Below are 57671 nucleotides of genomic sequence, written 5' to 3' on the forward strand. Positions count from 1 at the left end.
ATGCATTTCAAGGTGGGAGCGGGCTTGCTCGCGAAGACGTCAGCCCGCACGACACAGAGATCGAATCAGCCCCTGGGAATCAGCAGCTCCCGCAACCCACCAGCATGCTCGACCACTTCCCCCGGCAACTTCAGCCGCTGATCATCCAGATACCGATAATCCTGGCGCGCCGCCGTCAGCCGGTTCAGGTCCAGCTCCACAGCGAACTGCCCCTCCTCGCGGCCCGCCTCGAACAACAGCGTACCCAGCGGATCGACCAGCGCGCTGCCGCCGGCGAACAGCAAGCCGCCGTCGCCCGCTTCCACCCGGTTGACCATCAGCGCAAACGCCTGGTTTTCCTGGGCGCGCGCCATGATCGCGGTGCGGTGGGTCGGGCCGTAGGGGTCCATGTTGCCGTTGGTCACCAGCAGCAGTTCGGCACCCAGTTGCGCCAAGGCGCGGGCGCTTTCGGGGAATTCGATGTCGTAGCAGATCAACAGACCCACGCGCACACCGTTCCACAGGCAGGTGGCATAACGATCGCCCGCTTCATACACGCCGCGATCCGAGGCCCACAGGTGGGTCTTGCGGTATTTCAGGGCGATACCTTCAGGGGTGATCAGCAGCGTGGTGTTGAAGAAACGCCCGTTGTCGTTCTCGGCGGTGCCGATGACCACGGCGATGTTGCGCTCGCGGGCGGCGGCAACGATGGCGCTGACGGTCGGGCCGTCCAGCGGTTCGGCGACGTCGGCTACGGACTCGGCGCTTGGGAAACCCATCAGGTGGCTTTCCGGGAACATGATCAGCTGCGTGTCGGCCGCACAGGCGTTGATCGCCGCCAGAGCGCGTTCGAGGTTGTAGGCCGTGTCGTTGTCACGGCCCGCCAGTTGGGCGAGTTCGACTTTCATGGGTGGTCCTTGTTCTGAACGCCGGAAAGATTGCCCGGTCGCTGTCTGTGCGCCAGTATGCGCAGCAAGCGCACGGTGGGGGAATTACGCCGCCGGGGTAACACGATAGGGGTAGATGCATGACACTCTCGTTGGACGACATCGCCTGGCACCGTTCGGTGGGGCAACTGATCGACGCCCTGGACAAGCCCAACTTCTGGACGCAGCTGGTGCGTCTGCTGGACCAGTACGTCCCCTGCGACAGCTGGGTGGTGCTGATGTTCAGCGCCGATCAGCACCCGCAGGTATTCGCCGAAAGCCCGGGCGTCGACGGCAGTCCCGACCAGCTGTTTCAGGATTACCTGCGCGGGCTGTACCTGCTCGACCCCTTCTACATCGCCTGCCGCGAACAGTCGCGCACCGGTCTTTACCGCCTGTCCGAGGTGGCGCCGGAGCATTTCGAACTCACCGAGTACTATCAACGATACTTTCGTGTGAATGTCGTGGCCGACGAAATCCAGTTTAATTGTCAGCTCGAAGGCGACCGCACGCTGTGCCTGTCACTGGGCAGCAAGCAGCGTTTCACCGCCGGACAGATAGCCTTGCTGTCGCTGATTCAGCCGTGGGTGTTGGGCCTGTTGCGCCAGCGTCTGCCCTACGAGATCAACGAAGTGGTGGCCCTGGCGCCCGCGCCGGTGGCTGCCGATTGGCGGGTGCAGCTGGAAGCCTCGGTGCAGCAACTCAAGGGCGCGCAATTGACCGCCAGGGAGCTGGATGTCGGGCGCCTGATGCTCAGCGGCTGCTCCAGCAAGGAAATCGCCCGCAAACTGGAAATTTCCATCGAAACCGTGAAAGTCCATAAGAAACACATGTACAGCAAGCTGGGGATCAAGTCCCAGTCGGAGCTGTTTTCGATATTTCTGCAGGCGCAGAATGCCTGATGACTATTTTCCTGTAGGAGCGAGGCTTGCCCGCGAATGCGCCAGGTCAGCCAACATCGATGTTGGAGGTGCTGGCGCATTCGCGGGCAAGCCTCGCTCCTACAGGGAAAATGAATGTATGCACAACAAGTCCGAACCCAAGGAAACCGTATGAGCCTGTCACTCCTGAGCCGCTACGCCTTCTTTGCCGTCTGCGTGATGTTCACCCTCGCCAGCCTGCCCTTCCTCGAACATGACTGGCTCTGGCCGATTACCGCCGTCACCGGCGTGCTGAGCCTGATCGGCATCTTCGACCTGCTGCAAAGCCCACACGCGGTGCGGCGCAACTACCCGATCCTGGGCAACATCCGTTATCTGGTGGAAGGCATTCGCCCGGAAATCCGCCAGTACCTGCTCGAATCCGACAGCGATGCCCTGCCCTTCTCCCGGGCCCAGCGCTCGTTGGTCTATTCGCGTGCGAAGAATGAAAGCGCCGACAAACCCTTCGGCACCCTGATCGATGTGTATCAGTCCGGCTTCGAATTCATCGGCCACTCGATGCGTCCGGCGCCGTTGAGTGACCCCAGCAGTTTCCGCGTCACCGTCGGCGGCCCACAGTGCACCCAGCCGTATTCGGCGTCGGTGTTCAACATCTCGGCCATGAGCTTCGGCTCGCTCAGCGCCAACGCCATCCGCGCGCTGAACCAGGGCGCCAAGCTCGGCAACTTCGCCCACGACACCGGCGAAGGCAGCATCAGCCCTTATCACCGCGAACACGGTGGTGATTTGACCTGGGAGCTGGGCAGCGGCTATTTCGGTTGCCGTACCAGCGATGGCCGCTTCGATCCCGAACGCTTTGCTGCACAGGCGCAAACGCCACAAGTGCGGATGATCGAGATCAAGATGAGCCAGGGTGCAAAACCCGGTCACGGCGGGATTCTGCCCAAGCACAAAGTCACGAAGGAAATCGCTGAAACCCGCGGCATCATGATGGGCGAAGACTGCGTGTCACCCTCGCGGCACAGCGCGTTTTCAACGCCAATCGAGATGATGCATTTCGTCCAGCAATTGCGTGAGCTGTCCGGCGGCAAACCGGTGGGCTTCAAGTTCTGCCTGGGGCATCCGTGGGAATTCATGGGCATCGCCAAGGCCATGCTGGAAACCGGCATTCTCCCCGACTTCATCGTGATCGACGGCAAGGAAGGCGGCACTGGCGCCGCGCCTGTGGAGTTCACCGACCATATCGGCGTACCGATGCGCGAGGGCCTGCTGTTCGTTCACAACACCCTCGTGGGGTTGAATCTGCGGGACAAAATCAAGCTCGGCGCCAGCGGCAAGATCGTCAGTGCCTTCGACATCGCCAGCGTCCTGGCCATCGGCGCCGACTGGGCCAACGCGGCGCGCGGCTTCATGTTCGCCATCGGCTGCATCCAGTCCCAAAGTTGCCACACCAACAAATGCCCGACCGGCGTTGCCACCCAGGACACCCTGCGCCAGCGCGCGCTGGTGGTGCCGGACAAGGCCCAACGCGTCTACAACTTCCACCGCAACACCCTCAAGGGCCTGGCGGAAATGCTCGCTGCGGCGGGTCTTGAGCATCCGTCACAACTGTCTGCCAAGCACCTTGTACGACGCATGTCGGCGACCGAGATCAAGATGTTCTCGCAGTTGCATGTGTTCTTGAAACCCGGTGAGTTGCTGACCGGGGAAGTGAATGGCGAGTTCTATTCGCGGATGTGGCAGATGGCACGGGCCGACAGTTTCGAGCCGAACGAAATCGTTGCTGCCTGATACGGACGGCTCCGACAACACGCTTCACCAACGAAGTGTCTTGATCGGGGCCGGCTCTTTCATGACGATGAAACCGTAATCGCCCAAGAGAAAAATCCGGTAGTACGGACTCTCCACCAGCGGCGCGAAATGTTGATAACCCACCCTCGTAGCATTGCGCCGTTCCCTCTCTGCGACCACGTTGGTAATGCCCACCTTGGGCAGGTTTTCCGCCAGCATGTAGAAGTCGATGTTCAGCAGGTAATGCAGCACCGGCATCTGCTTGAACGACCCCGCCGCCCCCAGCAGCCAGTGATCGGAATAGGTCACCGACATGTAGATGCGCTTTGCTTCACGTAGAGCCTGATGACTGCTGATGTCCCGCTCAAGGCTGAACAGCGCACTGGTAGCGAAGGTCTTCTGCACGCTCAGCACCCGACCATAGGCGAACGACAGTGACAGCATCGCCAGCAGCGGCACCAGCAACAGCAACGGCAATCGCTGGTGCACAATCGCCAGCGACAGGTGGCTTAGATAGAACAGCAACACCAGCAACACGGCAAAGCCCATCAAGGTCCGGGCACCTTCATTGAAGTCGCGGAAAAACAGCGCCACACCCGAGACCAACAGCAACACCAACGGCACGGTCGCCATGCACAGCAAGCCCATCAGAATTCTTTCCGGCCAGCTTTCCCTGCGATGAAAAATGGTCTCTCCCAGGCGAACGGCGCCGGCCATGGCGCACAGCACCAGTCCGGCGAACACCCAGACAAATCCGCCATGAAACAGCAACATGACTTTTTCCAGCACCCGACCGATGTTCACGTCGATCTGCAGCAAGGGATGCGCCGACCAGTTCAGCAACAATGCGCGCCCCTGGTCCATGTACGGATAGGCCGTGACCCAGTAGATCAACCAGCCCAGCACGACCTGCGCGAGTTTCCAGCCGATCATCGCGCCCCATTGCGGCCAGGGCTTTCTGCTGTTGGCAGCCCGCAGCAACTCCAGGCAACACAGCCCCACAAACACGTTCACGCTGATCTGGTACAGCCCCAGCGCCAGCGCGATCAGGAACGACGGCACCAGCCATTGCACGTTGCGTGAAGGGTGGCGGAACGTGATCGCGTAGATCACCGCGACCAGGCTCAGGGCCATGGGCGCGCCGTCGTATTGATAGGACAGGTTCTGCAGAAAAAACGGGTTGTACCAGAGCGGCAGAACCACCAGGCAGCAGCTGATGCTCGGCTGGCGGAAGTAATGGAAAGCCAGGCTGGTCAGCGCGCAGGACATGGCCAACGTGGCGATCAGCAAAGGCAGGGGGAAGATATTCGGTGCAGCGCCGGTGAAGGTCAGCGCGTTGAAGAACAGCTGGCTGAACAGGCGCCCCTGCTCTGCCCAGGCCATGCCGGCTGAGAGCGAACGCCAGTTGTCATCGATGTAGGGAAAATCCGCGAGAATCAGCGGCAGGACGTACACAAAAGTCGCGAGCAGGAAAAACAGCCAGACCTGCCTTCGGCCCAACTCCTTCACGAAAAAATCGCTGAACCGGCCCATGTCAGGCCTCACGCTGTGGCTTGCCGCCGACGATATCCTTGACCACGTAACGGGGCCGGTGCTTGGCCTCGATGTAAATCCGACCGATGTATTCCCCCAGGATGCCGATGCCGATCAGCTGTACGCCGCCGAGAAACAGAATGGCAGTCATCAGCGACGGATAACCGGGCACGCTGTTACCGAAGAAAATCTTGTCCAGCACCATGTACACCGCATAGATCACGGCGAAGATCGACACGAAGCCACCGACGTAAGTCCAAAGCCGCAAGGGCACGGTGCTGAAGGACGTCACCCCTTCCAGCGCCAGGTTCCAGAGTTTCCAGCCATTGAACTTGCTGCTGCCCGCCACGCGCCGGGCGCGCTCGTACTCCACCACCACCGTGTTGAACCCGGCCCAGGACAACACGCCTTTCATGAACAGTTGATGCTCGGGCAAGGTGCGGATGACGTTGACCACCTTGCGGTCCATGAGGCGAAAGTCGCCGACATTTTCCTCGATGCGGGTGTAGGAAATGCGATTGAGCAGGTGATAGAAAAGTGACGCGCTGTGGCGTTTCAGATAGCTGTCGCTGTTGCGATCCTTGCGCTTGGCCAGCACCACATCCGCGCCTTTCTGCCATTGCTCGACCAGTTTCGGGATGACGCAGATGGGGTCTTGCAGGTCGACGTCCATCGGGATCACGGCATCGCCGGTGGCATATTCCAGGCCGGCAAACAGCGCCGGTTCCTTGCCGAAGTTGCGTGAGAAATTGATCAGCATCACCAGATCGTCCATCTCTGCCAACGCGGCAGCGCGGTCGGCGGTGCCGTCGGTACTGCCATCGTTGATGAAGACGATTTCCACCTCGGCCTCGCCCAGCTTCAACTCCTGGCGTACCGCGCGGTAAAACAGATCGATCGCCTGCTCTTCGTTGAACACCGGGACGATCAGCGAGAGCTTCATGCCTCACGCTCGCGAAACACCACGTATTTGGAAAACAGGAAGCCCAGGATCAGGCTTAACGCCGAGAACAGCGCCACGGTCAGCAAGCCGTGCAGGCGCAACTGGTCACCGATATGGCCGACACCAAAACTCAGGGCTCCCATCGCGGCCATGAACAACAGATAGCCGCCCACCGAGAGTTTGCCGTCGAAGGTGTAGAGCCCGTTCATGTAGAACGAGAAGGAAGCGGCCACGCAGAAGGCCACCAGATTACTGGCCGCCTGGCGCCACCCCAGCGCCACACTCAGCAGAAAAAAGATCTGCCAGTGGATCAGGGTGTTGGCGATGCCGATCACCGTGTAACTGGAAAAGCCTTTCCACAACCGTCTCATATTCAAGTCCTTGACTGAGCGCGTTCGCTTCACTCATTGGAGCTTGTCTACTGTCAGAAATCACAGGTGAAACGACCTTTCAGACCAGCGGTTAAACGCCTTATCAACATCCCGTAATACCCCGACTTTGCAATTACCGGCGAATCGGGCCACCCTGCGCGCCGCCGATGTGCGGCGCGCAACCTTTCGCGCCTTGCGCTACTCCTTTGTTCAACACCCGTTTACGAGTTTGCCGTCATGACCACAGCGCGCGATCACCGGATCGACTTTTTTCGCGGCCTGGCACTGATCTTCATCTTCTGGGATCACGTGCCTCACAACCCATTGGGGCAAATCACCCTGCGCAATTTCGGCTTCAGCGACGCCGCTGAAGTCTTCGTGTTTCTGGCCGGTTTCGCCGCGGTACTGGCCTACGGCAAAGTGCTGGCGCGCGAAGGTTTCCTGATCGCCTGCCTGAAAATCCTGCGTCGCGCCTGGGTGCTGTACGTGGTGCACATCTTTTTGCTGGCGATGCTGATGGGCATCGTGTTCTTCGCCAACAGCCACGTGGAAACCCGGGACCTGGTGGAAGAAATGGGCATGCACCACTTCATCAGCGACCCGCAACAGGCGTTGATCGACGAGCTGCTGCTGCGCTTCAAGCCCAACCTGATGGACCCGCTGCCGCTGTACATCGTGCTGCTGGCAGGCCTGCCGCTGGCGCTGCCGTTGCTGGTGCGCAAGACCTGGGTGGTGGTCGGCCTGTCGCTGGCCCTGTACCTGATGGTGCCGCTGGCCGGCTGGAACCTGGCCGCGATCAAGGACGGCGTGTGGTACTTCAACCCTGTGGCCTGGCAGCTGCTGTTCGTCCTCGGCGGCGCCGCCGCGATCCACTCGCAACGCCCACGTCCCGCGCAAACCCGCCCCCTGCTGCGCCAGCCCCTGTTCATGGCCGCCGCTGCCTACGTCATCGCCGCCGGGGTGCTGACGATTGCCTGGCGCTGGCCACACATCCACGACGCCCTGATGCCGGCCAGTCTGAGCGAGCTGCTGTACCCGATCAGCAAGACCAACCTCTCGCCTGTGCGCCTGCTGCACTTCCTCGCCCTGGCCTACGTCACCGCCAAACTCTTGCCCGACACCGGCTGGACGCAAAACTGGCTGGCCCGACAAAGCTGCCGCATGGGCCGCTTCTCCCTGGAAATCTTCTGCCTGGGCGTACTGCTGGCGCCCCTGGCGGACATGATCAACGCCATGGCCAATGACGCCTTCGCCATGCAGATCTTTACTGCGCTGGTGGGGGCTGGGTTGATGGCATTGATGGGGGCGTGGCTTGAGTTCAACAAGCGGTTGAATCAGGCGGTCAATCGAACGCAGGTTGGGGTTGGTCCCGCTGCGGGAGATCGAATGCCCCTGTAAGGCTCATGAGGAAAATCTGTGGCGAGGGGGCTTGCCCCCGTTGGGCGGCGAAGCCGCCCCAAAACCATTCAATCGAGTTCCTTCAGGCAAACCGAGTCAACAGGGTTTACGACTGCTTCGCAGCCGAACGGGGGCAAGCCCCCTCGCCACAGACAAGCCCGATCACAGACAAGCGCCCACCACAGGCAGGCCCACTAGACACAAGCAATCCTATTCGCCATAAAATCCGACTTTTCCCACAATCATTGCCGATCCGAGCTTTGCCACACAGCTCTAGCCTGAATGGACCCCCACCATTGAGGAGGCAACGGATTGCCTATTCGACCCAACTCCCACCTTTTACGCCACGGCCGACATTCAGAAAACGGTCGCGCCTACCTCATAACCGCCGTCATTCATGATCGACAGCCCGTATTTTCAGACTGGCAAACAGGTCGATTGCTGGTTGCAGAACTTCGTCACGCCCACGACTCAGGCCTTGCCGATTCTCTGGCCTGGGTCGTCATGCCCGACCACTTTCATTGGCTCATGCAATTACAAGGCGACAATCTGGGATACGTCATCGGCTCGATCAAATCGCGATGCACGCTTGCTGTGAACAAGAAGACGGGGCGCCAGGGGCCTTTATGGCAGACCGGTTATCACGACCGTGCAATCCGCGACGGTGAAGATCTCCAGCCATTTGCTCGCTACATCGTTGCCAATCCTTTGCGTGCGGGGCTTGTGGAGAAAATTGGCGACTATCCGCTCTGGGATGCGTGTTGGCTGTAATAACTCATGACAAAAGGTGGTTACCTGTGGCGAGGGGGCTTGCCCCCGTTGGGTGGCGAAGCCGCCCCAAAACCATTCAACCGGGTTCTTTCAGGCACACCGAGTTCGCAGGATTTACGACTGCTTCGCAGCCGAACGGGGGCAAGCCCCCTCGCCACAGGTACAACTCCGTCCGCTAAATCTCTACTCCATTCACTCCAGCCCAAACTGGATCCACACCACTTCCAGCTTCACAATTTTTTCACCATCGCCATCCACCGTCTAAGCTTCAGTCAAGTCCGATCAATCTGCGTGAATGGATCAGTCGACTATGGGCGCTTTATGGCAAACCGATTCGAGTAAAACCGTGGTCCCGACTGAAGAAGTGGATGAGCAAGCGCCTACCCCTGAAAAACCCCGTCGTTCCAAACACGGCTGGAAGGCTTTCTGGTTGCTGTTGCTGATTATTGCGATTGTCGTGGGGTTGGCGGCGCAAAAGGAGATGCGTACTTCCAGGTTTCAGGCCCGGGAGTTGAGCAAGTTCGCCAAGACCTTGAATTATGAGCTCGAACCCGGTCCCAGTGATGCGGTTCGTTATCCGGGTGCCGGGCCGTTCGATCTGCGTCTGGGCTATAGCTCGATGGATGAATTCCTGCCGCGCCTGCTCAAGCGCGATTATGTGATTTCCGCCCAGACCCGCTTCTCCCCGGCGTTGATGAAGTACATCGACAAGGGGCTTTTCGTGCCCTATTCGGAAAAGATCCAGGCCGGTTTGTCGATCACCGATTGCCGGGCGGCGCCGCTGTACCAGTTCAATTACCCGCAACAGCTGTATCCCAGCTTCGATTCGATCCCGCCGGTGGTGGTCAACAGCCTGCTGTTCATCGAAAACCGCTTCCTGCTCGACCCGCGTCAGCCCCTGGCCAACCCGGCGGTGGATTGGCCACGTTTCGGCATGGCGGCCTATACCCAGATAGCGAAGATGCTGCACCTGCCTGGCCAGTCGGCGGGCGGCAGTACCCTGGCGACGCAGCTGGAGAAATATCGGCACTCCCCTGACGGCTTGACCGTGTCGGGCGGTGAGAAAATTCGTCAGATGATCTCCGCCAGCGTGCGCGCCTACCAGGACGGTCCCGACACCCTCAAGGCCCGGCAGAACGTGGTGCGCGACTACCTCAACAGCGTGCCGCTGTCGGCCGTGCCCGGACACGGCGAAGTGCATGGCATGGCCGAAGGTCTGCGGGTCTGGTACGGCGCCGATTTCAACGAGGCCAACAAGCGCCTGGCCAGTGATGCGACCGATCCCCAGAGCCTGGCGGAAAAAGGCCTGGCCCTGCGTGAAATGCTGTCGTTGATGATCGCCCAGCGCCGCCCTTCCCACTACCTGACCAAGGGCCACGACGAGCTGGCTGACCTCACCGACAGCCATATTCGCCTGCTGGCGCAGAACGGGGTGATCGACAAACCTTTCGCCGATGCCGCCCTGGCCAGCAAGGTCACCTATCGTGACTGGGCGACCCAGCCGACCATTCAGCCGATTGAAACCAACAAAGGCATCAGCGTGGCCCGCAGCCGCCTGGCCGGCTTGCTCAATCGTCCGCTGTACGACCTCGACCGCCTCGACCTCTCCGCCACCAGCACCCTGCAGGGCGAGCTGCAAGCCCAGGCGACGGCGTACCTGAAAAAACTCGCCGACCCTGCCTTCGCCACGCAAATCGGCCTGATGGGCGAACGCCTGCTGACGCCCACCAGCACCACCCAGGTGCGCTACAGCTTTACCCTGTTCGAGCTGACCCCGGACGGCTCGCGGGTACGGGTACAGACCGACAGCACCGACCAGCCGTTCGACATCAACGAAGGCAGCAAGCTGGAACTGGGCTCCACGGCGAAAATGCGCGTGCTGACCACTTACCTGCAAATCATCGCCGAACTGCACGACAAATATGCCGGCATGAGTGTGCCGGACCTGAAGAAAGTCGAAGTGCCGGATCAGGACCGCCTGAGTCGCTGGGTGGTCGATTACATGATCGAAAACAAGGACCGCAATCTGCCGGCCCTGCTCAGCGCCGCGCTGGACCGAAAATACTCGGCAAGCCCGGGCGAAGCGTTTTTCACCGGTGGCGGGCTGCACACGTTCCATAACTTCCGCAAGGAAGACAACGGCCGCCTGCCGACCCTTCGCGATTCGATTCGCGAGTCGATCAACCTGCCGTTCATTCGCCTGATGCGCGACATCGTGCGCTACACCACCTATTCCGGTCCCAATAGCAGCGCAGAACTGCTCAAGGACGACCGCGACCCGCGGCGTCAGGAGTACCTGGCCTCGTTCGCCGATCGCGAGGGGACCTCGTTCCTCCTCAAGTTCTGGAAGAAGTACCGCAACAAAGACACCCAGGAACGCCTGGAAACCTTCCTCGACGGCATGCGCCCGACCCCGATCCGCATGGCGGCCGTGCACCGTTATTTGCTGCCCCGCGCCAGTCAGGAGAGTTTCAACGCGTTCGTGCGCTCGCACCTCGCGGAGGCCAAGCTCACCGAAAAACTCACCGACGATCGCCTGCTGCGGCTCTACGAGTCCTACGGTCCCGGGAAGTACGACCTGCCGGACCAGGGCTTCATCGCCAAGGTGCACCCGCTGGACCTGTGGATGATGGGCTACCTGCTCAACCACCCGGACGCCACCTTCAAGGACGTCGTCAAAGCCAGCCAGTTCGAGCGCCAGGAAGTCTACAGCTGGCTGTTCAAGAGCCGGCACAAGGGCGCGCGAGACAACCGGATCCGCACCATGCTGGAGATCGAGGCGTTCCTGGACATTCACCAGCGCTGGCAGAAAGTCGGCTATCCGTTCGACCATCTGGTGCCGTCGCTGGCCACCGCCATCGGCAGCTCGGGCGACCGCCCCGCCGCACTGGCCGAGCTGATCGGCACGATTCTCAACGACGGCGTGCGGATGCCGACGCTGCGCATCGACAGCCTGCACTTCGCCGCCAACACGCCTTACGAGACCAAGCTGATCAACGATCCCGACGTCGGCAAACGGGTAATGCCGTCCGAAGTCGCCACGGCCATGCGCGAAGCCTTGTCGCAGGTGGTGGATGCCGGTACGGCCAAGCGTGTTTCGGGCAGTTTCGTCACCCCTGATGGCAAGCCGCTGGGCATGGGTGGCAAGACCGGTACGGGGGATAACCGCATCGAGGCGTTCGGCTCCGGCGGACGGATCCTCAGTTCCAAATCGGTCAACCGGACGGCGACCTTCGTGTTCTACATCGGCGATCACCATTTCGGCACCCTGACCGCCTACGTACCAGGCCGCTCGGCCGAAAACTTCAAGTTCACCTCGGCCCTGCCCGTGCAGGTGCTCAAGGGCATGGCGCCGATCCTCACGCCTTACCTGCAACCGGGCAGCAACACCGAATGCCTGCCGATTGAAGTGGCTCGCCGCTGAAACCCGAGGACCGGCTGCCTGGCGGCCGGTTCATCTGCCTCTCATTCCATCCTCTGCCTCTCGTTTGATCGACGCGAACTTGCCCCGCTCGTCGGCCAATGCAAGTCATTCTCAACAAAAGCCTTGCTCATGCCAAAAGATATATCTTAAGTTGTATCTAAACATGAAGAGAGCAAGTACCAATGAGAGACCATCATTCCCCCCACCGCGAGCATGGCGGCGGCTTCGACAAACGCCCGGGCCGTGAACGCGGCGGCCGCGGCCCCCGGGTGTTCGCCCCCGGTGACCTGAAATTGCTGCTGCTGGCGCTGATAGCCGAGCAGCCCTGCCACGGCTATGACCTGATCCGCCAGATCGAAGACATGTTCGATGGCGCCTACAGCCCCAGTCCCGGCGTGATCTATCCCACCCTGACGTTCCTGGAGGAAAGCGACCTGATCCAGGGCGACGCCGATGGCGGAAAAAAACGCTACAGCGTGACCGAAGTCGGTCGTCTGTCTTTAAGCGAGCAGGCGATTGCGCTGGACGGCGTGCGTATGCGCATCGAAGTCAGCAAGCGTTCGCTGCGCGGCCATGACCGGCCGCCGGAAATCCACGAGGCGGTGCACAACCTGCGCCATGCCCTGCAAATGCACCACGGTCGCTGGAGCCCGGAAGAAATCCTGAGGGTGCGCGACCTGCTCAACAACACGGCCAAAGCCATTGTCGACGGCCCTGCCGTTTCGGAGAAAACCGAATGACTGAAGTGATCGAACAATCCATCCACCGTGTCATGCACGAGATCAAACGCCGTCGCCTGGAAGTCCTGCGGGTGGTCGACCTGACGCCACGCATGCGCCGCATCACCTTGGGCGGGCCAGAGCTGGCCGGCTTCGTCAGTCTGGGTACGGACGACCACGTCAAGCTGCTGTTCCCGCAGAACGCGGCCGAGCAGGCGGCGCTGGAGACCATGGTGCTGGGCGGCAAGAACGAAGGACCGCTGCCGGCGATGCGCGACTACACGCCCCGTCGTTATGACCTGAACACGATGGAACTGGACATCGATTTCGTCCTGCACGGCGACGGCCCTGCCTCGACCTGGGCCGAACAGGCCAAACCGGGCCAGTTCCTGCACATCGGCGGGCCACGGGGCTCGATGATCGTGCCGGACATGTTCGACAGCTATTTGCTGATCGGCGACGAAACCGCCTTGCCCGCCATCGCCCGACGCCTTGAAGGCCTGGCGGCCAATCGCCGGGCGCTGGTGATCGTCGAGGTGGAGAACGGCAAGGAGCAGCAAGAGCTGCAAAGCGCGGCGCAGGTCAATGTGATCTGGGTGCTGCGCGAGGGTGGCAAGGATCACCTGCTGACCACGGTGAGACAGATCCAGGTGCCGGGCGGCAGCCTGTATGCCTGGGTCGCGACCGAGACCAGGACCTCACGGCAAATCCGCCGGGTGCTGCTCGATGAGCATGGGCTGGATGAGCAGTTTGTGAAGGCGGTGGGGTATTGGCGGCTGGATGACAGCGACGAAGATTGATTCGTCTGCGCGGGCCTCTTCGCGAGCAAGTCGAATCGTCGCACCGCCTCTCCCACAGGGGAATGCATTCCAAATGTGGGAGCGGGCTTGCTCGCGAAAGCGGCAGCACAATCACCGCAAATCGATATCCTTGCGCCCAAACCACCGATCCAACCCGATCATCACCAGCGAAATCCCCACAAACCCCGCCAGCAATCCCCCGGCATTGATAAACACCTGTGGATAACCCAGCTTCTCCACATCAATGAACGGATACGGATACGTCGCCAGCAGATGCCCGCGCAGCAAGGCATAGGCGAAATACGCCAACGGGTAGATCACCCACAGCGCGATATGCCCCAGCCGCAAGGTGCCCTTGGGCACGCAGCACCACCAATAGATCAGAAACAGCAGCGGCATCACGTCATGCAGCAACTCGTCCGCCAGCCATTGCCAGCCTTCGGGATGCCACAGATGGCGCAGCAACAGGCTGTAGGCGATGCCAACCACGACGATGCTCACCGCAATCCCGCTGCTCACCCACGGCTGCAGAAACCAGCGGCGCGCGGCGGATTCACGGGACGTCAGCTCACAGGTCAGCACGGTTGCCACCAGGGTATTGCTGAGCACGGTGAAATAGCTGAAGAAACTCACCAGCCCCGCCAGCAGGCTGGCTGCCATGGTCCAGCGTGAATAGAAGATCAGGTACAGCTGGATACTCAAACCGAGCCAGCCAAGGACAGCCGCAACGGCCACAAAACGCCGCCGCATGACTGAGGGTATCGCCATGTTCAGAGCGGGCGCTTGGTGCGCATCAACTTGACGTACAAGCGTTCGACCTTCTCCCGCGCCCAGGGGGTTTTGCGCAGGAAGGTCAGGCTCGACTTGATGCTCGGATCGCTCTTGAAGCAACGGATATCGATGCGCTCGGCCAGCCCCGACCATTCGTAATGTTCAACCAGCGCGTTGAGGATTTGCTCCAGCGTCACGCCGTGCAGCGGGTTGTTGTTGTGTTCGGTCATGCCGGGCCTTCAAGCAGGGAAAGAATGGGAAGCCGCGCACCTTAGCCGAGGGTTTCGATTGGGGGAAGCGCTCTGAGTAAATGTAGCTGCAACCGCAACTCACTGTTGGAACACAGACCTGTGAAAACACAGACCTGTAGGAGCGAGGCTTGCCCGCGAAGGCGTCCGGCCAGCCAGCATCGATGTTGAAGGTGCCGGCCTCTTCGCGGGCAAGCCTCGCTCCTACGGGTTTGGTGGTTGTTCGCAGGATTGGTGAGACGACGAGGGGAACCATGCCCGCGCAGGACCGTCATCTACTGTGAACCGTTCAGGACAACGCGCAACATCAAGGAGAACTTCACCATGAACGCTGAAGGTGCTTTGGGTCGAAACCGCCTGCTGCCGAGCCTGTTGGGTATTGTGCTGGTGCTGATGGGCCTGGTCATGCTGGTCCTGGGAATCCGCCTGAGCCTGCTCGGCGGCTCGTGGTATTACCTGCTGGCCGGGATCGGTCTGGCGCTCAGCGGCGTGCTGTTGATAACCGCCCGCCGCACCGCCCTGGGCCTCTACGCGCTGGTGCTGTTCGCCAGCACGGTCTGGGCGCTGTGGGAGGTGGGCCTGGACTGGTGGCAACTGGTTCCGCGCCTGGCAATGCTGTTCGCCTTGGGCATCGTGATGTTGCTGCCGTGGTTCCGCCGCCCGCTTCTTGAGAGTCCGGCATCCATGGGAACCGGAGCCTTGAGCGTGGCGGTGGTACTCGCAGGCGTTACGGCACTGGCCAGCCAGTTCACCAACCCCGGCGAAATCAAGGGTCAGCTGGACCGCGACAGCGTACCGGGCATGACCAACACCGCGCCGGCCATGGCCGATGGTGACTGGAATTCCTACGGCCGCAGCGCCCACGGCGACCGCTACTCGCCACTGGCGCAGATCACTCCGCAGAACGCGCACAAACTGGTGCCGGCCTGGACCTATCGCACCGGCGACATTCCGGGTCCCAATGATCCCGGGGAAACCACCGCCGAAAACACCCCGCTGAAGGTCAACGGCATGCTTTACGTCTGCACGCCCCACAGCCAGGTGATCGCGCTGGATCCGGACACCGGCAAGGAAATCTGGCGTTTCGATCCCAAGCTCTCCACGCAGAAAGCCGCGAACTTCAAGGGCTGGGCACACATGACCTGCCGTGGCGTGAGCTATCACGATGACGCGGTGTATGCCTCCCAACAAAGCCCCACCGGCAGCGCCAACCCGCCGGTGGAAAACAACTGCCCGCGGCGGATCTTCCTGCCGACCGCCGATACCCGCCTGATCGCCCTCAACGCCGACACCGGCAAGATGTGCGAAGACTTCGGTGACCAGGGGCAGGTCGACCTGAGCGCCAACATCGGCGGCTTCACTGCCGGTGGTTACTACTCCACCTCGCCGCCCGCCGTCACCAGAGACCTGGTGGTCATCGGCGGCCATGTCACCGACAACGTCTCCACCGACGAACCCAGCGGCGTGATCCGCGACTACGACGTGCACAGCGGCAAACTGGTGTGGAACTGGGACAGCGGCAAACCTGACGACACGACGCCGATCACTGCGGGCGAGACCTACACCCGCAATTCGCCGAACATGTGGTCGATGTTCGCCGTCGATGAAAAGCTCGGCATGCTCTACCTGCCGATGGGCAACCAGACGCCGGACCAGTTCGGTGGCGCCCGTACCCCTGAATCGGAACTGCACGCCGCCGGCCTGACCGCTCTGGACATCGCCACCGGCCAGGTGCGCTGGCACTTCCAGTTCACCCACCATGACCTGTGGGACATGGACGTCGGCGGCCAACCCACCCTGATGGACCTGAAAACCGCCGACGGCGTGAAGCCGGCGGTACTGGCCTCGACCAAGCAGGGCAGCATCTACGTGCTGGACCGCAGCACCGGCCAGGCCATCGTGCCGATCAATGAAATTCCGGTGCCGCAAGGCGCGGTGGAAGGCGACCGCACCTCGCCGACCCAACCGAAATCCGACCTCAACCTGATGCCGCCACCGCTGCGCGAGCGCGACATGTGGGGCGTGACGCCGTTCGACCAGTTGCTGTGCAGGATCGACTTCAAATCCATGCGCTACGATGGCCCGTTCACCCCGCCTTCGCTGCAGGGTTCGATCGTCTACCCGGGCAACTTCGGGGTGTTCGACTGGGGCGGGATTGCGGTCGACCCGGTGCGCCAGATCGCCTTCGTCAACCCGAGCTACATGGCGTTCAAATCGAAGATGATTCCGGCTGCCGACATCGCCGCCCAGGGTCCGCGCAAAAGCGAAACCGAAGGCGTGCAAGCAAACAAGGGCGCGCCGTACGGCGTTGTCCTCGAAGCGCTGCTGTCGCCGATGGGCCTGCCGTGCCAGGCACCCGCCTGGGGCTACGTGGCCGCGATCGACCTGACCACGCAAAAAACCCTCTGGATGCACAAGAACGGCACCGTACGGGACAGCTCGCCGGTACCGATCCCCTTGAGCATGGGCGTGCCCAGCCTGGGCGGCACCTTCACCACGGCCGGCGGCGTGGGTTTCCTCAGCGGCACGCTGGACCAGTACCTGCGCGCCTATGACGTGAAAAACGGTAAACAGCTCTGGGAAGGCCGCCTGCCGGCCGGCGCGCAGACCACCCCGATGACCTACACCGGCAAGGACGGCAAGCAATACGTGCTGGTGGTTGCCGGTGGTCATGGCTCGCTGGGCACCAAACAGGGCGACTACGTGATGGCCTACAAATTGTCCGAATAGTATTTCAGCGCCACCCCTCTCCTGTAGGAGCGAGCATGCTCGCGATGGTCGTCAACGATAACGCGGGGCACCTGATGCCCCGCGGTGTTGCGTCTACCATCGCGAGCATGCTCGCTCCTACAGGGGGTGTGCGCCGAAAATCCAGCTAACCTGAATTGCTGCTGAACACACCTTCGAATGATCCATTAACCCTCAGGCATCATTGAAACCACCGCCAACCTGCCCCATCTAAGACCCATCCCCATTGCGCAGGTGCCCACATGAGCGACCAGCAGGAATTCCCCGAAGACTTGAGCGACTACGCCGATCCGGAAAACGCCCCCCAACATTCAGCCGGCAAAGGCCTGGCCCTGCCCGGCCAGAATCTGCCGGACAAGGTCTACATCATCCCGATCCACAACCGACCGTTCTTCCCCGCCCAGGTGCTGCCAGTCATCGTCAACGAAGAGCCGTGGGCCGAAACCCTGGACCTGGTGGCCAAGTCCGAGCACCACTCTCTGGCCCTGTTCTACATGGACACGCCCCAGGAAGACCCGCGCCACTTCGACACCTCGGCCCTGCCGCTGTACGGCACGCTGGTCAAGGTGCACCACGCCAGCCGCGAAAACGGCAAGCTGCAATTCGTCGCCCAGGGCCTGACCCGCGTACGCCTCAAGACCTGGCTCAAGCACCATCGCCCGCCGTATCTGGTGGAAGTCGAATACCCGCACCAGCCCACCGAGCCGACCGACGAGGTCAAGGCCTACGGCATGGCGCTGATCAACGCGATCAAGGAATTGCTGCCACTCAACCCGCTGTATAGCGAAGAGTTGAAGAACTACCTCAACCGGTTCAGCCCCAACGATCCCTCGCCGCTAACCGACTTCGCCGCCGCGCTGACCTCTGCAACCGGCAACGAATTGCAGGAAGTGCTCGACTGCGTGCCGATGCTCAAGCGCATGGAAAAAGTCCTGCCGATGCTGCGCAAGGAAGTCGAAGTCGCGCGCCTGCAAAAGGAAATTTCCGCCGAAGTGAACCGCAAGATCGGTGAACATCAGCGCGAGTTCTTCCTCAAGGAACAGCTCAAGGTCATCCAGCAGGAGCTGGGCCTGACCAAGGACGACCGCAGTGCCGACCTCGAACAGTTCGAGCAACGGCTGACTGGCAAGGTACTGCCTGCACAGGTGCAGAAGCGCATCGAAGAAGAGATGAACAAGCTGTCGATCCTCGAGACCGGATCGCCGGAATACGCGGTCACCCGCAACTATCTCGACTGGGCGACCTCGGTGCCGTGGGGCGTGTACGGCGAGGACAAGCTCGACCTCAAGCACGCGCGCAAGGTGCTGGACAAACATCACGCCGGCCTTGATGACATCAAGGACCGCATCCTCGAATTCCTCGCCGTTGGCGCCTACAAGGGCGAGATCAGCGGCTCCATCGTGCTGCTGGTGGGCCCGCCGGGTGTGGGCAAGACCAGCGTAGGCAAATCCATCGCCGAATCCCTGGGCCGGCCGTTCTACCGCTTCAGCCTCGGCGGCATGCGCGACGAGGCCGAGATCAAGGGCCACCGCCGCACCTACATCGGCGCGCAGCCGGGCAAACTGGTGCAGGCGTTGAAAGACGTCGAGGTCATGAATCCGGTGATCATGCTCGACGAGATCGACAAGATGGGCCAGAGCTACCAGGGCGACCCGGCCTCGGCGCTGCTGGAAACCCTGGATCCGGAGCAGAACGTGGAGTTTCTCGACCACTATCTGGACCTGCGGATGGACCTGTCGAAAGTGCTGTTCGTCTGCACCGCCAACACCCTGGATTCGATCCCCGGCCCACTGCTCGACCGAATGGAAGTGATCCGCCTGTCGGGCTACATCACCGAGGAAAAAGTCGCCATCGCCAAGCGCCACCTGTGGCCCAAGCTGCTGGAAAAGGCCGGGGTGTCCAAGGGCAGCCTGAGCATCAGCGACAACGCCTTGAAGTCTTTGATCGACGGTTATGCTCGTGAAGCCGGGGTGCGCCAGTTGGAGAAACAACTGGGCAAACTGGTGCGCAAGGCGGTGATGAAGCTGATCGACGATCCCAAGGCTGTCATCAAGCTCGGCCCCAAAGACCTCGAAGCCTCCCTTGGTCATCCGGTGTTCCGCAACGAGCAGGTGCTGGCCGGTATCGGCGTCATTACGGGCCTGGCCTGGACCAGCATGGGTGGCGCCACCCTGCCGATCGAAGCGACGCGGATTCACACGCTGAACCGTGGTTTCAAGCTCACCGGGCAGTTGGGTGACGTGATGAAGGAATCCGCGGAGATTGCCTACAGCTACGTCAGCTCCAATCTGAAATCCTTTGGCGGCGATCCCAAGTTCTTTGACGAGGCTTTCGTGCACTTGCACGTACCGGAAGGCGCGACCCCGAAAGACGGTCCGAGCGCAGGCGTAACCATGGCCAGCGCCTTGCTCTCGCTGGCGCGCAACCAGCCCCCGAAAAAAGGCGTGGCCATGACCGGCGAACTGACCCTGACCGGGCATGTGCTGCCGATTGGCGGCGTGCGGGAAAAAGTCATCGCGGCAAGACGTCAGAAGATTTTCGAACTGATCCTGCCAGAGGCGAACCGGGGTAATTTCGAGGAACTGCCGGAGTATCTGAAAGAAGGCATCACCGTGCACTTCGCCAAGCGGTTTGCGGATGTGGTGAAGGTGTTGTTCAAATAGCCGTGTAGTGCCTGTAACACCGCCATCGCGGGCAAGCCCGCTCCCACAAGGATGGGTGTCGTACACAAATGCTGTGCACACCGCGAAACCTGTGGGAGCGGGCTTGCCCGCGATGCGGTAGTGCCTGATCAATTGCCTTCGCGGGCAAGCCTCGCTCCTACAGGGATCTATGTCGTACACAACTACTGTGCGCACCACGAAACCTGTAGGAGCGAGGCTTGCCCGCGAAGGCGTCCGCCCTGCCCACCCAATTCTTCCTGCCTGTCACATTTTGTCTTATCTCGGTTATGCTCGCCGTTCGTCGTGAACGCCGGAGCCCCTATGTCCCCCACTCGCCTGTTCGTCCCCCTCGCCCTCGCGCTGCTGGCCGGTTGTGCCACGCCGCCGAAACATAACGTGACCGTGGAAAAACAAAGCGAATGCCCGGTGAAGCTCATCAGCGGGCAGAACCTGATCCTGACCCTGCCCAGCAACCCGACCACGGGTTATCGCTGGTCGATCCAGGATTCGGCCGGTGGCGTGCTGCGCTCGTTGGGACCTGAGGTTTATCGCAATCCGGAAGACGCCGGCGTGGTCGGTGCGGCCGGGGTGTCGACCTGGCGCTTCCAGGCATTCGCTCCCGGCAGCGGACGTTTGCGCCTGACGTCGCAACAACCCTGGGCGCCGGAAGTGCTGCCGGTGGACGCCTTCGACTGCGCCATCTCGGTCAACTGACCATGGGCTGGCTGATCCTGGCGCTGATGGGCGCAGCGACCTTCCTCTACGGCCTGAGCGTGCACGCGTCGCTGCTGTGCCTGCTCGTCAAGCCGCTGCCCGTCCTCGCCCTGCTGGGCTGGCTGCACGACGCACCGCCCGGCGACTACCGCCGCTGGATCAGCCTGGGACTGATTTTTTCCCTGATCGGCGATGTGCTGCTGGCGCTGCCGGGGGATCTGTTCGTGTTTGGGCTGGGCGCGTTTCTGGTGGCGCACCTGGCCTATCTGAAAGCCTATCTGAGCGATTGCCGGCGGTTGGCGTTGTTGCCGCTGATCATCGCCCTGGCTGTGGGCGTAGTGTTGCTGGGGATTCTGATCTCCCACGGGCTGGGGCCATTGCTGATTCCGGTGATTGTCTACGGATTGGCCATCAGCGCCATGCTCTGGCGCGCACTGGCGCGGCTCGGCACCGACGTGCCCAAGCGCTCGGCGCTGCTGGCGGCGGCAGGTGCGGTGGCGTTCGTGTTCTCGGACAGCGTGATCGGGATCAGCCGGTTTGTGGCGCCGTTCGATGCGGCGCCGTATGTGATCATACTCAGTTATTGGTTGGGGCAGTGGGGGATTACGGCTTCGGCGTTTTCCCAGAACCAACGCTGAACCTTCATCCTGACCCTGATCCTGTGGTGAGGGGATTTAGCGAAACGTCGCACCGCCCCGTTGGGCTGCGAAGCGGCCCCAGAACCTGCCATCGCGACTCCACAGACACACCGCATGGCCAGATTTTACGACTGCTGCGCAGCCGAACGGGGATAAATCCCCTCACCACAGATAAGCCCCCTCCCTACACTTGAATGCACTCTCACCGTGCGCGGTTTATCAGACAATCCGCGCATCCCCTCGCCAACTTGGCTAAAATGCCGGCCTTTTCCCCGACACCGCCGGAACCGCCGTGAGCAAAGAACCCGATCGCCTTTTCGCCCAGCCTTTGGCCCAGGTGCCTGACTTCGCCTTTAACGAGGACGTGGTGCGGGTGTTCCCGGACATGATCAAGCGCTCGGTGCCCGGCTATCCGACCATCGTGGAAAACCTCGGCGTGCTCGCCGCGCAGTTCGCCCAGCCCAATAGCGTGCTCTACGACCTCGGTTCATCCCTGGGCGCGGTGACTCAGGCGCTGCGCCGTCACGTTCGCACCGACGGCTGCCGGGTGATCGCTGTGGATAACTCCGCGGCCATGGTCGAGCGTTGCCGCGAATACCTCAACGCTCAGGACTCGATGTTCCAGGAGTTGCTGCCGGTGGACGTGATCGAAGGCGATATCCTCGCCCTCGATTTCCAGCCCGCCTCGGTGGTGGCGATGAACTTCACCCTGCAATTCATCGCCCCGCAACAGCGCACCGAATTGCTCTCGCGCATTCGTCAGTCGTTGCTGCCCGGCGGCGCCTTGATCCTCTCGGAAAAACTGCGCTTCGAAGACGAGCAGGAGCACGCGCTGCTCACCGACCTGCACATCGCCTTCAAGCGCGCCAACGGCTACAGCGAACTGGAAATCGCCCAGAAGCGCAGCGCCATCGAAAACGTCATGAAGCCCGACAGCCTCGAAGAACACCGCGAACGCCTGCTGGCGGCCGGTTTCTCGAAAGTCGTGCCGTGGTTCCAGTGTCTTAACTTTGCCTCGTTGATTGCCTTGCCATGATTGATCTCTCTCCCCTCGCCCGCCGTCTGGCCGGCACGCCGCTGGCCGAATGGGCCAACACCCTGCAAGAGCAACTCGACAAGAAGATGGAGAAGGGCCACGGCGACCTCGAACGCTGGCAAAGCGCGCTTGACGCCCTGCCCGCTGTCCAGCCGACCGAAGTCGATCTGCTCGACGGCCTGAAGCTGGACACCGATTGCGACGACGCCACCCGCGCACAGATGCGCAGCGCGCTGATGGGCCTGTCGCCGTGGCGCAAGGGCCCGTTCGACCTGTTCGGGGTCCACGTCGACACCGAATGGCGCTCGGACTGGAAATGGTCGCGGGTCGCCCCGCACCTGGATCTGAAGGGCAAGCGCATTCTCGATGTCGGTTGCGGCAACGGCTATTACATGTGGCGCATGCTTGGCGCCGGGGCCGACAGCGTGATCGGCGTCGATCCGAACTGGCTGTTCTTCTGCCAGTTCCAGGCCGTGCAGCGTTACCTGTCGCAGCCGAACGCCTGGCACCTGCCGTTTCCCTTTGAGGACCTGCCGCCGAATCTCGAGGGCTTCGACACCGTGTTTTCAATGGGCGTGTTCTACCACCGCCGCTCGCCGATCGAGCACTTGCTGGCGCTGAAGGATTGTCTGGTAAAAGGCGGCGAGCTGGTGCTGGAAACCCTGGTGGTCGAAGGCGACCAGCATCAGGTGCTGGTGCCGGAAGATCGCTACGCGCAGATGCGCAACGTGTGGTTCCTGCCGTCGGTGCCGGCGCTGGAGCTGTGGCTGCGTCGCGCCGGGTTCACGGATGTGCGGTGTGTGGATGTGAGTACCACGACGGTGGAGGAACAGCGCAGTACCGAGTGGATGAAGTATCAGTCGCTGAGTGACTTCCTTGATCCCGAGGATCACAGCAAGACCATTGAAGGCCTGCCGGCGCCGATGCGGGCGGTGATTGTGGCCAGAAAGTAAGCAGATCTCCCTGTTGAAGTAGATCAACTGTGGGAGCGGGCTTGCTCGCGAAGAGGGCGTGTCAGCCGACAAAGATGCTGGCTGACCCACCGCATTCGCGAGCAAGCCCGCTCCCACATTTTGATCTGTGTTCAGTCAGAGGGTTTAGCCCGCCGAGCCTTGAAGAACTCACTCAGCACCGCCCCACACTCCTCCGCCAGCACCCCGCCCTCATACATCACCCGATGATTCAAAAAGCCCTGGGTAAAAAACTGCCCTTGGCTCTGCACGATCCCCGCCTTGGGTTCCAGCGCGCCGTAGACCACTCGCGCAATCCGCGAATGCACGATCAACCCGGCGCACATGCTGCACGGCTCCAGCGTCACGTACAGGGTGCTGCCCGGCAGGCGATAGTTGCTCACGGTCTGTGCAGCAGCGCGGATGGCGACCATTTCGGCGTGGGCGCTGGGGTCGCTGCCGCTGATCGGGCAGTTGAAGCCGCGGCCGATGATCTCGCCGTCCTGCACCAGCACCGCGCCCACCGGCACTTCGCCAAGGGCGGCGCCTTGCGCGGCGAGGGTCAGGGCTTCGCGCATGAAGTCGCGGTCTCGGCTACGGTCGATGATCGCGGCAGGTCTGATCTGACGCATCACGCCACCTCGATGGCGGCCATCAGGCCGGTTTCCATGTGGTCGATCACGTGGCAGTGGAACATCCACACCCCAGGGTTATCCGCCACCAGCGCCACTTGCGCGCGCTCGTTCTTGCCCAGCAGGTACGTATCGGTGAAGTACGGAATCACCTTGTGCCGGTTCGAGGCGATCACCTTGAAGCTCATGCCGTGCAGGTGGATCGGGTGCTGGTACTGAGTCATGTTCTTCAATTCGAAAATGTAGCTCTTGCCCTTCTCGAGCTTGGCGATCGGGCGATCGGCGCAGGTCTTGTCGGTGATGTCCCAGGCCTTGCCGTTGATCTGCCACAGGCTCGGCGGCTTGCCGTTCTCGACGTTGACCGACACCGAGCCCACCCATTCGAAATTGAAGTTGAGTTTCTCGGCATTGGCCAGGTCCGGCTCGGCCACAGGGTTGGCGGGCAGCGCCGGTGGCCACTCGGTCGGCGCATCGCTGTTGGCCACCGAGCGGAAAGTCCCCAGGCGCACCGGGCCGTTGCGCAGGGACAGCTCTTCACCGGCAGCCGGCGCCTTGATCGCCAGGCAAATGCGCATGCCGGGGCCGAGCCAGTATTCCTTGCCCAGTGGCCGAGGTTCCACCGGGTTGCCGTCCAACGCGTAGATCTGTGCCTCGACGCCCGGAATATTCAGGCGATAGGTCAGGGTGTTATCCAGATTGAGCAGGCGCACGCGGGTGATCTGCCCGGCCGGCAACTCGATCACCGGCTGCGGCACGCCATTGATGGTCGCCAGGCGCCCGGCCGTACCGCCACGGGCCGCTTCCCGGGGAATGCTGAACTCGACGAAATTGCCCTCGTCATCGACATGCCAGTTCTTGAGGCTAAGAGTTTTCTCGTACTTGAAGCCGGTCGGCTCGCGCTCTTCGATGATCAGCGGCCCGACCAGCCCGCGGCCCAGCTCTTCGCTGCTGTTGACGTGGGGGTGATACCAGTAGCTGCCGGCATCCGGCACGCGGAACTTGTAGTCGAAATATTCCCCCGGCAGCACCGGCAATTGCGACACGTAGGGCACGCCGTCCATTTCCAGCGGCAGGCGGATGCCGTGCCAGTGGATGGTGGTCGCCACCGGCAGGTGGTTGATGAAGCGCACCCGCAGCCATTCACCCTGACGCACCCGCAGCTCGGTTCCCGGCGCCGACGGGCCGAACGCCCAGGCCGGGGTCTTGTGCCCGGCCACCAGTTCGACGTCCAGCGGCGCGGCAATCAGCTCATAGTCGTGGCCCGCCTCGGCATCGGCCATCTTGCCCAGCCAGTAGCGCGACGCGCCGCCTGCGCCCACGCCAACGACAACAAGACCGGCCAGGCCACCGAGGATTTGGCGACGGGTAAAGGACATGAACTCAACTACCTCACGTATCAGCGACAGGCACCGGGCCTGGAAAAGGCGAATACGATACACCTGCGATTGCGAAACAGTAAGGGCAGCGCGGCGGATGGACGCAGGCTGCGGTAGATAAGTAGCGCATTACCCCCCGGCTAACTGGCCACCCTTGAGCCCCCCTCACTCAAGGAACAGAGCCCATGAAACCGCCACAACCCGACGCCTTACCCAACGCCGCCGACCGAGAAGCCCTCAAATCACTGGTCCCCACCCTGGTCGAAGCCTGCCCCGACCTGTACGAAATGGCCTGCTCAATCTCGCGGGATATCCTGGCCAGTCATGGCCTCACCCACCTGCAACCCGAACAGGTTTACTTCCACCGCTTTCACGCCGCCCAAAGCAGCCCGCTGACCTTCACCGGCTGGGAGCACCGCGTGGAAATCCCTCGGGAATCCCTGACACTGCCGCAACTGGTCATCCAGCGTTTCAGCGTGCACGACCAGGACAACGCCGACCTGCTCGACGCCGACGCGGGCTTCTACACCGCAGGCCCGGATGCCGGTAACTACGACCAGAGCAACGAAGTCCGGCTGCACGCCAGCGATGTACTGAAGGCGTTCTGGGACATCAACTTCGCCGATCAGTACCGGCAACGGGTCAAGTCGTTCTGGGCCAAGCACAGCAAGACCTTCAGGGCCTTGGCCAAATGCACCTTCCTGGCCAAGGCCATGGAGGACCGCGAAAGCGGGCGACTTTCGGACGAAAATTTCAAGACCGTGGTCAGGGCCGTGGCCGGCAACGCCAGCTGGCCGGTGACGCGGCAAATGCTCGAAGACGAAGCCCCGCCGGCCAAGGAGGTGCGCGTCAGCCTGCTGAAAATCGGCGGCTTCGTCGCCACCGACATTCTGTGCATCGTCGATGCCCGGGGCCGCAAGATCATCTATACCCCCGGCGAAGTCTGGGGCGTGCACGCCCTGCAATCCGATCGCCACGTGCATTGGTGGGTGCTGTCGAAAACCAGGACGCCGTCCGATCGCAAACGCTTCATGGCGCATTTTCAGGTGGCCGACCACGACATCATGGAAGACACCTCCTCGCGCCAGAGCGCCAAGCGGCTGTGGCTCGATGCTCTGACTCCGAGCGCAGCGCTGGCCTCGCTGATTTTCCGCGAACCGCACATCGAGAATGTCGGGCTTACCCATGTGCTCGATCTGATGGTCAGCACCTGGGACAGCGACAATCACAATCTGGTGGCAGACCAGGCCGAAGCGCTGGATGGCGATGCATTCACCTTCCTCGCCCACGCGACCCATGCCCGGATGATCAGCGACGCCGAGTTCATGCTGCATTCCAACGGCGAGCTGCGTAAAAAACTCTGGGTGGGATATCTGAACGCCTTTAACCGCATGTTCGGCCCGATGGCAGCGGTGGGTTGGCCGGTGGCGCTGGCGGTGGTCGGCGCGGGCATCGCCAACGTCGGCCTGCAGATCGATCAGGCGGTCAACGGCAAGACCCCGATGGCGCGCAAGTCGGCAGTGACCGCAGCGATTTTCACCGCCATCGATACGCTGTTCAACGCGACTTTCCTGGGCGGCGAAGCGCTTCCGGAAATCGCCGAAACCTCGATGCTCATCGAAGAAGAAGAGGCACTGGTCGGGGCAGAGAAAGCCCGCACACCGCTGCCGCCGCTGGAGGACATCGCACCGAAACAGGTGCTGCCTGCGGCGCCGGAAGATTTTCTCGAAACCTTCAAGACCACCATCACCGAACCCACCCGCGCCGACTTCGACAACCCGAGGTTCCAGGAAATCATCCTGACCCCGTCCGGCAAGCGCTACATCATGATGCGCCGCCGGGGCGTCGACGCCTTCTTCCAGGTCCGATATGTCGAGCAGATGCGCGGCTGGATCATCATCGATCCGGTGCATCCCTATTCGTTCTATCGCAATGTGCCGGTGCGCCTGAACGAGGCGCTGAAATGGGAACCCGCTGCCCGCCCGGGGCTGCGCGGTGGCATGAAGGTGTTCGGCGACTGGCCCTGGGGGCACACCGCCAATCCGCTGCCCGAAGTCACGCTGGAACCGCTGCCCTACGATGTTCCCCAACCGTCCACCACGGCAATGCGGCCTTTGGCCGACGCCCATGTCGATGATTTCCCGCTGGACGCCGTGCACGGCAACGACAGCCTCTACCAGGACTTCAAGGCCCTGCGCCGCAGCCTGTACGACGATGCCATCGAGTTCTACAAAAACCCAAACCTGCCACCCCGCCCGCTCGTGCCGACCTTCAAACCCTCGACGCCCTTCGCCGACATGAGCAAGCGCCTGTTCAAGGAAGGCACCGGCCTGGTCATGGGCCAGGACAGCGCCGCCACCGGCGCCAGGCGCACGCTGATCGACAACTTTAAGGTGTTGAACAAGCAGAAGGTCAGGACCCTGTACCTGGACCGATTGATGGCCGATTTCCATCAGTCCGATCTCGATCTTTTCCACCGGACCGGAAAGATGCCGTCCACGCTGGAAGACTCGCTCAAGGCCCTGGACCTGCGCCTGGGCGGCGACCCGGCCGGTCCCCACAGTTACACGGCGCTGATCAAGGCCGCGCAGAAAAACCACATCCGCGTGCAAGCCATCGACTGTCTGGCCAGCCGTCGCTTCCCGCACATGGAGCACACCGGCAAAGTCAGTGGCCGCAAGATGATGAACTTCTATTCCGACTCGGTGATCCGCGCCGACCAGAGCGCACGCGGGGCCAATCGCTGGGTGGCGCTGGTGGACGATGAGCGTGCGAGCAGCCTGGACAACGTGGCCGGCCTGGGTGAGTTGCAAGGCACTGTCGCGCTGCGGGTGGAAGAGGTGCCGGTGGGCAAGGCCGCCGGTTTGTCGGTGGATCCGGGCAGGAAATTGCTGGATGTGCTGGGCCGGCCGATCGATCTGGTGAAAAGCGAACTGCGCCTGCAACTGGACGCCCCGCCGCCGACGATCACGGCCAACAGCCTCGACAACGCGCTGCCCACAAGAGGCATGTTCATGATCGAGGAGTCCGCCACGATCATCCATCGCAGCGGCGACGGGTCTCTGGTCCGCACGACGATCCAGCACGACAGCGGCGGTTTTCTCGTGATTCGCCCGCGCTGGAGTTCGGTCAGCGGGCGCCACTTCAACAGCCTCCATGAATTGGCCGCGGCTCTGGAAGAAGAGGAAGGGCTGTCGCTGAGGCGCGTGCGCATCGATCCAGCGGCGAAAGAATCGCCGACGGTTGAACCGTCGCCCGCCACTTCCGGCCCGAGCAAGCTGCCCAGCGTGGAGTCGACACTGCCCGACACTGCGCTGATCCACTCACCCTATGAAGTCCCGCCGCCACTTCGCGGAGCCTTGAAGCGGGCGGCCTTCAACTTGGACAGCAAGTCACTGAGTGATCGCATCATCACCCTGGACGACGAGGTTCACTTGCAAACCTTCAAGTCCCTGCGCAAACAGTTGTATGAGACTGCGACGAACTTCTTTGCCAATCTGCATCTTGCCGAGCGCCCGGGGATACCGTCCGTTGACCCAACTGCGAGCGCCGAAGCGTTCATAGACGCGTGGCTCAAGGAGTTCCAAGGGCTGGTGATCGGTGAAAGCCATGGCGAAATCGGCAGCAAGCAATGGCTGATCGAAAACATGCCCCTGCTCGCGCGCAAGGGCGTGAAGACCCTGTACATGGAACACCTGCTCACGGACTTTCATCAGGCGGCGCTGGATAACTTCGCCAGCACCTCGGTCATGCCCGGGGACCTCGAGCTGTACTTGCAAGCACTGGACAACGGTCACATGACCGACCCGCTGAGGCGTTTCAATTTCCTCGAAGTGGTGAAGGAAGCCCAGCGCAACGGCATCCGGGTCCAGGCCATCGACTGCATGGCCAGTTACCGGCTTCAGGGCATGGCGACTCTCAACAAGACTTCCCGACTGAAGATGATGAACTTCTTCGCCCAGACCATCATCGACGCCGACCAGGCCGCGCGCGGGCCGCACAAGTGGGTGTCGCTGATGGGCAACTCCCACGCCAATACCTACGAGGGTGTCGCCGGGGTCAGTGAACTGGAGAAGGCGCTGGGGCTGCGCATCGAGGATGTGAGCATGGGACAGGGACGCGGATTCGAACCGGACCCGGGCAGAACCTTCGTCGACGATCTGGGCAGGCCGACCGCTCAGGTCACGAGTGATTTGCGCCTGCAAGTGGCGACACCCTGGAAGGGAAAATCGAGCGAGGAGGTCGCACAGCTTCTGAGCAGACCCGGGATGTACACCCTGACCCGTGAGCCCGGCGGTACCTGGCTGATTCACCGGGGACGGGACAACAGCATCGTGAAAACCCTTATCGACTTCGAGTCCGGCCGCTACTTCATCGAACGCCCCACGTGGCCGACGCTGCATGAGAAACGCTTCGACAGCATGCAGGCATTGATCACGGCCATCGAGGGGCGGGGACTGAAGCTAGCTGGCTGATCAACATTTTGAGGTGAGGGGATTGCCCCTCACCACACTCACTCAAGGAACAGAGTCTATGGAACCGACATCTCCTCATCCCCTGCCCAACGCCGCCGACAAGGCCGCCCTCAAGGCCATCGCCACCAACCTGATCAACGCCTGCCCAAGCCTGCACGACACGGCCCACGGCATCGCTGCGGACCTGCTGAAAAAATACGGCGTCGTCGGCCTCGACCCCGATCAGGTCTACTTTCATCGCTTCAAGACCGCGCAAAGCCTGGCCCCCTCCTTCACCGGCTGGCAGCACTACGCGGAAAAACCCTACGAATCCCAGACCCTTACGCAACTGGTGATCCACCGTTTCCGCGCCACCGATCAGGACAACGCCGACCTGCTGGATCTGTACGGCGGCTTCTATACCGCCGACCCCGACGCCGAAAACTTCGATGCCTCCAACGAAGTGCGTCTGCATGGCAACGATGTGTTGAAGGACTTCTGGAAGATCGATTTCAGCACCCTTTATCGCAGCAAACTGCAGGCGTTCTGGAGCGACTACTCCAGTGATTTCCGCACCCTGGCCAAATGCAGTTTCCTGAGCAAGGCCATCGAAGCACGGGACAGCGGGCAGCTCAGCGACGCGGACTTTCAGACTGCCGTCAGTGCAGTGATCGGCCCGCTGACCTGGCCGATCAGCCTGCACACGCTGCACAGCGAAACCCCGGTCGGTGTTGACCTGAAGGTCTTCGCACTGGACGTCGCCGGCCATGTGGCGACCGACATTCTGCGCATCATCGACCCTTCGGGCCGGCAGATCCTCTACGTACCCGGCGATGTCGAAGCGTTCCATGTCATGGAAACCGCAGCCGCCATGCACTGGTGGATCCTGGACCAGTTGAACGAGCGCGCGCCTCGCCAACTGTTCCTCAAGCATTTCCCCCTCGCCGACCAGCAGCAGATCACTGAAGGCATCACCGACCTGATGAACCGGCTCGTCAGCACCTGGGGACATTCCGACCACCACCTGATCAACCAGAAAAATCTGTCGGTCACCGGCGACGCCTTCACCTGGTTGCGTGACAGGACGCGAGCCGCGATGTCCGCCGAAGCCGACCTGTCTCTGACATCCAATGGCGACCTGCGCAAGAAATTGTGGATCGGTTACCTGAGCGCCGGCTTGAAGGTGTTCGGCCCGATGGCCGCAGTGGGCTGGCCGGTGGCATTACCGGTGATCGGCGCCAGCCTCGCCAGCATGGGACTGAACATCGATCAGGCGGTCAACGGCAAGACCTCCGCCGAGCGCAAGGCCGGGGTCATCGGGGCGATCTTGAGTGGCATCGATCTGCTGTTCAATCTGCCATTCCTGAAAGGCAGCGGATCACTGGCGGAAGTTGGCGCCGAACTGGAGGCCGCCGAGGCTGCCGAATGGGCGGACCTGAAACCCGAGCCACCGGAACTCTCGAACGAAATCAGCCCCGTCCCGGAAGAGCCGCCTGCGCCCGCCACTTCCGACATCCCGCAGAAATACCAATCCAATGAGCTGCTGGCCTGGTACAAGCCGGGCACCGAGCCCGGGAAATTCCAGGGCATCTACCGACTCGCCGGCGACCCGCCCTACGCCATCTCGATGAACAACAGAGCCTATTACGTGCGCTACTTCACCGACTCGCAGGGCGGCGGATTCTGGGCGATCGTCGATCCGGTGCGACCCAACCAGCTCATCCACTCGATACCCGTGCGCCTGAATGCACAGGGCAATTGGGAGCGCATGCCGCGTCTGGGCCTCAAGGGCGGTGGCCTGTGTCAGGGCAAACAGTGCGCGGTGGACATCGAACTAGACGAACGCTTGCCAGAGCCTGCACCTGAATCGAGCGCCTCGCCGTCACCCGAGCCTCAACCCGGCGACATCCATCTTGTGAAAACCCACTACGACGTCGACCCCGCCCTTCGAACCGAATTGAGAAAGTGGGCCCTGCAATTGAACGAAACCCACGTTCAAGTGCAGCTCGGACCGAATGGCAACCTGATCCCGGTGGATCGCTATGGCCCGAACTTCGCCAGCAAGGCCCGGGCACTGGTCGGCGCCGCCGGGCGCTTCTATCAGCTCATGTCCTGGCGCAGTCTGCCGCTGCGTCCCGCGATACCAGCGGTCTCTCCTTCGACAACCTTCCCCGAGCTGATCAGCCTGATCTTCAAGGAAGCGCCGGGCATGGTTCTCGCGGAAACACCGGGACGCATCACCAGCATGCGCCTGCTGATCGAAAACATGCCCGGCCTGGCCCGAGAAGGTGTCCGGACGCTCTACGTACGTCGCTTGCTCAACGACTTTGCCCAGATCGACCTGAACGCCTACTTCGAGTCCGGCGTCATGTCCAAGGACCTGCGCGAATACCTGACCAGCCTGGGCACCGATCCCGCCGGACGCTTCAACGAGCTGGAACTGGTGAAAGCCGCCAGAGAGAACGGCATCCGCGTCCAGGCCACGGACTGTGCAGCAACCTACCGCAAGCCGATGCCCTTCCTGCGCAGCGAAGAACAAATGAGCACCAACCACCTGACCGCCAACATCATGTTCATGGACCGCACCCTCAATGGCGCCGGCAAATGGGTGGCCGTGACCGGAGTGGAAAACACCAACGTGTTCAGAGGAATGGCCGGCGTGAGCGAGCTGGAAGGCGGCATCGGCGTGCGGATCGAAGAAGTCAGCCCGGGCCAGGGCGAGCGCATTTCCCCCGATCCCGGCATCGAGATAAAACGCGGCCCCGTCCAGCAGCCCAACCCGATGCGCGGAACCTTCGACCCCTTTCACGCCGACCTGCTGGTCCGCGCGGAAGCGCCTGCGGTCATCCGCGACGAACTGCAAACCAGCAAACTGCTCTATCGTCCGGGCATGTACGTGTTCGAAGGTGCACAGGGCGACTACACACTGGTTCACCGCAGCCAGACCAACATGCTCGTGCGAACACCCGTGCGGACCAGCGCTGCCGGGCAGCTCTACATCGTTCGCCCGTCATGGGGGGAGCAAGTCAGTGATGTGCGCTTTGGCAATCTGCAGCAACTGTCCGAGGCGTTGGAAAGCAGAGGGCTGAGCTTGCAGAGCCGTCTGCCTGACTGAAACCCGAACTCTGTATATCACTTGGCCCCCTTGTGGGAGCGGGCTTGCTCGCGAAGGCGGTGTGTCAGGCGACGGAGATGTCGGATGTGCCGACCTCTTCGCGAGCAAGCACGCTCCCACAGGGGCTGCAGGGTTACCTGATACACCGCGTTGCCTGACTTTATGACTGCTTCGCAGTCGGACGCAGGCTTCGCCAGCTGCTACAAGTCTCAAAAAAACCATAAAAAAACCCTGGCCAAGGCCAGGGTTTTCTTTGTGCTTCACAGCTACCTGTATCGCGGGATCATTCCCACTCGATGGTCGCTGGCGGCTTGCTCGACACGTCGTAGGTCACGCGGGAGATGCCTTCGATTTCATTGATGATGCGGCCGGAAACGGTTTCCAGCAGTTCGTAAGGCAGGTGTGCCCAACGCGCGGTCATGAAGTCGATGGTTTCCACCGCACGCAGGGCCACGACCCAGGCGTAACGACGGCCGTCGCCCACCACGCCAACCGACTTCACCGGCTGGAACACCACGAATGCCTGGCTGACCTTGTGGTACCAGTCGGCCTTGCGCAGTTCTTCGATGAAGATGTGGTCGGCGCGACGCAGCAGGTCGGCGTATTCCTTCTTCACTTCGCCGAGGATGCGCACGCCCAGGCCCGGGCCCGGGAACGGGTGGCGGTAGACCATGTCGTACGGCAGGCCCAGTTCCAGGCCCAGACGACGGACTTCGTCCTTGAACAGTTCGCGCAGTGGCTCGACCAGTTTCAGGTTCATTTCTTCCGGCAGGCCGCCCACGTTGTGGTGCGACTTGATCACGTGAGCCTTGCCGCTTTTCGCGCCAGCCGACTCGATCACGTCCGGATAGATGGTGCCCTGAGCCAGGTACTTGATGTTTTCAAGTTTGTTGGACTGGGCATCGAACACGTCGATGAAGGTACGGCCGATGATCTTGCGCTTCTTCTCTGGGTCGGCTTCGCCGGCCAGGTTGTCGAGGAACTGGTCCTCGGCGTTGGCGCGGATCACCTTGACGCCCATGTTCTCGGCGAACATGGCCATCACTTGCTCGCCTTCGTGCAGACGCAGCAGGCCGTTGTCGACGAATACGCAGGTCAGCTGGTCGCCGATGGCCTTGTGCAGCAGCGCGGCAACGACCGAAGAGTCGACACCGCCGGACAGACCCAGCAGCACGTTGTCGGTGCCGACCTGGGCGCGAACCTGGGCGATGGCGTCTTCAGCGATCTTCGACGGGGTCCACAGGGCTTCACAGCCGCAGATGTCGAGAACGAAACGAGACAGGATGCGACCGCCCTGCTTGGTGTGGGTCACTTCCGGGTGGAACTGCACGCCGTAGTAAGCGCGGTCGTCGTTGAACATGCCAGCGATCGGGCAGCTCGGGGTGCTGGCCAGGATGTGGAAGTCGCCTGGCATTTTGGTGACCTTGTCACCGTGGCTCATCCACACGTCGAGGCCGAACATGCCGTCGGCGTCGACGTGGTCTTCGATACCGTCCAGCAGGCGGCTCTTGCCGACCACATCGACACGGGCATAACCGAACTCACGCAGTTCGGAGCCTTCAACCTTGCCGCCCAGTTGCTCGGCCATGGTCTGCATGCCGTAGCAGATACCGAAAACCGGTACGTCCAGGTCCCAGACCGCCTGTGGCGCGCGCGGGCTGTCGGCGACGTGTACCGACTCCGGGCCGCCTGCGAGGATGATCCCCTTTGGCGCGAATTCGCGGATCGCTTCGTCATCCATGTCGAACGGGTGCAGTTCGCAGTACACGCCGATCTCGCGCACGCGGCGGGCGATCAGTTGGGTGTACTGGGAACCGAAGTCGAGGATCAGGATGCGGTGAGCGTGAATATCGAGGGCCATGATTCAGTCTCGTCTAAGTCATTCAGAAACAGTCGTGATTCAGAAACAACTCGGGGCTGAATAAAACAGCCCCGGTCGTTAACTTTTTGCTTGAAGGCTCAACCTACGCGGTAGTTTGGCGCTTCCTTGGTGATCTGTACGTCGTGTACGTGGGATTCGGCCATGCCAGCGCCGGTGATCCGCACGAACTCAGGCTTGGTGCGCATCTCTTCGATGGTGGCGCTACCGGTGTAGCCCATCGAGGAACGCAGGCCGCCCATCAACTGGTGGATGATCGCGCTCAGGGTGCCCTTGTAAGGAACACGGCCTTCGATGCCTTCCGGAACCAGTTTCTCGGCGCCGGCCGAGGAGTCCTGGAAGTAACGGTCGGAGGAACCTTGAGCCTGGGACATGGCGCCCAGCGAACCCATGCCGCGGTAAGCCTTGTACGAACGGCCCTGGAACAGTTCGATCTCGCCCGGTGCTTCTTCGGTACCGGCGAACATCGAGCCCATCATCACGCAGGAGGCACCGGCAACGATGGCCTTGGACAGGTCACCGGAGAAACGGATGCCGCCGTCGGCGATCAACGGAACACCGGTGCCTTCAAGGGCAGCGGCGACGTTGGCGATGGCACTGATTTGCGGGACGCCGACACCGGCGACGATACGGGTGGTGCAGATCGAGCCAGGGCCGATACCGACCTTGACTGCGTCAGCGCCAGCTTCGGCCAGAGCCTTGGCGGCAGCGCCGGTGGCGATGTTGCCGCCGATGACCTGCACTTCAGGGAAATTCTCTTTGACCCAGCGAACGCGGTCGATCACGCCCTTGGAGTGACCGTGAGCGGTGTCGACCACCACCACGTCCACACCGGCATTGACCAGGGCGGCAACGCGGTCGCCGGTGTCTTTACCGGTACCGACGGCGGCGCCAACGCGCAGACGACCTTGATCGTCCTTGCTGGCCAGCGGGTAAGCCTTGGCTTTTTCGATGTCGTTGACGGTCATCATGCCTTTGAGGGCGAACTTGTCGTCGACGATCAGAACGCGTTCGATGCGGTGCTTGTGCAGCAGCTCGCGAACGTCGTTCTTGTCGGCGCCTTCCTTGACGGTGACCAGACGCTCTTTGGGCGTCATCACTTCGCGGACGCTGATGTCCAGGCGGCTTTCGAAACGCACGTCACGGGAGGTGACGATGCCGATCAGATCGCCATCGTGCAGCACCGGTACGCCGGAAATGTTGTGCAGGCGGGTCAGTTCGAACAGGTCACGAACCGAGGCGTCGGCCTCGATGGTGATCGGGTCTTTGACGACGCCGGCTTCGAACTTCTTGACCTTGCGGACTTCGGCAGCTTGCTGCTCGATGGTCATGTTCTTGTGGATGATGCCGATGCCACCTTCCTGAGCCATGGCGATTGCCAGACGGGCTTCAGTAACGGTGTCCATGGCGGCAGAAACCAGAGGAATGTTCAGCTCGATGCCACGGGTAAGGCGGGTCTTCAGACTGACTTCGTTAGGAAGTACCTCGGAATAACCGGGCACGAGGAGAATGTCGTCGAATGTCAGAGCTTCTTGGCTGATACGCAGCATCGCGGGGGCTCCCGAGCGGGAAAATGGAAGCGCGCCATTATAGTCAGACACCCCTTCGGGTTCAATGTAAAACTCTGTCTAATATTCGCATTACTGATATACGGGAATTTTCGCTGTATGTAGGAGCTGCCGAAGGCTGCGATCTTTTGATCCTGCCTTCACCTGTAGGAGCGAAGCTTGCTCGCGAAGAGGCCCGACCAGTCAGCATAAAAGTCAAAGTCAAAAGATCGCAGCCTTCGGCAGCTCCTACACGGAAATGCGGTATTTCAGAGTTCGACTTTGACCCAACTGACAGGCTGATCCAGCCAATCGGCGAATTCGTCGAGGAAGCTTTGCTTGAACCCGGCTTCGGCCCAGTTGTTGAAGATGAAGCCCAGGTTGGAGAAGGCGCATTCCTGCAGGTATAAAAAGCCGTTGATGTCGTCTTCATGCCCGCATTCAGGACAGGTGAAGTTGTCGGTGCGCCCGGGCATCCAGTCTTCCAGGCTCTCGAACAGCGCTTCGCCGATTTCCTGACGGCACTCGGCGCAGCCTGCCTCCCCCAGAAAACCCTTGGCCGGCGTAAAGATGCAGCGCTTGGTAACGATCTCCAAGCCATTGATCGGTTCGCCGAAGGGCAGCGCTTCCGGGTGCAGGACCACGGTGCGGGCGCCTTCGCCGATGGCGTGGGCCATGCGGTTGCCGGTGCGGCCGCAGGTGCTGAGCTGTTCTTCGATGATGTTCTTGCGCACCAGCCAACGCACGATCGCCCGGGCCCGGGGCTCGTGCACCGGCAGTGTGGAGATTTTCGGGACGATGATGCTTTGCGAGTTCATGGGTACAGGCCACGGCGTTGAAAAGTGAAATGCCCTGTAGGAGCGAGGCTTGCCCGCGAAGGCGTCATCACATTCAACAATATTGTCGATTATGAAATCGCTTTCGCGGGCAAGCCTCGCTCCTACAGGTTTTGCAGGGGCAGACCTATAGAGGTATAGGCCCGCCAGCACTGTTTTTACAGCTCGACGACAACCGCCTTGGACGCACGGGTCGCCTTGGCGCGGGCGGCTTCGATGGACTCGTCGCGCGCCAGGGCCACGCCCATGCGGCGCTGGCCGTTGACTTCAGGCTTGCCGAACAGGCGCAGCGCGGTGTCCGGTTCGCTCAGGGCGGCGCCCAGGTTGGCGAATGCGGTCTGGGTCGACTGGCCTTCCACCAGAATCACCGCCGACGCCGAAGGCCCGACCTGACGGATCAGCGGGATCGGCAGGCCGAGGATCGCCCGCGCGTGCAGGGCGAATTGCGACAGGTCCTGAGAAATCAGAGTCACCAGGCCGGTATCGTGCGGGCGCGGCGACACTTCGCTGAACCACACCTGATCACCCTTGATGAACAGCTCGACGCCAAACAGACCGCGACCGCCCAAGGCCTCGGTGACGGCCTTGGCCACGCGCTCGGATTCGGCCAGGGCAACCGGGCTCATGGCCTGTGGCTGCCAGGATTCCTGGTAGTCGCCCTTCTCCTGACGGTGGCCGACCGGTGCGCAGAACGTGGTGCCGCCGACGTGACGCACGGTCAGCAGGGTGATTTCGTAGTCGAAATCGATGAAGCCTTCGATGATCACCCGGCCTTTGCCGGCACGGCCGCCTTCCTGCGCATAGTCCCAAGCCGTCTGCACGTCATCGACGCTGCGCAGCAGGCTCTGGCCCTTGCCCGAGGAACTCATGACCGGCTTGACCACGCACGGGAAACCGAGGTCTTCGACAGCCTTGCTGTAGTCCTCAAAGGTGTCGGCGAAGTGGTACGGCGAGGTCGGCAGGTCCAGCTCTTCGGCGGCCAGGCGACGGATGCCTTCGCGGTTCATGGTCAGCTGGGTGGCGCGCGCGGTCGGGATCACGGTGAAGCCTTCGGCTTCCAGTTCCACCAGGGTCGCGGTGGCGATGGCTTCGATTTCCGGCACGATGAAGTGCGGCTTCTCGGCCTCGATCACTGCGCGCAGAGCGGCGCCGTCGAGCATGTTGACCACGTGGCTGCGGTGCGCAACCTGCATGGCCGGGGCATTGGCGTAACGGTCCACGGCAATCACTTCAACGCCCAGGCGTTGCAGCTCGATCACCACTTCCTTGCCCAACTCGCCACAGCCACACATCAATACGCGGGTCGCGGTAGGCGACAATGGAGTTCCGATACGGGTCATCTGCAGGTCCTCAAAGAAGCGATCATCGAGGGAAGCACGCTTCCCTGGGGGAGAAAGCGCGGCATTTTACATGAACTGCAGGGTTTGGCTTCAGCTGACGACAGCCTGTTTGCGCAGACGCCAGGCCATGATCAGCCACACGGCGGTGACGCCGGCGAACTTCGAGCCCAGGGCGGTGAGGATCACGCCGGGGGTCAACGCGTCGATCATGCCGAAAAAGATGAAGGTATCGAGGGGAATGCTCAGGGCCGAACTTATCCACAGGCGGTCGTGCAGCGGGCGCTTGGTGATGCTGAACACCAGCCAGTCGATGCACTCGGACACTGCGAACGCCGTGGCGCTGGCCAGGGCGATGGACGGATCGGAGGTGACATAGGACAGCACCAGCGCCACCAGCATGGCCGCAATCGCGCCATGGCCGAAGCGGGTTTGCACCATGTCGCGCAGGATAAACACCAGCCCGCCCCAGGCCGACCAAATGATGTCCAGGTGCGGAGCGGTGGAAAAGGCGAAATTGATCAGCACGACGCTGCTGATGTAGGCGATCAGGAAGAACATGGAAGTACCTGTCAGATTGGCGCACAGGGTACTTCATCTTTGCCGCATAAATAAGCAGCGGTGAGATCAGTTGTGGCGAGGGGGCTTGCCCCCGTTGGGTTGCGAAGCAGCCCCAAAAAGAAGGGACTGCTGCGCAGTCCAACGGGGGCAAGCCCCCTCGCCACAGGCAAGCCCCCTCACCACAAAAGCACTCAGGGTTTGGGAGTTAACATCCACACCAACCCACTGGCCTTGGCCCGCTCATGGCACAACCCCAGCACCTTGCGGCGCTCGTCGTTGTCCATCCGGCTCCAGCGGGTGATTTCCTCGACGGTGCGTTGGCAACCGGTGCAGATGTCGTCATCGTCCAGCGCGCAAATGCTCACGCAGGGCGATGCGACGGGGCGTTCGGGGGTCGTCATTCTTCCTGCTCGGCCAGATCGCGGGCATAACGCTGGGCGTTATGCACATAGTGGGCGGCGCTGGCCTGGAGCATCTGGATCTGCGCCTCGGTCAACTCGCGCACCACCTTGCCCGGCGAGCCCATGACCAGCGATCCGTCCGGAATTTCCTTGCCTTCGCCGATCAGCGAATTGGCGCCGATGATGCAGTTCTTGCCGATCTTGGCGCCGTTGAGGATCACCGAGTTGATGCCGATCAAGCTGTTGTCGCCGACCGTGCAGCCGTGGAGCATAACGTTGTGGCCGATGGTCACCCCGGTGCCGATGGTGAGCGGGTAGCCCATGTCGGTGTGCATCACGGTGCCGTCCTGCACGTTGCTGTTCTTGCCGATCAGGATCAACTCGTTGTCGCCGCGCAACACGGCGTTGAACCAGACGCTGGCGCCCTCTTCCAGTTTGACCTTGCCCACCAGCACGGCATTGGGGGCGACCCAGCTCTGTGGGTGAGTCTCGACACGGGCGTCGCCCAGGCGGTATTTCATCTATCTATCCTCAGGGCATCACGTGTTCAGGCCATTCGAACGATGGCTCAAGTATTGATAAAGCTTTTGGGCGGCTGGTGCAGGCTGATCCTGGCGTCATAGAGCAGGTTGATCAGTTCGACCACCATGATCGCCGTCAGCCCCCAGATCTTGTACCCCCCATAACGGTAGCTCGGGACGTACCAGCTGCGACCCTGATAGTCGATGCGATGGGTGTGTTCGCGCGGGTCCTCGCGGAAGAACTCCAGCGGCACGCTGAACACCGCGGCGATTTCCGCATCGTTGGCCTGGTATTCGACGAAATCCGGAATCACGCCCACATAAGGGGTGACCTTGATGCCGTGCAGGGAAATCAACGGACTGAGCGGCCCGATCACTTCCACCAGTCCCGGCGGCAGGCCGATCTCTTCTTCGGCTTCACGTAGCGCGGTGAATATCAGGTCCGGGTCTTCGGGGTCGCGACGACCACCGGGGAAGGCGACTTCGCCGCCATGGGTCGAGAGCCCGCTGGCGCGCAGGGTCAGCACCAGCTCCGGTTCATCACTGCGGGTGATGGGCACCAGTACGGCGGCCTCGGGGAAACGACGGTCGGTCTCCAGCGTGCGCGGTGTGTGGTTACTGACCCGATGCAGTAGCTCATCCAGCATGAGTGTTCTCGATCTGTGCCTTACCCCGCATCATGCACCAATCACTGCGGTCGCCCAACCCCCCGGACAACGGCGTGTCGCGAAACGACAACTTGCCGACAGACACCGCCGCACGCCAAGATAGGCGCAGCATTCAGGAACCCAAGCATGAAATTTTGCAGCCAGTGCGGTAACCCGGTCACCCAGCGTATTCCCGAAGGCGATTCGCGTCTGCGTTTCGTCTGCGACAGTTGCCAGACCATCCATTACCAGAACCCCAACATCGTCGCCGGCTGCGTGGCGACCTGGGGCACCAAGGTCCTGCTGTGCCGCCGCGCCATCGAGCCGCGCCTGGGTTACTGGACCCTGCCCGCAGGCTTCATGGAAAACGGCGAAACCATTGAACAGGCGGCCATCCGCGAAACCGCCGAGGAAGCCTGCGCCCGGGTGCGCAACCTCTCCATCTATACTCTGATCGACGTACCGCACATCAGCCAGGTGCACGTATTCTTCCGCGCAGAGCTGGCTGACCTGGACTTCGCCCCGGGACCGGAAAGCCTGGAAGTGCAACTATTCGACGAAGCGGACATCCCTTGGGACGAGCTGGCTTTCCGCACCGTGGGCCGTACCTTAGAATGCTTCTTCGCTGACCGGCGGGCCGAGGTCTACCCCGTACGATCCGAATCGATCCCGCCGCTGACTCAGCCTGCCAACTGAAAACATCTATAAATAAATAGAAAACACATAGCCGCGACACCTTCTGGGGAATTGTTTCAATGCGCTGGTTGCTTGCCCTGTTCTGCTTGTCGTTCGCTGCGTTCTCCCAGGCTTCCACTGTGGGGATGTACGACGGCAAGGTCATCGAGAAAGTCCTGGTTCTCAAGTCCGCCCACCAATTGCAGTTGATCAACGACGGCAAGCCGCTCAAGACCTATCGCATTTCCCTGGGCCGCAACCCCAAGGGACAGAAACTGATGGAAGGCGACCGCCGCACCCCTGAAGGCTTCTATTGGATCGACTGGCGCAAGACCAGCGACAAATTCAACCTGTCGATGCACATCTCCTACCCGAACATCGCCGACGCCGCGCGCTCGCGCCGGGAAAACGTCGATCCGGGCGGCATGATAATGATCCACGGCACCCCGCACACCGAGGAAAATCCCGAGGAACTGTTCCACACCCTGGACTGGACCGACGGCTGCGTGGCCATGCGCAACGTCGATATGCGTGAAGTCTGGAACCTGGTGCCGGATGGCACCATGATCGAAATTCGTCCGTAACGACAACCGCTGGTCGCCCTTCGCAAAAAAATCAAAAGATCGCAGCCTTCGGCAGCTCCTACGGGTGGTGATACCACTTCCAACCTGTAGGAGCCGGCTAACCCTGGACGGCTGGCTGCGATCTTTGCTTTTAAAGCACCACCTCTAATACCACTTCAAACCAATCTTCTCGAGTCAGCCCTAAACCGCCCTATTCAAGCCTTTCCAACGCGTTGACATGGTATTCAAGTGGTATTAGTTTTCGCCCCACAACCGAGCGAAAACAATCCTACAACCGCGCCGGATCGAGCCTACATGAACGACCTCAACGCCCTACGCCCCGACGATTCCCAGCCCACGCCCCTGTACCTGCAACTGGCGCGCAATCTGGAAGCTGCGATCCATGCCGGCCAGTGGAAAGCCGAGCAGGCGATGCCGTCGGAGCGCAGCCTGAGCGAAACCCTGGGCATTTCCCGGGTGACCGCACGCAAGGCGCTGGAAGTGTTGTTCGAACAAGGCCTGATCCGCCGCAATCAGGGCTCCGGCACCTTCATCACGCCACGCCTGGAACAACCGCTGTCGCGCCTGTCCGGTTTCAGCGAAATGTTGCGTCTCAAGGGTTTCGCGCCCAGCTCACAATGGCTGGAGCGGGAAATCACCCTGCCGACCCACGAAGAACTGATTCGCCTGGGCCTTTCGCCCAATGACAAGGTGGCGCGCACGAAGCGTCTGCGCAAAGCCGACGACACCGTGATGGCCATCGAGATGAGCACCCTGCCCGCCTCGATCATTCCCAAGCCGCAAGCGGTGGGCGATTCCCTGTACGAATACCTCGACGGCATCGGCAAGCCCGTGGTCCGCGCACTGCAGCACATCCAGGCGATCAACGCCTCGGACGAATTCGCCGCGCTGGTGGGCATCGCTCCCGGCACCGCCATGCTGCTGATGACCCGGGTCGGCTACCTCGAAGACAACACGCCCATCGAAGTCACCGACACCTATTGCCGCAACGATTACTACGACTTTGTTGCAGAGCTTCGTCGATAAAGAGCTGCGACGTTAGACCGCGTCGCTAGACAGCACCGCTCAACACCGAGAACCGATCATGTCCGAAGACAACATCCTCACCGCCCAAGGCTGGGTTCGCGGCCGGCTGGTCCACGAACACGGCAAGGTAGTGTCCATCGAAGGCTCGCCCTGCGACCCGGCGGACAACGACCTGCCCTACCTGCTGCCGGGCTTCATCGACCTGCACGTTCACGGCGGTGGCGGCAAGGACATCATGGAAGGCGCGCCCGCCTTTGAAACCATCTGCAAGACCCACGTGCGCTTCGGCACCACCTCGCTGCTGGCCACCACCATGACTGCGCCGAGCGAAGAGATCTCGAAGGTGCTCAAGGCTGTAGGCGAATTCTGTGAGCAGCGTGGGAAAGGCAGCGCCCGGGTTCTCGGCGTGCACCTGGAAGGCCCCTACATCAATCCGGGAAAACTCGGCGCCCAACCCAATTTCGCCCACACCGCACTGCTGGCCGAAGTCGAGGAATACCTGGCCCTGGCGCCGATCCGGGTGATCACCATCGCTCCGGAAATCGCCGGCCACGATGCACTGATCCGCAATCTCAGCGCCCGCGGCATCCGTATGCAGATCGGCCATACCCTGGGCAGCTATGAAGAAGGCGTCGCCGCGCTCGAGGCCGGCGCCACCAGCTTCACCCACCTCTACAACGCCATGAGCCCGCTGCATCACCGCGAACCCGGAATCGTCGGCGCGGCGCTGGCCCATGCGCAGTACGCCGAGCTGATTCCGGACCTGCTGCACGTGCACCCCGGCGCGATCCGCGTGGCCCTGCGTTCGATCCCGTGCCTGTATTGCGTAACTGATTCCACCGCCGCCGCGGGCATGCCCGACGGCGAATACAAGCTTGGCAGCCACACCGTGACTAAATGCCTGGGCGGCGTGCGCCTGCCCGACGGCACCCTGGCCGGCAGCACCCTGACCATGGATCAGGCCCTGCGCAACCTGGTGAAGATCGGCCTGCCCATCGCCGAAGCCTCGCAACGCCTGTCGCAATTTCCCGCCGATTACCTCGGCCTCAACGAACGCGGGCGTCTGCAGCCCGGCGCCTGGGCCGACTGCGTGCGGCTGGATCGCTCACTGAAACTGACCGCCGTCATGGTCGAAGGAGAAGACATTGACTTCAAAAATGCTTGAGGAGGCGCTGTCCTCGTTCGAGGCCGTGCACGCCCAACTGCAACAGCTCGACGGGCAGATGATCGAGATCGCCGGCCGCCTGCGCCGCCAGCCACCGCAAGTGGCCATGACCGTGGCCCGAGGCAGCTCCGATCACGCCGCCAGCTACTTCGCCTACCTGACCATGCAGTTGCTGGGCATTCCGGTGGCCTCGCTACCGATGTCGGTGGTGACCATGCAACAGGCGCCATTGAAGGTCAGCGGCCAGGTGGCGTTCGCCTTTTCGCAGTCGGGCCAAAGCCCGGATCTGGTCAACAGCCTGCGCCTGTTGCGCAAGCGCGGCGCGCTGAGCATCGCCATGGTCAATGCCGCCGACTCGCCATTGGAAGCGGCCTGCGAATTCAGCCTGCCCTTATTGGCCGGCACTGAAAGCAGCGTCGCCGCGACCAAAAGCTTCATCGCCACCCTCAGCGCCAGCGCCCGCCTGATCGAGCACTGGAAAGAAGACGCCGAACTGCTGGAAGCCGGCCGCGCCCTGCCCGAAGGCCTGCGCAATGCCGCTCGGCAGGACTGGAGCCTGGCCATTGAAGCCCTGCGCGACTGCGAGCGCCTGATGGTGATCGGCCGTGGCGCCGGGTTCGCCATCGCCCAGGAAGCCGCGCTCAAGTTCAAGGAAACCTCGGCGATCCAGGCCGAAGCCTTCAGCAGCGCCGAAGTCCGCCACGGTCCGATGGCATTGATCGGCGAGCAATACCCGCTGCTGGTCTTCGCCCCACGCGGCGCCGAACAGGCCGGCCTGCTGAGCCTGGCGGCGGACATGCGCCAGCGCGGCGCCCGGGTTCTGCTGGCGGCACCGGACGACGTGAGCGAACGCGATCTGACATTGACCCGCGCCGAACACCCGGCCCTCGACCCGATCCTGGCCATCCAGAGCTTCTACGTCATGGCCGCGGGCCTGGCTGTCGCACGGGGCATGGACCCGGACCAGCCACGGCACCTGAGCAAAGTCACGCGTACGCATTGAGTCATCCCGAACCGTCGTTTTTCCTGATGAGACCGAGCCATGCACAACAACAATAAAGAGCTGACCCTCAGCGCCCCGCTCAGCGGCCCGGTGCTCACGCTCGCCAAAGTCCCGGATGCGGTGTTCGCGAGCGGCGCGATGGGCGACGGGATCGCCATCGATCCGTTGAACGACACCCTGCACGCGCCCTGCGCCGGCGTGGTGGTGCACGTCGCGCGTACCGGCCACGCCGTGACCCTGCGCGCCGACAACGGCGCCGAACTGCTGCTGCACCTGGGTCTAGACACGGTGGAGCTGCAAGGCCAGGGCTTTACGATGCTGGTCCAGGAAGGCGCGCGGGTCGCCAATGGCCAGCCGCTGCTGCGCTACGAACAGGACCGAGTGGCGCAACGCTGCAAAAGCCTGGTCAGCCTGCTGATTCTCACCAACAGCCAGGACTTCCAGGCCCGCCCCATCACCCTCAAGTCGGTGAAAGTAGGCGAGCCGTTGCTGCACATCATTCGCCGCCAGGGCAGCGGCGCGACCGCCAACGAAGAACTGCTCGGCGAAGAGCAGATCGGCCATATCCAAGTCGCCCATCGCGGCGGCCTGCATGCGCGGCCAGCGGCGCTGATCCGGCAGACCGCGCAAGGTTTCAGGAGCAAGTCGCAGCTGCATTTCGCCGGGAAATCGGCGAGCTGCGAGAGCCTGATCGGACTGATGGGCCTGGCCATCGGCGAGCAGAACGAAGTGCAAGTCAGCTGCAAGGGCCCGGACGCCGAAGCCGCGCTCCAGGCGCTGTTGATCGCGTTATCCACAGCCCTGCCGGAAGACCATCACGCCGCCGCGCCGGCGCCTGTGCCGCAGCGCAATCGGGAGGTAGAAGCCGGCGTGCTGAACGGTGTCTGCGCCGCATCGGGTCTGGTCGGCGGACCGCTGGTTCGCCTGAATGCGATCAGCCTTCCGTTAGACACCGGGGACAATGATCCGGCACAGCAACATAAGGCGCTGGACGCCGCACTGAGCCAGGTCCGCAGCGAAATTGCCGCCACCCTGACCCAGGCCAGAAAGCACAAGAACACCGACGAAGAGGCGATCTTCGCCGCCCACCTCGCTCTGCTCGAAGACCCGGCCCTGCTGGATGCGGCCGACCTGTCCATCGACCAGGGCGTCGCCGCGACCCACGCCTGGAGCCAATCCATCGAAGCGCAGTGCGAGGTGCTCCTGCAATTGGGCAGCGCACTGCTGGCCGAACGCGCCAACGACCTGCGCGACCTCAAGCAACGGGTGCTGCGCGCCCTGCTCGGTGAAGCCTGGAATTACGACATAGCGCCGGGCGCCATCGTCGCCGCTCACGAACTGACCCCGTCCGATCTGCTGCAACTGTCGCAGCAAGGTGTCGCCGGGTTGTGCATGGCCGAAGGCGGCGCCACTTCCCATGTGGCGATTCTGGCCCGGGGCAAAGGCCTGCCGTGCCTGGTCGCCCTCGGCTCAGCACTGCTGGATCAGGAACAAGGTCAGGCGGTGGTGCTGGACGCCGACGGTGGTCGTCTGGAACTGACGCCGAGCGCCGAACGCCTGGACCAGGTGCATCAGGCGCAGCTCGATCGGCAACAGCGCCGTGCCGAGCAGCAGCGTCAGGCCCATGTCCCGGCGCAAACCCGGGACGGCCTGCGCATCGAAGTTGCCGCCAACGTCGCCTCACGTGCCGAAGCGGCGGATGCCCTGGCCAACGGCGCCGACGGCGTCGGCCTGCTGCGCACCGAGTTCTTGTTCGTCGACCGCCAGACCGCGCCGGACGAACCGGAACAACAGCGCGCCTATCAAGCGGTGCTCGACGCCATGGGCGAGCGCTCGGTGATCATCCGCACCATCGACGTCGGCGGCGACAAGCAGCTCGACTATCTGCCGCTGCCGGTCGAGGCGAACCCGGTGCTCGGCCTGCGCGGCATCCGTCTGGCCCAGGCCCGGCCGGAACTGCTCGACCAGCAACTGCGCGCCCTGCTGCACGTCACGCCGTTGTCCCGTTGCCGAATTTTGTTGCCGATGGTCACCGAGGTCGATGAGCTGCTGCACATCCGCCAGCGCCTCGATGCCCTGTGCACTGAACTGGGCTTGAGCGAACGTCCAGAGCTGGGGGTGATGATCGAAGTACCGGCCGCAGCCCTGTTGGCAGAGCAACTGGCGGAACACGCGGACTTCCTGTCCATCGGCACCAATGACCTGTCGCAATACACCCTGGCCATGGACCGCGACCACGCCGGCCTCGCCTCGCGGGTCGATGCCCTGCATCCGGCGCTGCTGCGCCTGATCGCCCAAACCTGCGCCGGTGCCGCGCAGCACGGTCGCTGGGTCGGCGTTTGCGGCGCGCTGGCCTCCGATCCGTTAGCGACGCCCCTACTAATCGGCCTGGGCGTGAGCGAACTGTCGGTGAGCCCGGTGCAGATCGGAGAGATCAAGGATCGCGTGCGCCACCTCGACGCCAGCGAATGCCGGCGCATCAGCCAGGACCTGCTCAAGCTGAGCAGCGCCTCGGCGGTGCGTCACGCCTGTCACCAACACTGGCCTCTGAGCTGAACAAGAACAATAAGGAGAAGCGCCATGTACCAACTCTTCATCGAAGGCCTGCAGCGCCTCGGCCGCGCACTGATGCTGCCGATCGCGATCCTGCCGATTGCCGGCCTGTTGCTGCGCCTGGGCGACACGGACCTTTTGAACATCGCGATCATCCACGATGCCGGTCAGGTGATTTTCGCCAACCTGGCGCTGATCTTCGCCATCGGCATCGCGGTGGGCTTTGCCAAGGACAACAACGGCACGGCGGGGCTGGCCGGCGCCATTGGTTATCTGGTGATGGTGTCCACGCTCAAGGTGCTCGATAACAGCATCAACATGGGCATGCTCGCCGGGATCATCAGCGGCCTGATGGCCGGCGCGCTGTACAACCGCTTCAAGGACATCAAGCTGCCGGAGTACCTGGCGTTCTTCGGCGGCCGGCGTTTCGTGCCCATCGTCACCGGTTTCAGCGCGGTCGGCCTGGGCGTGGTGTTCGGCCTGATCTGGCCGCCGATCCAGCACGGCATCAACAGCTTCGGTGCCCTGCTGCTGGAGAGCGGCAGCATTGGTGCGTTCGTGTTCGGCGTGTTCAACCGCCTGCTGATCGTCACCGGCCTGCACCACATCCTCAACAACATGGCCTGGTTCGTGTTCGGCAACTTCACCGACCCGAGTACCGGCGCCATGGTCACCGGCGACCTGTCGCGCTACTTTGCCGGCGACCCCAAAGGCGGCCAGTTCATGACCGGCATGTTCCCCGTGATGCTGTTCGGCCTGCCTGCCGCGTGCCTGGCGATGTACCGCAACGCCCTGCCGGAACGCCGCAAGATCATGGGCGGGATTCTCCTGTCGATGGCCCTGACCTCATTCCTGACCGGCGTCACCGAGCCGATCGAATTCGCCTTCATGTTCCTTGCGCCGCTGCTGTTCCTGCTGCACGCGCTGCTGACCGGCCTGTCCATGGCCGTCACCAACCTTTTGAACATTCACCTGGGGTTCACCTTCTCCGGCGGCTTCATCGACATGGTTCTTGGCTGGGGCAAATCCACCAACGGCTGGCGGGTGATTCCAGTGGGACTGGCCTATGCGGTGGTCTACTACCTGGTGTTCGACTTCTGCATTCGTCGCTTCAACCTCAAGACCCCGGGGCGTGAAGACAGCGCCACGGTGGAGAAAGCCGCAGTGGCGCAAAGCGACCGTGCCGGAGCCTACATCAAGGCATTGGGTGGCGCGGAAAACCTGATCACCGTCGGCGCCTGCACCACGCGCCTGCGTCTGGATATGGTCGATCGCAACAAGGCCTCGGATGCGGACCTCAAGGCGCTGGGCGCCATGGCAGTGGTGCGGCCGGGCAAGGGTGGCAGCTTGCAGGTGGTGGTTGGGCCGATGGCCGACAGCATCGCCGATGAGATTCGCCTGGCGATGCCGGCGTTGGGACGGGCGCTGATCGCGACTCCGGCAGTCAGCGTCGACGAACCGCAGGCAGTGACCGTAGCAGCGTCCGAAGCCCGCCAATGGCTGCATGCCTTCGGCGGTGGCGACAATGTGCTGCAACTGGATTGCGTGGCCATGACCCGAATTCGCCTGCAACTGGCGGATGGCAAAGCATTGTCCGAGTGCGACTTGAAGGCGCTGGGATGCCTGGGTGTGAGCCAGCTAGAAGACGGGATCTGCCACCTGCTGGTAGGTGACAAGGCCTCAAGCCTGAGTGATGCGCTGCAAGTGTTGGTCAATCGCAGCGAAGTCAGCGCCAAGGTGTAGATGGATGTTGGCTGGGCGGGCCTCATCGCGGGCAAGCCCGCTCCCACAGGTTCTGAGGGTGTATGCAAATTCTGCAACCAACCGAAATACTTGTGGGAGCGGGCTTGCCCGCGATAGGGCCGTCACCATCACCACAAATCCCGGACATAAAAAAACCCGCTGAAATCACTTCCAGCGGGTTTTCTTTTTTGCAGCCAGAGAATCAGAAATCCTCCAACCGCCACACTTCATAAGCCGGTGTCTCATAGGGGTGGCTCTGTTTCAGCGCCGCCACTACCGGGCGAATCAGCTCATCGGCCACCACCAGCTCAACCTTCCACTCCTCGACCCGTTCGACCTGCCCTGCTTCGCCAATGAACGGCTGGCTGCCGTCCAATGGTCGAAACTGGCCCTGGCCCAACACCTGCCAGGCGCAGTGGTCGTAAGCGCCGATCCGTCCGCCACCGGCAGCGAATACAGCGCTTTTAACCGTCTCGACATGGCTGTCGGGAACGAAAAAGCTGAGCTTGTACACAGCCCTTAGTTAACCCACACACGAGCATTACGGAACATACGCATCCAAGGTGCGTCTTCGTTCCAGTCATCCGAACGCCACGAGTTCTGCACGGCGCGGAACACACGCTCCGGGTGCGGCATCATGATGGTCACGCGACCGTCGCGGCTGGTCAGGCCGGTGATCCCGCGCGGCGAGCCGTTCGGGTTGGCCGGGTAGCTTTCGGTGACCTTGCCGTGGTTGTCGACGAAACGCATCGCCACGCAACCGGACAGATCGGCTTCCAGCAGAGCTTCTTCGCTGGCAAATTCCGCATGGCCTTCACCGTGAGCGATGGCGATCGGCATACGCGAACCGGCCATGCCTTGCAGGAAGATCGAGTTCGATTCCTGGATCTGCACCATCGCCACGCGAGCTTCGAACTGCTCGGAACGGTTACGCACGAAGTGCGGCCAGAACTCGCTGCCCGGAATCAGCTCGTGCAGGTTGGACATCATCTGGCAACCGTTGCACACACCGAGGGTGAAGCTGTCGTTACGTTCGAAGAAACCCTGGAACGCATCGCGGGCGCGGCTGTTGAACAGCGCCGACTTGGCCCAGCCTTCACCGGCGCCCAGTACGTCACCGTAGGAGAAGCCGCCGCAAGCGACCATGCCCTTGAAGTCGTTCAGGTCGACACGGCCGGCCAGAATGTCGCTCATGTGCACGTCGATCGCGTTGAAACCGGCGCGGTCGAACGCAGCCGCCATTTCCACCTGACCGTTGACGCCCTGCTCACGCAGTACGGCAACCTGTGGACGAATGCCTTTCTTGATGTAAGGCGCGGCGACGTCCTGGTTCACGTCGTAGCTGAGCTTAAAGTTCAGGCCCGGGTTGTCTTCTTCCAGCAAGACATCGAATTCCTGATCGGCGCAGTCGGCGTTGTCACGCAGACGCTGGATCTGGTAGCTGGTCTCGGCCCACTGGCGTTGCAGCAGACGACGCTGGCCTTCGAACACGGTTTCGCCGTTGAAGGTGATGTTGATCTGACCATTGTTGATCGGCTGACCGACTACCGATACGCAGTCGCCCAGACCGGCTGCGCTGAACTGCGCGAGGATGTCCGGCGTGGCGTCCTGGCGAACCTGAATCACCGCACCCAGTTCTTCATTGAACAGGATCGCAGAGATGTCGGCGGAAGTTTCCGCCAGGCCGTCGAGGTTCAGGTTCAGGCCGCAGTGACCGGCGAAGGCCATTTCCACGACGCTGGTCAGCAGACCGCCGTCGGAACGGTCGTGGTAAGCCAGCAGGTGACCGTCGGCGTTGAGGCCTTGGATCACCGCGAAGAAGGCTTTGAGGTCTTCGGCGTCATCGACGTCCGGAGCCTGCTTGCCGAGCTTGCCGTTAACCTGGGCGAGGATCGAGGCACCCATGCGGTTCTGGCCACGACCGAGGTCGATCAGGATCAGGTCGGTAGTGCCCTTGTCCATGCGCAGTTGCGGGGTCAGGGTCTGGCGGATATCGGTCACTGGCGCGAAACCGGTGACGATCAGCGACATTGGCGAGGTGACCGCCTTGTCCACGCCTTCTTCGTTCCAGCGCGTGGCCATGGACATGGAGTCCTTGCCCACCGGAATGGTGATGCCCAGCTCAGGGCACAGTTCCATGCCGACCGCTTTCACGGTGTCGTACAGACGGGCGTCTTCGCCCGGGTGACCGGCGGCGGACATCCAGTTCGCCGACAGTTTGATGTCGGAGATCTTGCCGATGCGCGAAGCCGCGAGGTTGGTCAGGGTTTCGCCGATGGCCATGCGGCCCGACGCCGGAGCGTCCAGCAGAGCCAGCGGAGTACGCTCGCCCATCGCCATGGCTTCACCGGTGTAGACGTCGAAGCTGGTGGCGGTGACGGCAACGTCGGCCACCGGAACCTGCCATGGGCCGACGAACTGGTCACGGGCAACCAGGCCGGTGATGGTGCGGTCGCCGATGGTGATCAGGAAGCTCTTGCTCGCCACGGCCGGGTGATGCAGGACGCGCTCGATGCTCTCGGCGATGTCCAGGGTCGACGGATCGAAATCGTCGCCCAGCTCCGCTTCGCGCTTGACCGAACGGTGCATGCGCGGCGCTTTGCCCAGCAGCACTTCCAGTGGCATGTCCACCGGGCTGTTGCCGAAGTGGCTGTCGGTGACGGTCAGTTGAGGCTCGGCAGTGGCTTCGCCGACCACGGCGAACGGGCAGCGCTCGCGTTCGCAGATTGCCTTGAAGCGCTCGAAGTCGGCCGGGCCGACCGCCAGAACGTAACGTTCCTGGGATTCGTTACTCCAGATTTCGTGCGGGGCCATGCCCGGCTCGTCGTTTGGAATGTTGCGCAGTTCGAAACGGCCACCGCGGTCGCCGTCGTTGACCAGTTCCGGGAAGGCGTTGGACAGACCGCCCGCGCCCACGTCGTGAATGAAGCTGATCGGGTTCTTGTCACCCAGTTGCCAGCAACGGTCGATGACTTCCTGGCAGCGACGTTCCATTTCCGGGTTTTCGCGCTGTACCGAAGCGAAGTCCAGGTCCGCCGAGCTGGTGCCGGTGGCCATGGAGGAAGCAGCACCGCCGCCCAGGCCGATCAGCATCGCCGGGCCGCCAAGCACGATCAGCTTGGAGCCGACAACGATCTCGCCTTTCTGTACGTGCTCTTCACGGATGTTGCCCATGCCGCCGGCCAGCATGATCGGCTTGTGGTAACCGCGGACTTCGTCGCCGTGCGGGGTGGTGATCGACTGCTCGAAGGTACGGAAGTAGCCGGTCAGGGCCGGACGACCGAATTCGTTGTTGAACGCAGCGCCGCCCAGCGGGCCTTCGATCATGATGTCCAGCGCGGTGACGATGCGCTCAGGCTTGCCGTACGGCACTTCCCACGGCTGTTCGAAGCCCGGGATCTGCAGGTTGGATACGGTGAAGCCGGTCAGGCCGGCCTTCGGCTTGGCGCCACGACCGGTTGCGCCTTCGTCGCGGATTTCGCCGCCGGAACCGGTGGATGCGCCCGGGAACGGGGCGATCGCGGTCGGGTGGTTGTGGGTCTCGACCTTCATCAGGATGTGCACCGGCTCCTGCACCGCGCCGTACTGGCGGGTTTCAGGGTCCGGGAAGAAACGACCAGCCACGGAACCGACGATCACCGAAGCGTTGTCCTTATAAGCGGACAGCACGCCTTCGTTGTGCATCTGGTAGGTGTTCTTGATCATGCCGAACAGGCTTTTTTCCTGGCTCTCGCCGTCGATGTCCCAACTGGCGTTGAAGATCTTGTGACGGCAGTGCTCGGAGTTCGCCTGGGCGAACATCATCAGTTCGATGTCATGCGGGTTGCGTTTGAGGCCGACGAAGGCGTTGACCAGATAATCGATCTCGTCTTCTGCCAGGGCCAGGCCCAGCTCGACGTTGGCCTTCTCCAGTGCGGCGCGGCCACCACCGAGCAAGTCGATCGCGGTCAGCGGCTTCGGCTCGGCGTGGCTGAACAGACCGGCGGCCTGCTCCAGGTTGCCCAGCACGATCTGGGTCATGCGGTCGTGCAGGGTATCGGAGATCAGTTGCGCGTCAGCGTCGCTGAACTGGCCGGCCACGTAGAACGCAATGCCGCGCTCCAGGCGCTGGATCTTGGTCAGGCCGCAGTTGCGAGCGATGTCGCTGGCCTTGCTCGACCATGGCGAAATGGTGCCGAAACGCGGCAGCACCAGGAACAGACGACCGGTCGGCTCCTGGACCGGAACGCTTGGACCGTACTTCAGAAGGCGCGCGAGCACCTGCTGTTCGTCGCCGGTCAGGACGCCGGTAACTTCGGCGAAGTGAGCGAATTCAGCGTACAGGCCACTGACAGCCGGAACCTTCTGGCTCAGTTGCTCAAGGAGTTTGCTGTGGCGAAAGGCAGAAAGGGCAGGAGCGCCGCGCAGGATCAACATCTTCGGGACAGCCTCGGAAGGGGGTGTGCTTTGAGGCCGTGCATTCTAGCCTAAACAGCCCACGAAATCAGCCGTAACGCTCTGCACGGTTGCACCCGGACGTCGGGCGGGCCATTGCGCCTGCTCAAGCGGGCCGATCAGGCCCTTTGCCCGCGGATATTTTCATTGTCACAAATCGCCGCCGAAGCCCATTCCAGCGGGCTCCACAGCGGTTTTTCACGCTCTAGCAGACTAGCCTACTGCTGTCGAGATATGGCGCTGCTGGTCCTTTGCGTATACTGCGCAAATGTTTTCCCCAACGGCTTTGCGTCCGCGATACGCCAAATGGTTGATCGCAACCGGACTCTTCCTGTTGCTCAGTGGCTGTGTTGATAAACCCAACACCCTCGAGCGCGTAAAGGAGGATGGTGTGCTGCGGGTGGTTACCCGAAACAGCCCCGCCACCTACTTTCAGGATCGCAACGGTGAAACCGGCTTCGAATACGAGCTGGTGAAGCGCTTCGCCGACGATCTGGGGGTCGAGCTCAAGATCGAGACCGCCGACAACCTCGACGACCTGTTCAGTCAGGTCGGCAAGCCCAACGGCCCGGTGCTGGCCGCCGCGGGCCTGGTCAGCAGCGAGGAGCGCAAGAAACAGGTGCGTTTTTCCCACTCCTACCTTGAAGTCACCCCGCAGATCATCTATCGCAACGGCCAGTCCCGGCCGACCGACGCCAAGGATCTGGTGGGCAAGAAGATCATGGTGCTCAAGGGCAGCACCCACGCCGATCAGCTGGCGCAGCTGAAACAGAAATTTCCCGGCATCGAGTACGAAGAGTCCGACGCGGTCGAGGTCGTGGATCTCCTGCGCATGGTGGACGAAGGTCAGATCGACCTGACCCTGGTGGACTCCAACGAAGTGGCGATGAACCAGGTGTATTTCACCAACATCCGGGTCGCCTTCGACCTCGGTGATGCCCGGGATCAGGCCTGGGCCCTGGCGGCCGGGGATGACAACAGCCTGCTCAACGAGGTCAACGAGTACCTCGACAAGGTCAAGAAGAACGGCACTCTGCAACGTCTGAAGGACCGCTACTACGGGCACGTCGACGTTCTTGGCTACATGGGCGCCACCACCTTCGCCCAACACTTGCAGCAACGCCTGCCCAAGTACGAACAGCACTTCAAGGCCTACGCCAAGAAAGAGAAGGTCGACTGGCGTCTGCTGGCGGCGGTGGGCTATCAGGAATCCCTCTGGCAACCGGCCGTGACCTCCAAGACCGGCGTGCGCGGCCTGATGATGCTGACCCAGAACACCGCGCAGGCCATGGGCGTGTCCAACCGCCTCGATCCCAAGCAGAGCATCATGGGCGGCGCCAAGTACCTGGCTTATATGAAGGAGCAGTTGGATGAGTCGATCCAGGAGCCGGACCGCACCTGGTTTGCCCTGGCGGCCTACAACGTTGGCAGCGGCCACCTGGATGACGCGCGCAAGCTGGCGGCCAAGGAAGGGCTGAATCCGGACAAGTGGCTGGACGTGAAGAAGATCCTGCCGCGCCTGTCCGAGAAGAAGTGGTACAGCAAGACCCGTTACGGCTACGCCCGTGGCGGCGAACCGGTGCATTTCGTGGCGAACATCCGCCGCTACTACGACATCCTGACCTGGGTCACACAGCCGCAGCTTGAAGGCGATCAGGTGGCCGAGGGCAACCTACATGTGCCGGGCATCGACAAGAGCAAGCCGGCGCAGGAAACCCCGCCGCTTTAACAGATACCATCAATCAAAATGTGGGAGCGGGCTTGCTCGCGAAGGCGTCGTGTCTGTCGACATCAACGTTGACTGATCCACCGCTTTCGCGAGCAAGCCCGCTCCCACAGGTTCATGGGACTAATGCAGACTTTGTGAACAACACACCCGGTGGGACGAGGCTTGCCCGCGAAGGCGTCAGGACAGCCAACATTGAGGCTGGATGATCCGGCCTCTTCGCGGGCAAGCCTCGCTCCTACGGGGGTCAGGCCTTGGCGGCAGCCGCCAGAATCAGGGCCTTCATCTCCGACACCGCCGACTTGAACCCCACGAACAACGCATGCGCCACCAGCGCGTGGCCGATGTTCAGTTCGTTGATGCCCTTGATCGCCGCCACTGCCTCGACGTTGTGGTAATGCAGGCCATGGCCGGCGTTGACGATCAGGCCCTGGGCCAGACCGAAGGCCACGCCGTCGGCGACGCGCTTGAGCTCTTCAGCCACTTCGGTCGGCGTCTCGGCATCGGCGTAACGGCCGGTGTGCAGTTCGATGGCCGGCGCACCGACGCGGCGCGACGCTTCGATCTGCCGCTCGTCGGCATCGATGAACAGCGACACTTCCGAACCGATCTTCGACAGGCGCTCCACCGCCGCCTTGATCCGCGCTTCCTGCCCCGCCACATCCAGGCCGCCTTCGGTGGTCAGTTCCTGACGGGTTTCCGGGACCAGGCAGATGTGCGCCGGACGAACGCGCTCGGCGAACGCCATCATTTCTTCAGTGACGCCCATTTCGAAATTCATGCGGGTCTGCAGCACTTCGCTGAGCACCAGCACGTCGCGTTCCTGAATGTGCCGGCGGTCTTCGCGCAAATGCACGGTGATGCCGTCAGCGCCCGCCTCTTCCGCGTCCAGGGCTGCCTTGACCGGGTCCGGGTAGCGGGTGCCGCGGGCCTGACGCAGGGTGGCGACGTGGTCGATGTTCACGCCAAGAAGAATGCGGGTGCTGGTGGTCACGGAAGCGCTCCAGAAGAAGAGAAAGTTCGGTGCACAGCATACACGGGGAATTTACGGCTTTCGAAACAACTCTCGGGATACCAGTGGCCGACCGCCCAAATGCACCGCCAGCGCCTGGCGCATCAGGCGCTTGGCGGCGGACAGCGCACCGGGGGCGGACCAGTCGGCTTCAGACATGGCCAGCAGTTCGACGCCGTTGAACAGTCCGGGTTGCAACAGATAGACCCGCTCCAGCCCTGCGTCCACTTGCAGGCGATAGAGACCGTCCGGCGCGATAGGCTCGCCGTGGATGTCGGTGCTCAAGGCAAAGCCATAACCCAGGTCGTCCAGCAGGCGCCATTCGAAGGAGCGCAGCAGCGGTTCCAGTGGCCGGCCCTCAGCCAGGGCCAGCAAGGTCGCGGCGTAGTGATCGAACACGCCGGGATGCGGGTCTTCGGCGGGCAGCAGACGAATCAGCAACTCGTTGAGATAGAGCCCGCTGAACAGCGCTTCGCCGTGCAGCCAGGTGGAAACCCCGGCACTTTCCATGCGCCCGACATTCTTAAGCTCTCCCCGCCCGCGAAACTCCACTTCCAGCGGCACGAACGGCCGCGCCAACGTCCCGGCCTTGCCCCGCGCACTGCGCAACACCGCCCGCAGTCGACCTTGCGGCGTGAGGAAGTCCACCAAGGCGCTGGTTTCGCGGTAGGCGCGGGTGTGGAGGACGTAGGCGGGTTGGCCGATGGGCGGGGTTTGCGACATTAAGTCAGAGGTCTCACTGGAGGAATGCGATCTTACCTGTAACCAAAAACCATTGTGGGAGCGGGCTTGCCCGCGATGGCGGACCCACATTCAACATCTCTGCCGAATGTTACATCCTCATCGCGGGCAAGCCCGCTCCCACAGGTTTCTACGGTGCGATGTCGAAAGGGTTTACAGATCGCCGTAACCCAGCGACCGCAACGCACGCTCATCATCGGACCAGCCACCCTTAACCTTCACCCAAAGGTTAAGCATGATCTTGGAGTCGAACAGCAGCTCCATGTCCTTGCGCGCCTCGGTGCCGATGCGCTTGATGCGCTCGCCCTTGTCGCCAATGATGATTTTCTTCTGGCCGTCACGTTCGACGAGGATCAGCGCATGAATGTGCAGGGTCTTGCCCTGCTGCTTGAACTCTTC

Annotated in this window: 44 protein-coding genes (1 of these 44 running past the window's edge); 23 read left to right on the top strand and 21 right to left on the bottom strand. The window is 62.2% G+C overall.

Annotated elements, in window-relative coordinates:
• Positions 1–65: 65 nt before the first annotated feature.
• On the bottom strand, positions 66–887 hold the full coding sequence (locus K9857_RS06235; protein ID WP_224533991.1) for a carbon-nitrogen hydrolase family protein: 822 nt from the start codon (positions 885–887) through the stop codon (positions 66–68).
• 119 nt (positions 888–1006) lie between these two features.
• Here K9857_RS06235 and K9857_RS06240 point away from each other — a divergent pair, with 119 nt between their 5' ends.
• Positions 1007–1807, top strand: a complete 801-nt coding sequence (locus K9857_RS06240) for a helix-turn-helix transcriptional regulator (protein WP_224533993.1) — start codon at positions 1007–1009, stop codon at positions 1805–1807.
• Positions 1808–1957: 150 nt separating this feature from the next.
• Positions 1958–3577 carry an FMN-binding glutamate synthase family protein gene (locus K9857_RS06245; protein WP_224534002.1) on the top strand — a complete coding sequence of 540 codons (1620 nt, stop codon included), beginning with the start codon at positions 1958–1960 and terminating at the stop codon, positions 3575–3577.
• Positions 3578–3601: 24 nt separating this feature from the next.
• Here the strand turns inward: K9857_RS06245 and K9857_RS06250 are convergent, their stop codons facing one another.
• Genes K9857_RS06250 through K9857_RS06260 form a run of 3 tightly spaced genes read right to left on the bottom strand, consistent with a single transcriptional unit; the run spans position 3602 to position 6424 of the window.
• Positions 3602–5110 carry a glucosyltransferase domain-containing protein gene (locus K9857_RS06250; RefSeq protein WP_224534004.1) on the bottom strand — a complete coding sequence of 503 codons (1509 nt, stop codon included), beginning with the start codon at positions 5108–5110 and terminating at the stop codon, positions 3602–3604.
• Between the two features lies 1 nt (position 5111).
• Positions 5112–6053: a glycosyltransferase family 2 protein gene (locus K9857_RS06255; protein ID WP_224534006.1), complete on the bottom strand. Its 942-nt coding sequence runs from the start codon at positions 6051–6053 to the stop codon at positions 5112–5114.
• Positions 6050–6424 carry a GtrA family protein gene (locus tag K9857_RS06260; RefSeq protein ID WP_224534008.1) on the bottom strand — a complete coding sequence of 125 codons (375 nt, stop codon included), beginning with the start codon at positions 6422–6424 and terminating at the stop codon, positions 6050–6052. Before K9857_RS06260 ends, K9857_RS06255 begins: the two co-directional genes overlap by 4 nt.
• A 237-nt stretch (positions 6425–6661) precedes the next feature.
• Between K9857_RS06260 and K9857_RS06265 the strand changes: the two genes are divergently transcribed.
• The 5 genes from K9857_RS06265 (at position 6662) to K9857_RS06285 (ending at position 13536) form a co-directional block, all read left to right on the top strand.
• Positions 6662–7822 carry an OpgC family protein gene (locus K9857_RS06265; RefSeq protein WP_224534010.1) on the top strand — a complete coding sequence of 387 codons (1161 nt, stop codon included), beginning with the start codon at positions 6662–6664 and terminating at the stop codon, positions 7820–7822.
• A 312-nt stretch (positions 7823–8134) separates the two neighbouring features.
• Complete coding sequence (locus K9857_RS06270; RefSeq protein ID WP_224534012.1) at positions 8135–8593, top strand: REP-associated tyrosine transposase; 459 nt, start codon at positions 8135–8137, stop codon at positions 8591–8593.
• A gap of 310 nt (positions 8594–8903) precedes the next feature.
• A complete protein-coding gene (locus K9857_RS06275) occupies positions 8904–12017 on the top strand; it encodes a transglycosylase domain-containing protein (RefSeq protein ID WP_224534014.1) in 3114 nt (1037 codons plus the stop codon).
• Between the two features lie 182 nt (positions 12018–12199).
• The gene (locus K9857_RS06280) at positions 12200–12757 is read left to right on the top strand and encodes a PadR family transcriptional regulator (protein ID WP_224534016.1); all 558 of its coding nucleotides are present in this window, start codon (positions 12200–12202) and stop codon (positions 12755–12757) included.
• Positions 12754–13536, top strand: a complete 783-nt coding sequence (locus tag K9857_RS06285; protein WP_224534018.1) for a siderophore-interacting protein — start codon at positions 12754–12756, stop codon at positions 13534–13536. The genes K9857_RS06280 and K9857_RS06285 overlap by 4 nt, the downstream gene beginning before the upstream one ends.
• 111 nt (positions 13537–13647) lie before the next feature.
• On the opposite strand, the gene K9857_RS06290 is transcribed toward K9857_RS06285, so the two are convergent.
• Positions 13648–14304 (bottom strand): Pr6Pr family membrane protein, encoded by a 657-nt coding sequence (locus tag K9857_RS06290; protein WP_224534020.1) that lies wholly within the window; start codon positions 14302–14304, stop codon positions 13648–13650.
• Positions 14305–14306: 2 nt separating this feature from the next.
• Entirely contained in the window at positions 14307–14537 is a 231-nt protein-coding gene (locus tag K9857_RS06295; RefSeq protein ID WP_224534022.1) for a VF530 family DNA-binding protein, read from the bottom strand.
• A 342-nt stretch (positions 14538–14879) separates the two neighbouring features.
• Between K9857_RS06295 and K9857_RS06300 the strand changes: the two genes are divergently transcribed.
• From K9857_RS06300 to cmoB, 6 genes are all read left to right on the top strand, one after another.
• Positions 14880–17285, top strand: coding sequence for a glucose/quinate/shikimate family membrane-bound PQQ-dependent dehydrogenase (locus tag K9857_RS06300; RefSeq protein ID WP_224534024.1), 2406 nt, complete (start codon positions 14880–14882; stop codon positions 17283–17285).
• A gap of 260 nt (positions 17286–17545) precedes the next feature.
• Positions 17546–19966 carry an endopeptidase La gene (lon, locus tag K9857_RS06305; protein ID WP_224534025.1) on the top strand — a complete coding sequence of 807 codons (2421 nt, stop codon included), beginning with the start codon at positions 17546–17548 and terminating at the stop codon, positions 19964–19966.
• 321 nt (positions 19967–20287) lie between these two features.
• A complete protein-coding gene (locus K9857_RS06310; RefSeq protein ID WP_224534026.1) occupies positions 20288–20680 on the top strand; it encodes a protease inhibitor I42 family protein in 393 nt (130 codons plus the stop codon).
• Between the two features lie 2 nt (positions 20681–20682).
• Entirely contained in the window at positions 20683–21318 is a 636-nt protein-coding gene (locus K9857_RS06315) for a lysoplasmalogenase (protein WP_224534027.1), read from the top strand.
• Between the two features lie 292 nt (positions 21319–21610).
• The gene (gene cmoA, locus K9857_RS06320) at positions 21611–22354 is read left to right on the top strand and encodes a carboxy-S-adenosyl-L-methionine synthase CmoA (RefSeq protein ID WP_224534029.1); all 744 of its coding nucleotides are present in this window, start codon (positions 21611–21613) and stop codon (positions 22352–22354) included.
• Entirely contained in the window at positions 22351–23307 is a 957-nt protein-coding gene (cmoB, locus tag K9857_RS06325) for a tRNA 5-methoxyuridine(34)/uridine 5-oxyacetic acid(34) synthase CmoB (RefSeq protein ID WP_224534037.1), read from the top strand. The genes cmoA and cmoB overlap by 4 nt, the downstream gene beginning before the upstream one ends.
• Positions 23308–23438: 131 nt before the next feature.
• Here cmoB and tadA read toward each other — a convergent pair whose 3' ends face one another.
• Positions 23439–23936 carry a tRNA adenosine(34) deaminase TadA gene (gene tadA, locus K9857_RS06330; RefSeq protein WP_224534038.1) on the bottom strand — a complete coding sequence of 166 codons (498 nt, stop codon included), beginning with the start codon at positions 23934–23936 and terminating at the stop codon, positions 23439–23441.
• On the bottom strand, positions 23936–25312 hold the full coding sequence (locus K9857_RS06335; protein WP_224534039.1) for a multicopper oxidase family protein: 1377 nt from the start codon (positions 25310–25312) through the stop codon (positions 23936–23938). The genes tadA and K9857_RS06335 overlap by 1 nt, the downstream gene beginning before the upstream one ends.
• A 185-nt stretch (positions 25313–25497) precedes the next feature.
• On the opposite strand from K9857_RS06335, the gene K9857_RS06340 reads away from it, so the two are divergent.
• The gene (locus K9857_RS06340) at positions 25498–29787 is read left to right on the top strand and encodes a membrane-targeted effector domain-containing toxin (RefSeq protein WP_224534040.1); all 4290 of its coding nucleotides are present in this window, start codon (positions 25498–25500) and stop codon (positions 29785–29787) included.
• Between the two features lie 58 nt (positions 29788–29845).
• A complete protein-coding gene (locus K9857_RS06345) occupies positions 29846–32881 on the top strand; it encodes a membrane-targeted effector domain-containing toxin (protein ID WP_224534041.1) in 3036 nt (1011 codons plus the stop codon).
• A gap of 283 nt (positions 32882–33164) precedes the next feature.
• Here the strand turns inward: K9857_RS06345 and guaA are convergent, their stop codons facing one another.
• The 8 genes from guaA to K9857_RS06385 all read right to left on the bottom strand — a co-directional run bounded on the left by guaA (position 33165) and on the right by K9857_RS06385 (position 40610).
• On the bottom strand, positions 33165–34742 hold the full coding sequence (gene guaA, locus K9857_RS06350; RefSeq protein WP_224534042.1) for a glutamine-hydrolyzing GMP synthase: 1578 nt from the start codon (positions 34740–34742) through the stop codon (positions 33165–33167).
• Between the two features lie 98 nt (positions 34743–34840).
• Complete coding sequence (gene guaB / locus K9857_RS06355; RefSeq protein WP_224534043.1) at positions 34841–36310, bottom strand: IMP dehydrogenase; 1470 nt, start codon at positions 36308–36310, stop codon at positions 34841–34843.
• 266 nt (positions 36311–36576) lie between these two features.
• A complete protein-coding gene (locus K9857_RS06360; RefSeq protein ID WP_224534044.1) occupies positions 36577–37125 on the bottom strand; it encodes a sugar ABC transporter ATPase in 549 nt (182 codons plus the stop codon).
• 176 nt (positions 37126–37301) lie between these two features.
• Positions 37302–38483, bottom strand: coding sequence for a formate-dependent phosphoribosylglycinamide formyltransferase (purT, locus tag K9857_RS06365; RefSeq protein ID WP_224534045.1), 1182 nt, complete (start codon positions 38481–38483; stop codon positions 37302–37304).
• 90 nt (positions 38484–38573) lie between these two features.
• Positions 38574–39041 (bottom strand): preQ0 transporter, encoded by a 468-nt coding sequence (locus K9857_RS06370; RefSeq protein WP_075946642.1) that lies wholly within the window; start codon positions 39039–39041, stop codon positions 38574–38576.
• Positions 39042–39232: 191 nt separating this feature from the next.
• Positions 39233–39442: a DUF1289 domain-containing protein gene (locus K9857_RS06375; protein ID WP_224534046.1), complete on the bottom strand. Its 210-nt coding sequence runs from the start codon at positions 39440–39442 to the stop codon at positions 39233–39235.
• Positions 39439–39963 (bottom strand): gamma carbonic anhydrase family protein, encoded by a 525-nt coding sequence (locus K9857_RS06380; RefSeq protein WP_175375222.1) that lies wholly within the window; start codon positions 39961–39963, stop codon positions 39439–39441. Before K9857_RS06380 ends, K9857_RS06375 begins: the two co-directional genes overlap by 4 nt.
• A gap of 47 nt (positions 39964–40010) precedes the next feature.
• Entirely contained in the window at positions 40011–40610 is a 600-nt protein-coding gene (locus K9857_RS06385) for a CoA pyrophosphatase (protein ID WP_224534047.1), read from the bottom strand.
• Positions 40611–40757: 147 nt separating this feature from the next.
• Here K9857_RS06385 and K9857_RS06390 point away from each other — a divergent pair, with 147 nt between their 5' ends.
• From K9857_RS06390 to nagE, 7 genes are all read left to right on the top strand, one after another.
• Entirely contained in the window at positions 40758–41306 is a 549-nt protein-coding gene (locus tag K9857_RS06390; RefSeq protein ID WP_224534048.1) for an NUDIX hydrolase, read from the top strand.
• A gap of 59 nt (positions 41307–41365) precedes the next feature.
• On the top strand, positions 41366–41869 hold the full coding sequence (locus K9857_RS06395; RefSeq protein WP_224534049.1) for a murein L,D-transpeptidase family protein: 504 nt from the start codon (positions 41366–41368) through the stop codon (positions 41867–41869).
• A 294-nt stretch (positions 41870–42163) separates the two neighbouring features.
• Positions 42164–42895: a GntR family transcriptional regulator gene (locus tag K9857_RS06400; protein ID WP_224534050.1), complete on the top strand. Its 732-nt coding sequence runs from the start codon at positions 42164–42166 to the stop codon at positions 42893–42895.
• Between the two features lie 58 nt (positions 42896–42953).
• Positions 42954–44060 carry an N-acetylglucosamine-6-phosphate deacetylase gene (gene nagA, locus K9857_RS06405; RefSeq protein WP_224534051.1) on the top strand — a complete coding sequence of 369 codons (1107 nt, stop codon included), beginning with the start codon at positions 42954–42956 and terminating at the stop codon, positions 44058–44060.
• On the top strand, positions 44041–45063 hold the full coding sequence (locus K9857_RS06410) for an SIS domain-containing protein (protein WP_224534052.1): 1023 nt from the start codon (positions 44041–44043) through the stop codon (positions 45061–45063). The genes nagA and K9857_RS06410 overlap by 20 nt, the downstream gene beginning before the upstream one ends.
• Before the next feature lie 39 nt (positions 45064–45102).
• Entirely contained in the window at positions 45103–47619 is a 2517-nt protein-coding gene (gene ptsP, locus K9857_RS06415; RefSeq protein WP_224534053.1) for a phosphoenolpyruvate--protein phosphotransferase, read from the top strand.
• Positions 47620–47643: 24 nt separating this feature from the next.
• Positions 47644–49359: an N-acetylglucosamine-specific PTS transporter subunit IIBC gene (nagE, locus tag K9857_RS06420; RefSeq protein WP_224534054.1), complete on the top strand. Its 1716-nt coding sequence runs from the start codon at positions 47644–47646 to the stop codon at positions 49357–49359.
• Positions 49360–49561: 202 nt separating this feature from the next.
• On the opposite strand, the gene K9857_RS06425 is transcribed toward nagE, so the two are convergent.
• Both K9857_RS06425 and purL read right to left on the bottom strand, forming a co-directional pair.
• Positions 49562–49873 carry a YqfO family protein gene (locus K9857_RS06425; RefSeq protein WP_175375227.1) on the bottom strand — a complete coding sequence of 104 codons (312 nt, stop codon included), beginning with the start codon at positions 49871–49873 and terminating at the stop codon, positions 49562–49564.
• Between the two features lie 5 nt (positions 49874–49878).
• On the bottom strand, positions 49879–53775 hold the full coding sequence (purL, locus tag K9857_RS06430; RefSeq protein ID WP_224534055.1) for a phosphoribosylformylglycinamidine synthase: 3897 nt from the start codon (positions 53773–53775) through the stop codon (positions 49879–49881).
• A gap of 286 nt (positions 53776–54061) precedes the next feature.
• Between purL and mltF the strand changes: the two genes are divergently transcribed.
• Positions 54062–55522 carry a membrane-bound lytic murein transglycosylase MltF gene (mltF, locus tag K9857_RS06435; protein ID WP_224534056.1) on the top strand — a complete coding sequence of 487 codons (1461 nt, stop codon included), beginning with the start codon at positions 54062–54064 and terminating at the stop codon, positions 55520–55522.
• A gap of 244 nt (positions 55523–55766) precedes the next feature.
• On the opposite strand, the gene pdxJ is transcribed toward mltF, so the two are convergent.
• The 3 genes from pdxJ to era form a co-directional block, all read right to left on the bottom strand.
• Positions 55767–56513, bottom strand: a complete 747-nt coding sequence (gene pdxJ, locus K9857_RS06440; RefSeq protein WP_224534057.1) for a pyridoxine 5'-phosphate synthase — start codon at positions 56511–56513, stop codon at positions 55767–55769.
• Between the two features lie 51 nt (positions 56514–56564).
• Positions 56565–57254 (bottom strand): DNA repair protein RecO, encoded by a 690-nt coding sequence (recO, locus tag K9857_RS06445; protein ID WP_224534058.1) that lies wholly within the window; start codon positions 57252–57254, stop codon positions 56565–56567.
• A 171-nt stretch (positions 57255–57425) separates the two neighbouring features.
• On the bottom strand, positions 57426–57671 hold the end of the coding sequence (gene era, locus K9857_RS06450) for a GTPase Era (RefSeq protein WP_224534059.1). It continues 657 nt past the right edge of the window; the window shows 246 of its 903 coding nt (coding positions 658–903); its start codon lies beyond the right edge, outside the window — the gene reads right to left on this strand; the stop codon is at positions 57426–57428.

Origin of the sequence: Pseudomonas sp. REP124 (assembly GCF_020164475.1) — a bacterium.
In the GTDB taxonomy this organism is placed as follows: domain Bacteria; phylum Pseudomonadota; class Gammaproteobacteria; order Pseudomonadales; family Pseudomonadaceae; genus Aquipseudomonas.

What these genes read in the sequence shown, in the direction of transcription:
- K9857_RS06235 (WP_224533991.1), bottom strand. Translation starts at nt 887, where the DNA reads ATGAAAGTCGAACTCGCCCAACTGGCGGGCCGTGACAACGACACGGCC.
- K9857_RS06240 (WP_224533993.1), top strand. Translation starts at nt 1,007, where the DNA reads ATGACACTCTCGTTGGACGACATCGCCTGGCACCGTTCGGTGGGGCAA.
- K9857_RS06245 (WP_224534002.1), top strand. Translation starts at nt 1,958, where the DNA reads ATGAGCCTGTCACTCCTGAGCCGCTACGCCTTCTTTGCCGTCTGCGTG.
- K9857_RS06250 (WP_224534004.1), bottom strand. Translation starts at nt 5,110, where the DNA reads ATGGGCCGGTTCAGCGATTTTTTCGTGAAGGAGTTGGGCCGAAGGCAG.
- K9857_RS06255 (WP_224534006.1), bottom strand. Translation starts at nt 6,053, where the DNA reads ATGAAGCTCTCGCTGATCGTCCCGGTGTTCAACGAAGAGCAGGCGATC.
- K9857_RS06260 (WP_224534008.1), bottom strand. Translation starts at nt 6,424, where the DNA reads ATGAGACGGTTGTGGAAAGGCTTTTCCAGTTACACGGTGATCGGCATC.
- K9857_RS06265 (WP_224534010.1), top strand. Translation starts at nt 6,662, where the DNA reads ATGACCACAGCGCGCGATCACCGGATCGACTTTTTTCGCGGCCTGGCA.
- K9857_RS06275 (WP_224534014.1), top strand. Translation starts at nt 8,904, where the DNA reads ATGGGCGCTTTATGGCAAACCGATTCGAGTAAAACCGTGGTCCCGACT.
- K9857_RS06280 (WP_224534016.1), top strand. Translation starts at nt 12,200, where the DNA reads ATGAGAGACCATCATTCCCCCCACCGCGAGCATGGCGGCGGCTTCGAC.
- K9857_RS06285 (WP_224534018.1), top strand. Translation starts at nt 12,754, where the DNA reads ATGACTGAAGTGATCGAACAATCCATCCACCGTGTCATGCACGAGATC.
- K9857_RS06290 (WP_224534020.1), bottom strand. Translation starts at nt 14,304, where the DNA reads ATGGCGATACCCTCAGTCATGCGGCGGCGTTTTGTGGCCGTTGCGGCT.
- K9857_RS06295 (WP_224534022.1), bottom strand. Translation starts at nt 14,537, where the DNA reads ATGACCGAACACAACAACAACCCGCTGCACGGCGTGACGCTGGAGCAA.
- K9857_RS06300 (WP_224534024.1), top strand. Translation starts at nt 14,880, where the DNA reads ATGAACGCTGAAGGTGCTTTGGGTCGAAACCGCCTGCTGCCGAGCCTG.
- lon (WP_224534025.1), top strand. Translation starts at nt 17,546, where the DNA reads ATGAGCGACCAGCAGGAATTCCCCGAAGACTTGAGCGACTACGCCGAT.
- K9857_RS06310 (WP_224534026.1), top strand. Translation starts at nt 20,288, where the DNA reads ATGTCCCCCACTCGCCTGTTCGTCCCCCTCGCCCTCGCGCTGCTGGCC.
- K9857_RS06315 (WP_224534027.1), top strand. Translation starts at nt 20,683, where the DNA reads ATGGGCTGGCTGATCCTGGCGCTGATGGGCGCAGCGACCTTCCTCTAC.
- cmoB (WP_224534037.1), top strand. Translation starts at nt 22,351, where the DNA reads ATGATTGATCTCTCTCCCCTCGCCCGCCGTCTGGCCGGCACGCCGCTG.
- tadA (WP_224534038.1), bottom strand. Translation starts at nt 23,936, where the DNA reads ATGCGTCAGATCAGACCTGCCGCGATCATCGACCGTAGCCGAGACCGC.
- K9857_RS06335 (WP_224534039.1), bottom strand. Translation starts at nt 25,312, where the DNA reads ATGTCCTTTACCCGTCGCCAAATCCTCGGTGGCCTGGCCGGTCTTGTT.
- K9857_RS06340 (WP_224534040.1), top strand. Translation starts at nt 25,498, where the DNA reads ATGAAACCGCCACAACCCGACGCCTTACCCAACGCCGCCGACCGAGAA.
- K9857_RS06345 (WP_224534041.1), top strand. Translation starts at nt 29,846, where the DNA reads ATGGAACCGACATCTCCTCATCCCCTGCCCAACGCCGCCGACAAGGCC.
- guaA (WP_224534042.1), bottom strand. Translation starts at nt 34,742, where the DNA reads ATGGCCCTCGATATTCACGCTCACCGCATCCTGATCCTCGACTTCGGT.
- guaB (WP_224534043.1), bottom strand. Translation starts at nt 36,310, where the DNA reads ATGCTGCGTATCAGCCAAGAAGCTCTGACATTCGACGACATTCTCCTC.
- K9857_RS06360 (WP_224534044.1), bottom strand. Translation starts at nt 37,125, where the DNA reads ATGAACTCGCAAAGCATCATCGTCCCGAAAATCTCCACACTGCCGGTG.
- purT (WP_224534045.1), bottom strand. Translation starts at nt 38,483, where the DNA reads ATGACCCGTATCGGAACTCCATTGTCGCCTACCGCGACCCGCGTATTG.
- K9857_RS06370 (WP_075946642.1), bottom strand. Translation starts at nt 39,041, where the DNA reads ATGTTCTTCCTGATCGCCTACATCAGCAGCGTCGTGCTGATCAATTTC.
- K9857_RS06375 (WP_224534046.1), bottom strand. Translation starts at nt 39,442, where the DNA reads ATGACGACCCCCGAACGCCCCGTCGCATCGCCCTGCGTGAGCATTTGC.
- K9857_RS06380 (WP_175375222.1), bottom strand. Translation starts at nt 39,963, where the DNA reads ATGAAATACCGCCTGGGCGACGCCCGTGTCGAGACTCACCCACAGAGC.
- K9857_RS06385 (WP_224534047.1), bottom strand. Translation starts at nt 40,610, where the DNA reads ATGCTGGATGAGCTACTGCATCGGGTCAGTAACCACACACCGCGCACG.
- K9857_RS06390 (WP_224534048.1), top strand. Translation starts at nt 40,758, where the DNA reads ATGAAATTTTGCAGCCAGTGCGGTAACCCGGTCACCCAGCGTATTCCC.
- K9857_RS06395 (WP_224534049.1), top strand. Translation starts at nt 41,366, where the DNA reads ATGCGCTGGTTGCTTGCCCTGTTCTGCTTGTCGTTCGCTGCGTTCTCC.
- K9857_RS06400 (WP_224534050.1), top strand. Translation starts at nt 42,164, where the DNA reads ATGAACGACCTCAACGCCCTACGCCCCGACGATTCCCAGCCCACGCCC.
- nagA (WP_224534051.1), top strand. Translation starts at nt 42,954, where the DNA reads ATGTCCGAAGACAACATCCTCACCGCCCAAGGCTGGGTTCGCGGCCGG.
- ptsP (WP_224534053.1), top strand. Translation starts at nt 45,103, where the DNA reads ATGCACAACAACAATAAAGAGCTGACCCTCAGCGCCCCGCTCAGCGGC.
- nagE (WP_224534054.1), top strand. Translation starts at nt 47,644, where the DNA reads ATGTACCAACTCTTCATCGAAGGCCTGCAGCGCCTCGGCCGCGCACTG.
- purL (WP_224534055.1), bottom strand. Translation starts at nt 53,775, where the DNA reads ATGTTGATCCTGCGCGGCGCTCCTGCCCTTTCTGCCTTTCGCCACAGC.
- mltF (WP_224534056.1), top strand. Translation starts at nt 54,062, where the DNA reads ATGTTTTCCCCAACGGCTTTGCGTCCGCGATACGCCAAATGGTTGATC.
- recO (WP_224534058.1), bottom strand. Translation starts at nt 57,254, where the DNA reads ATGTCGCAAACCCCGCCCATCGGCCAACCCGCCTACGTCCTCCACACC.